The 57671-nt window shown below is 54.2% G+C and carries 41 protein-coding genes, 1 pseudogene and 1 riboswitch (1 of these 43 running past the window's edge); of the genes and pseudogenes, 24 read left to right on the top strand and 18 right to left on the bottom strand.

The features are described 5' to 3' along the window. Positions 1-389: the 3' portion of a histidine phosphatase family protein gene (locus LF95_RS09730; RefSeq protein WP_252509720.1), read on the top strand. 292 nt of this gene lie to the left of the window's left edge; only the last 389 of its 681 coding nucleotides appear in the window; its start codon lies beyond the left edge, outside the window; it ends in the stop codon at positions 387-389. Positions 390-476: 87 nt separating this feature from the next. Here LF95_RS09730 and LF95_RS09725 read toward each other — a convergent pair whose 3' ends face one another. Then, complete coding sequence (locus LF95_RS09725; protein ID WP_073954987.1) at positions 477-1148, bottom strand: hypothetical protein; 672 nt, start codon at positions 1146-1148, stop codon at positions 477-479. A gap of 455 nt (positions 1149-1603) precedes the next feature. Next, positions 1604-1814: riboswitch (cobalamin riboswitch) on the top strand. A 59-nt stretch (positions 1815-1873) separates the two neighbouring features. On the opposite strand from LF95_RS09725, the gene cobU reads away from it, so the two are divergent. From cobU to LF95_RS09680, 9 genes are all read left to right on the top strand, one after another. Next, positions 1874-2401 carry a bifunctional adenosylcobinamide kinase/adenosylcobinamide-phosphate guanylyltransferase gene (cobU, locus tag LF95_RS09720; protein ID WP_073954986.1) on the top strand — a complete coding sequence of 176 codons (528 nt, stop codon included), beginning with the start codon at positions 1874-1876 and terminating at the stop codon, positions 2399-2401. A 126-nt stretch (positions 2402-2527) separates the two neighbouring features. After that, positions 2528-3568, top strand: coding sequence for a cobalamin biosynthesis protein CobW (gene cobW, locus LF95_RS09715; protein WP_073954985.1), 1041 nt, complete (start codon positions 2528-2530; stop codon positions 3566-3568). Between the two features lie 96 nt (positions 3569-3664). Continuing rightward, positions 3665-7498: a cobaltochelatase subunit CobN gene (gene cobN, locus LF95_RS09710; protein WP_073954984.1), complete on the top strand. Its 3834-nt coding sequence runs from the start codon at positions 3665-3667 to the stop codon at positions 7496-7498. After that, a complete protein-coding gene (locus tag LF95_RS09705; RefSeq protein ID WP_252509719.1) occupies positions 7464-8312 on the top strand; it encodes an endo alpha-1,4 polygalactosaminidase in 849 nt (282 codons plus the stop codon). Before cobN ends, LF95_RS09705 begins: the two co-directional genes overlap by 35 nt. 363 nt (positions 8313-8675) lie before the next feature. Continuing rightward, positions 8676-9356 carry a hypothetical protein gene (locus LF95_RS09700; RefSeq protein ID WP_073954983.1) on the top strand — a complete coding sequence of 227 codons (681 nt, stop codon included), beginning with the start codon at positions 8676-8678 and terminating at the stop codon, positions 9354-9356. A gap of 287 nt (positions 9357-9643) precedes the next feature. After that, positions 9644-10288 (top strand): cob(I)yrinic acid a,c-diamide adenosyltransferase, encoded by a 645-nt coding sequence (gene cobO / locus LF95_RS09695; protein WP_073956150.1) that lies wholly within the window; start codon positions 9644-9646, stop codon positions 10286-10288. 46 nt (positions 10289-10334) lie between these two features. Further along, the gene (locus tag LF95_RS09690) at positions 10335-11927 is read left to right on the top strand and encodes a cobyric acid synthase (protein ID WP_252509718.1); all 1593 of its coding nucleotides are present in this window, start codon (positions 10335-10337) and stop codon (positions 11925-11927) included. 184 nt (positions 11928-12111) lie between these two features. Next, positions 12112-12786 carry a glutathione S-transferase family protein gene (locus LF95_RS09685; RefSeq protein WP_073954982.1) on the top strand — a complete coding sequence of 225 codons (675 nt, stop codon included), beginning with the start codon at positions 12112-12114 and terminating at the stop codon, positions 12784-12786. Next, a complete protein-coding gene (locus LF95_RS09680) occupies positions 12783-13595 on the top strand; it encodes a class I SAM-dependent methyltransferase (RefSeq protein WP_073954981.1) in 813 nt (270 codons plus the stop codon). Before LF95_RS09685 ends, LF95_RS09680 begins: the two co-directional genes overlap by 4 nt. Before the next feature lie 102 nt (positions 13596-13697). Here the strand turns inward: LF95_RS09680 and LF95_RS09675 are convergent, their stop codons facing one another. Next, complete coding sequence (locus tag LF95_RS09675; protein ID WP_252509717.1) at positions 13698-14729, bottom strand: substrate-binding domain-containing protein; 1032 nt, start codon at positions 14727-14729, stop codon at positions 13698-13700. A gap of 110 nt (positions 14730-14839) precedes the next feature. Beyond that, complete coding sequence (locus tag LF95_RS09670) at positions 14840-15715, bottom strand: tetratricopeptide repeat protein (protein ID WP_252509716.1); 876 nt, start codon at positions 15713-15715, stop codon at positions 14840-14842. 280 nt (positions 15716-15995) lie between these two features. Here LF95_RS09670 and LF95_RS09665 point away from each other — a divergent pair, with 280 nt between their 5' ends. Further along, on the top strand, positions 15996-16898 hold the full coding sequence (locus LF95_RS09665) for an SDR family oxidoreductase (RefSeq protein WP_073954980.1): 903 nt from the start codon (positions 15996-15998) through the stop codon (positions 16896-16898). 165 nt (positions 16899-17063) lie between these two features. Then, positions 17064-18071 carry a complex I NDUFA9 subunit family protein gene (locus LF95_RS09660; protein ID WP_073954979.1) on the top strand — a complete coding sequence of 336 codons (1008 nt, stop codon included), beginning with the start codon at positions 17064-17066 and terminating at the stop codon, positions 18069-18071. A gap of 149 nt (positions 18072-18220) precedes the next feature. Here LF95_RS09660 and LF95_RS09655 read toward each other — a convergent pair whose 3' ends face one another. Beyond that, positions 18221-19846 (bottom strand): RNA-directed DNA polymerase, encoded by a 1626-nt coding sequence (locus LF95_RS09655; protein WP_073954978.1) that lies wholly within the window; start codon positions 19844-19846, stop codon positions 18221-18223. A gap of 388 nt (positions 19847-20234) precedes the next feature. Further along, positions 20235-20387 carry a hypothetical protein gene (locus LF95_RS22600; protein WP_215905675.1) on the bottom strand — a complete coding sequence of 51 codons (153 nt, stop codon included), beginning with the start codon at positions 20385-20387 and terminating at the stop codon, positions 20235-20237. Positions 20388-20399: 12 nt separating this feature from the next. Here LF95_RS22600 and LF95_RS23115 point away from each other — a divergent pair, with 12 nt between their 5' ends. Next, positions 20400-20663, top strand: coding sequence for a type 2 periplasmic-binding domain-containing protein (locus LF95_RS23115; protein WP_073954977.1), 264 nt, complete (start codon positions 20400-20402; stop codon positions 20661-20663). A gap of 43 nt (positions 20664-20706) precedes the next feature. Here LF95_RS23115 and LF95_RS09645 read toward each other — a convergent pair whose 3' ends face one another. Together LF95_RS09645 and LF95_RS09640 are read right to left on the bottom strand one after the other, a co-directional pair. After that, positions 20707-21384 carry a GntR family transcriptional regulator gene (locus LF95_RS09645; RefSeq protein ID WP_073954976.1) on the bottom strand — a complete coding sequence of 226 codons (678 nt, stop codon included), beginning with the start codon at positions 21382-21384 and terminating at the stop codon, positions 20707-20709. Positions 21385-21388: 4 nt separating this feature from the next. Next, entirely contained in the window at positions 21389-22285 is an 897-nt protein-coding gene (locus LF95_RS09640; RefSeq protein WP_073954975.1) for a dihydrodipicolinate synthase family protein, read from the bottom strand. Positions 22286-22476: 191 nt separating this feature from the next. Between LF95_RS09640 and LF95_RS09635 the strand changes: the two genes are divergently transcribed. From LF95_RS09635 to LF95_RS09625, 3 genes are read left to right on the top strand one after another with little or no spacing between them, the layout of a single operon-like run. After that, the gene (locus LF95_RS09635) at positions 22477-23481 is read left to right on the top strand and encodes a sialic acid TRAP transporter substrate-binding protein SiaP (RefSeq protein ID WP_073954974.1); all 1005 of its coding nucleotides are present in this window, start codon (positions 22477-22479) and stop codon (positions 23479-23481) included. Between the two features lie 29 nt (positions 23482-23510). Continuing rightward, positions 23511-24011 (top strand): TRAP transporter small permease, encoded by a 501-nt coding sequence (locus tag LF95_RS09630; RefSeq protein WP_073954973.1) that lies wholly within the window; start codon positions 23511-23513, stop codon positions 24009-24011. Continuing rightward, entirely contained in the window at positions 24008-25303 is a 1296-nt protein-coding gene (locus tag LF95_RS09625; protein WP_073954972.1) for a TRAP transporter large permease, read from the top strand. Before LF95_RS09630 ends, LF95_RS09625 begins: the two co-directional genes overlap by 4 nt. A gap of 170 nt (positions 25304-25473) precedes the next feature. On the opposite strand, the gene LF95_RS09620 is transcribed toward LF95_RS09625, so the two are convergent. The 3 genes from LF95_RS09620 to LF95_RS09610 form a co-directional block, all read right to left on the bottom strand. After that, positions 25474-27621, bottom strand: a complete 2148-nt coding sequence (locus LF95_RS09620; protein WP_073954971.1) for a methyl-accepting chemotaxis protein — start codon at positions 27619-27621, stop codon at positions 25474-25476. 458 nt (positions 27622-28079) lie between these two features. Further along, entirely contained in the window at positions 28080-28877 is a 798-nt protein-coding gene (locus LF95_RS09615; RefSeq protein ID WP_073954970.1) for a cobalt-precorrin-6A reductase, read from the bottom strand. Positions 28878-28981: 104 nt separating this feature from the next. Then, positions 28982-30115, bottom strand: a complete 1134-nt coding sequence (locus tag LF95_RS09610; protein WP_073954969.1) for a cobalt-precorrin-5B (C(1))-methyltransferase — start codon at positions 30113-30115, stop codon at positions 28982-28984. A gap of 258 nt (positions 30116-30373) precedes the next feature. On the opposite strand from LF95_RS09610, the gene cobA reads away from it, so the two are divergent. The 6 genes from cobA (at position 30374) to LF95_RS09580 (ending at position 36560) form a co-directional block, all read left to right on the top strand. Beyond that, a complete protein-coding gene (gene cobA, locus LF95_RS09605) occupies positions 30374-31240 on the top strand; it encodes a uroporphyrinogen-III C-methyltransferase (protein ID WP_073956146.1) in 867 nt (288 codons plus the stop codon). 109 nt (positions 31241-31349) lie between these two features. Further along, on the top strand, positions 31350-32153 hold the full coding sequence (locus LF95_RS09600) for a sulfite exporter TauE/SafE family protein (RefSeq protein WP_073954968.1): 804 nt from the start codon (positions 31350-31352) through the stop codon (positions 32151-32153). A 186-nt stretch (positions 32154-32339) separates the two neighbouring features. Then, positions 32340-32978: an SCO family protein gene (locus tag LF95_RS09595; protein WP_073954967.1), complete on the top strand. Its 639-nt coding sequence runs from the start codon at positions 32340-32342 to the stop codon at positions 32976-32978. Continuing rightward, positions 32959-34404 (top strand): cobyrinate a,c-diamide synthase, encoded by a 1446-nt coding sequence (locus LF95_RS09590; RefSeq protein WP_073954966.1) that lies wholly within the window; start codon positions 32959-32961, stop codon positions 34402-34404. The genes LF95_RS09595 and LF95_RS09590 overlap by 20 nt, the downstream gene beginning before the upstream one ends. 82 nt (positions 34405-34486) lie before the next feature. Next, on the top strand, positions 34487-34924 hold the full coding sequence (locus LF95_RS09585; RefSeq protein ID WP_073956145.1) for a YcgN family cysteine cluster protein: 438 nt from the start codon (positions 34487-34489) through the stop codon (positions 34922-34924). A gap of 145 nt (positions 34925-35069) precedes the next feature. After that, positions 35070-36560: a methyl-accepting chemotaxis protein gene (locus LF95_RS09580; RefSeq protein ID WP_073954965.1), complete on the top strand. Its 1491-nt coding sequence runs from the start codon at positions 35070-35072 to the stop codon at positions 36558-36560. A gap of 365 nt (positions 36561-36925) precedes the next feature. On the opposite strand, the gene LF95_RS09575 is transcribed toward LF95_RS09580, so the two are convergent. From LF95_RS09575 to LF95_RS09550, 6 genes are all read right to left on the bottom strand, one after another. Continuing rightward, entirely contained in the window at positions 36926-37195 is a 270-nt protein-coding gene (locus tag LF95_RS09575; RefSeq protein ID WP_073954964.1) for a DUF1150 family protein, read from the bottom strand. A gap of 31 nt (positions 37196-37226) precedes the next feature. Next, on the bottom strand, positions 37227-37712 hold the full coding sequence (locus tag LF95_RS09570) for an Hsp20 family protein (RefSeq protein WP_073956144.1): 486 nt from the start codon (positions 37710-37712) through the stop codon (positions 37227-37229). A 268-nt stretch (positions 37713-37980) separates the two neighbouring features. Then, positions 37981-39726, bottom strand: a complete 1746-nt coding sequence (locus LF95_RS09565) for an adenylate/guanylate cyclase domain-containing protein (RefSeq protein WP_073954963.1) — start codon at positions 39724-39726, stop codon at positions 37981-37983. 162 nt (positions 39727-39888) lie between these two features. Beyond that, the gene (locus LF95_RS09560) at positions 39889-40617 is read right to left on the bottom strand and encodes a glutamine amidotransferase-related protein (RefSeq protein ID WP_073954962.1); all 729 of its coding nucleotides are present in this window, start codon (positions 40615-40617) and stop codon (positions 39889-39891) included. Positions 40618-40762: 145 nt separating this feature from the next. Then, complete coding sequence (locus LF95_RS09555) at positions 40763-41185, bottom strand: DUF6691 family protein (protein WP_073954961.1); 423 nt, start codon at positions 41183-41185, stop codon at positions 40763-40765. A gap of 1 nt (position 41186) precedes the next feature. Then, positions 41187-41612 carry a YeeE/YedE family protein gene (locus LF95_RS09550; RefSeq protein WP_073954960.1) on the bottom strand — a complete coding sequence of 142 codons (426 nt, stop codon included), beginning with the start codon at positions 41610-41612 and terminating at the stop codon, positions 41187-41189. Positions 41613-41909: 297 nt separating this feature from the next. On the opposite strand from LF95_RS09550, the gene LF95_RS09545 reads away from it, so the two are divergent. After that, positions 41910-42902 (top strand): class I SAM-dependent DNA methyltransferase, encoded by a 993-nt coding sequence (locus LF95_RS09545; protein ID WP_073954959.1) that lies wholly within the window; start codon positions 41910-41912, stop codon positions 42900-42902. A 112-nt stretch (positions 42903-43014) separates the two neighbouring features. Here the strand turns inward: LF95_RS09545 and LF95_RS09540 are convergent, their stop codons facing one another. Both LF95_RS09540 and LF95_RS09535 read right to left on the bottom strand, forming a co-directional pair. Beyond that, positions 43015-43860, bottom strand: a complete 846-nt coding sequence (locus LF95_RS09540) for an FTR1 family iron permease (protein WP_073954958.1) — start codon at positions 43858-43860, stop codon at positions 43015-43017. Between the two features lie 206 nt (positions 43861-44066). After that, positions 44067-44402: a cupredoxin domain-containing protein gene (locus tag LF95_RS09535; protein ID WP_073954957.1), complete on the bottom strand. Its 336-nt coding sequence runs from the start codon at positions 44400-44402 to the stop codon at positions 44067-44069. A 957-nt stretch (positions 44403-45359) separates the two neighbouring features. On the opposite strand from LF95_RS09535, the pseudogene LF95_RS23685 reads away from it, so the two are divergent. Beyond that, positions 45360-56790 (top strand): annotated as a pseudogene (locus tag LF95_RS23685) (cadherin-like domain-containing protein); the annotation flags it as partial. Between the last annotated feature and the right edge of the window lie 881 nt (positions 56791-57671).

The following is a 57671-nucleotide window of genomic DNA, read 5'->3' as shown; positions in this document are numbered from 1 at the left end:
TCGAGAGGGTGCCGGAACTGGCAGAACAGGATTTTGGCGATTGGGAAGGGCGTTTATGGTCCGATATCCCAGCCGATCAGGCCCGTTTGTTCTGGGATGATTTTGCCAATGCCGTGCCACCGGGCGGCGAAAGTTTTAGCCAGTTGGCCGACAGGGTTGTGACGGCATTTAACCGGTTAAACCAGTTGCATGCTGGTCGCGATATTGTCGCGGTTTTGCATGGGGGGCCCATACGGGCCATTCTCGCACATATTTTGGCGCTGGCACCGGGGGCGGCTCTGGCGTTTGATATTGCCCCGCTGGGCCTGACACGCATTGATTACCTTGACGCGCCTGAAAATCCCGGTTGGCGGATTGACGGGGTCAATCTACGCCGGTACCAGGGCTGAAATAACGGCTTTCATGTCTTCTTTTCGTGTCGTATCGCGCCTTTTCCTTGTCGGCACAGGATGTCGCCAAGGGTGAATCAGGAACGATCAGGCTGACTTGCGGCTGGGAATGGTTTCTTCATAGTTTGCAAATTCTGCAAAGAAGTGATCTAGCGTATCATGGGTGATGTCATGTTTGGTTGCCAGTTCGTCGAGATCACCAAGATAGGCTTTGTAGTAATCAAGCGGACGACTGCGGGCTTTACCGCGTAGCGGGGTGATTCGCGAAAAGTCTTTGGCAAATTCCGAGCTTTCGATTGCCGCCGAGATGGCGTCATCGATAATCGCGGCGGGGACATTGTTAAACTGTTTGCCGCAGGCCGAAAGCATTTTGCTGGCTGTCGGAATGGAAATACCCGGCTGCCCCAGCAAATGATTAAGCGATTTATCATCGAAATTGTCGCGGTCAAACAGCTGGACCAGGGCAGGCAGATCGCGCACCAGCAGCGATAGCGCATTGACGCGAATGCCGCGCGCATGCGTCCAGATGATGGCGGCAACCATCCCCATTTCGGGGTCGGCCTGATACAGGGCACGGACCTGCCGACGTCGCAAAATGACATCGTCACCCTCTGCATATTGTTCCAGAAAACTGGAAAAATGGGGCGCATCCGTCTGAAGCCGGTCAAGCAGTTTGGTCCACATATCACGACGTGATGACGTCTGCCAAACAACGCCTTCCTGGGTACGAATCTTTTTGACGTAATGTTCTATAGCCATTGGGACAAACAGTTCTGGTTTTATCTGGAATGATGGTTGGCGCGAATTGCTCGTGTCTTTAGTTCCCAGGTTTTTCCCGGTGTTACGATATCGGCAATGACATTCCGTTTGTTCTTGAACCAATGTTCCCTGAAAGAATGTGTCTTCTCAACACATCAATTCTTACAAATACTGACCTTTCGTCTAGGTAGGCCTTACTCTTTATGCCTCTGAGGCCTGCCTTAAGGTTGATCAGTATGGTTTCGGTTCCGATTGATGCCTTGAGAACTATGGACCTTTGGCACGTTATTAATGGAGGGTGCTGTTCATTTTCCAGAGCGGACCATCGGATTTGAAGTGTGTTTAAAAATGCCCTTAACCTGCTGAAACCAATTGCTTAAGCAACTTTTACGGTTGTGGTGAAATGTATTTTCTTCTATTGGGGGAAAATGCTATGGCGATGCGAGGCCTTCTAATCGGGACTCTTTTACGCTAGTGTCGGCATCGCCGACTGGGAACGGGAAATCCGGTGTAAGACCGGTGCTGCCCCCGCAACTGTAACGGGATGACGGGTCATTTACGGCAGGAACGCCTGCCACCCACTGAAGGATGGGGTAACCCCCTTTGGGAAGGGAAATGACCAACACGCCCGAAGCCAGGAAACCTGCCAGTGGTGATGTGGGCCTTTTGGGCCGCATCAATTGCAACCGGGTCTCGGGTGGAGACCATAGCGCAAGGAACGGGCCATGGCCCCAAAGGTTATTGAAAATGGCGTTCACCTGATATTGGGGGGCGCACGTTCCGGCAAAAGCAAATTTGCCGAGGATATGATCGTTGCCGCAGGCGGGGGCACCTATATTGCCACCGGACGCGCCTGGGACGATGAAATGGCTGACCGTATTGCCCATCACAAACAGCGCCGCGGCCCGCTTTGGGCCACGATAGAGGAACCGCATGATTTGTGCGGCGTACTCGAACGCCTTGATAGGGACAGCGAAGGTCCGGTTCTGGTGGATTGTCTGACCCTGTGGCTGACCAATCTTATGATCGGCGAGCATGATATCGAGGCCGAGATCGAGCGTCTTTGTGTGCTTTTGCCCCGGCTGGCTTTGCCGGTTTTGCTGGTGTCAAACGAGGTTGGCTTTGGCATTGTGCCGGAAAACGCAATGGCGCGTGCCTTTCGCGACCATGCCGGGCGCCTGCATCAGCGCATTGCCGCACTCTCGCGTCAGGTGACGCTGGTGGTTGCGGGCATTCCAATGAGTGTTAAATAATTTCAATCCGGTATGTGATACCCGGACTCTCGCGTCAGGTGACGCTGGTGGTTGCGGGCATTCCAATGAGTGTTAAATAATTTCAATCCGGTATGTGATACCCGGTTTTTCAAGGATTTAAAGACAATGGCGCATTTGGGTAAAATTCCCGCAACCGTAATTACCGGCTTTTTGGGGGCCGGCAAAACCACCATGATCCGCAATATGCTGGAAAATGCCGGTGGCAAGCGTATCGCTCTGATTATCAATGAATTTGGTGATGTTGGCGTGGATATGGAAGTCATCAATGGCTGCGGCATTGAAGGCTGTGCCGAAGAAGACGTTCTGGAACTTGCCAATGGTTGCATCTGTTGCACCGTGGCCGATGACTTTGTACCGACCATGCAGAAATTGCTGGATCGCGACACCCCGCCAGATCATATCGTTATCGAAACTTCTGGCCTTGCCCTGCCCAAGCCGCTGGTAAAGGCCTTTAACTGGCCGGAAATCCGTTCGCGCGTGACGGTGGATGGTGTTGTTGCCGTGCTGGATGCCGCTGCCCTGCGCGATGGCCTGTTTGCCCATGATCACGACGCGGTGCAGGCCCTGCGTGAGGCCGATGAAAACCTGGATCACGAAAGCCCGCTTGAAGAACTGTTTGAAGAACAGCTTCATTGCGCCGATATGGTGGTTCTAAATAAAACCGACCTTCTGACCGACGATGAAAAAAGCAAAGTCGAGGCCGATATCCGGGCCGAGCTAAAGCGTCCGTCGGTCAAAATCATTGCGACAGAACATGCGCGGATTGAAAATGCCGTGTTGCTGGGCCTGGGGGCCGCCGCCGAGGATGACCTTGAAAGCCGCCCGTCCCATCATGATGACGGCCATGAGCATGACCATGATGATTTTGAAAGCTTTGTTGTTACGCTTGAGGACGTTACGGACCCCGCCGCCCTTGAAAAACGGCTGATCAATGTGGTGCGGGAATTTGATGTTTTGCGCATCAAGGGCTTTGTCCATGTACCGGGCAAGCCGATGCGCCATGTGGTGCAGGGTGTTGGCGAACGCTTTCAGCGCTATTTTGACCGCCCGTGGCAGGAAAATGAAACCCGACAGTCGCGTCTGGTGGTGATTGGCCTGCATGATATGGACCAGCAGGCAATTACCAGCGCCATTCTGGCAGCCTGATCGGCGGGTAAACCAAGAAAGGCAGCATCATTCAGGGTGCTGCCTTTTTGATCTTCGATATTTTAACGCCCCTCCCTTTGCAGACAGGCCGAATTCATGCACTTACTTGCCGCACAGCCGGGAATGATCACCGATGGCAGCGAGGCCGTTGATTTGGGCCAAAGCCCCGGTGATGTTGTTATTCTCTCGGCAGCGGAATCCGAATTGGCCTGTCTGGCAACGGCACAGGCGCATCTTGATGGTGAATTTCCCGGCAAGGTGCCGTCGCTCCGCCTCGCCAGCCTGTTACAGCTGGGGCATAATATGTCGGTCGATCTTTATATCGATGATGTGGTGTCCCATGCCCGTTTCATCATTGTGCGGGTGCTGGGCGGGCGCGGCTATTGGGAATATGGCATTGAACAATTCGTCGCACTGGCGCGCGAACGTGATATTCCGCTGCTTTTGCTGCCCGGCGATGACCAGCCCGATGCCGAATTGCTGTCGCTTTCGACTGTGAAAGGCCAGGCATGGCAACAGGTTTGGCGTTACCTGGTTGAAGGCGGGCCGGGCAATGCCGAAAATTTGTTGCGATATGTTTATGAATGTATCACGGCGGAAACGGAAAATGCCGATACCGGCATCCAATGGCACTGGCAGCCACCTGCCCCGCTGGTAAAGGCCGGGATTTACTGGCCGGGTAAAAGCAATGTAGCCCTGCCCGACCTTGCCGGTGTTTGGCAGGCTGGCAAGCCGGTGGTGGCGGTGGTTTTTTACCGGGCGCTGATCCAGGCGGGTAATCTGGATGTGATTGACGCCGTGATCACGTCGCTAGCACGGTCCGGCCTTAACGCCCTGCCCGTTTTTGTTTCCAGCCTCAAGGACCCGGTGGCCGCTGCCCTGGTGGCAGACTGGCTGGCGGATTCCAACAGTGATTTGATTTTAAATACCACCGGCTTTGCCCTGGCTGTGCCCGGTGCCGTGCGCGGCGAAAGTCCGTTTGATGCCGTGGATGCCCCGGTGATGCAGGTGGTATTGTCGGGCGGCAGTGAAAGCGCCTGGCGCGATGGGGTAAATGGCCTTGCAGCACGCGATATCGCCATGAATGTCGCCCTGCCTGAGGTCGATGGGCGGATATTTTCGCGTGCGATATCCTTTAAGGGTTCCGCCGGGCGGGATGTGCTGACGGAAATTGATCTGGTCAAATATATCCCGGTGATGGATCGGGTGGATTTTGTCGCGCAATTGGCGGCAAACTGGGTGCGCCTGCGCCAAACCCCGGCCCCGCAAAAACGGGTGGCGATGGTGATGGCGAACTATCCCAATCGCGATGCGCGTTTGGGCAATGGTGTGGGCCTTGATACCCCGGCAGGCATGATCACGACGCTAAAGGCCATGCAGGCGGCGGGATATGACATTGCCAACCTGCCTGCATCGGGCGATGCCCTGATTGATCAGGTCAAATCCGGCCCGACCAATGATTTTAAGGCCCTTGATCAGCGCGATATTCGCATCATCCTACCACTGGCGGATTATCAGGCGGCCTTTAACGCCCTGCCCGCTTCCATTCGCGATCAGGTGATGGAATGTTGGGGTACGCCCGAAAGCGACCCGTTTTATCGCGCCGGTGAAGGTGGCTTTGCTTTGTCGATTGTGCCGATGGGCAATGTGGTGGTCGGTTTGCAGCCCGCGCGTGGTTATAATATTGATCCGCTTGAAAGCTATCATTCGCCCGATTTGGTGCCGCCGCACAATTATTTCGCCTTTTATATCTGGCTGCGTCACAGCTTTGATGCCCATGCCATTATCCATTTTGGCAAGCATGGCAATATGGAATGGTTGCCGGGCAAATCTCTGGCTTTGTCCGATGATTGCTTTCCTGAAGCGGTTTTTGGCCCCACCCCGCATCTTTACCCCTTTATCGTCAATGACCCCGGCGAAGGTACGCAGGCCAAACGCCGGGCGCAGGCCGTGATTATCGACCATCTGACGCCGCCGCTCACCCGTGCCGAAAGCTATGGTCCGCTTAAGGATATGGAGGCCCTGGTTGATGAATATTACGATGCCGCCGCCGTTGACCCGCGCCGTTTAGCCCTGCTGAAACGCGATATTCTGGAACTGGCGGTGCGCATTGGTCTGGACCGCGATTGCGGCATTGAAACCGGCGAAGATGAAGAAAGCGCGCTGGCAAAGCTTGATAACTATCTGTGCGAGCTGAAGGAACTGCAAATCCGCGATGGGTTGCATATTTTTGGCGAGGCCCCTGAAGGCCGCCTGTTGACCGACCTTTTGGTCGCACTGGCGCGGTTGCCCCGGGGCAAGGATAGCGGCAAAACCGCCTCCCTGCACCGTGCGCTGGTGCGCGACCTGATGCCGGAACTGACCGGCGAAACGGCGTTTGATCCGCTGGATTGCGTCATGGGTGATGCCTGGCACGGTCCCAAACCCGCCGTTCTTTGCGCCTATGACGGGCAATGTGGCCCCTGGCGCACATTGGGGGACACGGTGGAGCGCCTTGAAGTGCTGGCACAGGACCTGGTGGCGGGCGAAAAGCAGGCGGATGACGGCTGGCAGCACACGCAGGATGTTCTTTGCGATATCGAAACGTCCCTGCGACCGGCGATAACGCAATGTGGTGCGGCCGAGCTTGCGGGCATTTTACGCGGCCTTGCTGGCAAGTTTGTTGAGCCCGGGCCATCGGGTGCGCCAACCCGTGGGCGGCCCGATGTATTGCCGACCGGGCGTAATTTTTATTCGGTCGATACCCGCACCGTGCCGACACCGGCGGCCTGGCATCTGGGCTGGAAATCGGCGGAATTGCTGCTTGAACGCCATGTGCAGGAACATGGCGAATGGCCGTCTGCCCTGGGTCTTTCGGTTTGGGGTACGAGCAATATGCGCACGGGGGGCGATGATATTGCCCAGGCAATGGCCATGATGGGGGTGAAGCCAACATGGGATTCCGCCTCGCGCCGGGTGACGGGGTTTGAGGTTTTGCCCCTGTCGCTGTTGGGGCGACCGCGCATTGATATTACCCTGCGTATTTCCGGCTTCTTCCGCGATGCCTTTCCCGGCCTGATCGATTTGTTTGACAGTGCCGTGCGTGCGGTGGCCGCGCTGGAGGATGAACCCGCCGACATGAACCCGATAGCCACCCGTGTGCGCGGTGAAACCACCCGCCTGACGGCGGAGGGTATGGCGGCTAAACAGGCCGGGGAAATGGCGGCTTATCGGGTGTTTGGTTCCAAACCTGGGGCCTACGGGGCCGGGTTGCAGGCCATGATTGATGAAAAATTGTGGGAAGATGAAGCCGACCTTGCCAATGCCTACCTTGCCTGGGGCAGTTATGCCTATGGCAATGGGGCGAGTGGCACGCAGGCGCGCCGGGTTTTTGAAACGCGGCTAAGTGCGGTGGATGCGATTGTCCATAACCAGGATAATCGCGAACATGACCTGCTGGATTCCGATGACTATTATCAGTTCGAAGGTGGAATGACATCGGCGGTGCGCCATCTTTCCGGGCAGCAGCCGGTGATATATCATAATGACCATTCCCGCCCCGAAAGCCCGAAAATCCGCACGCTTAACGAAGAAATCGCCCGTGTGGTGCGGGCCCGTGTGGTGAACCCGAAATGGATTACGGGGGTGATGCGGCATGGCTATAAGGGCGCGTTTGAAATGGCGGCAACGGTGGATTACCTGTTTGCCTTTGCCGCCACGGCGCGCTGCGTTTCAGACCATCATTTTGACCTGGTTTATGATGCCTATTTGGGCGATGACACGGTGCGCGATTTTATTGCCGACCATAACCCCGATGCCCTGAAGGACATTCGCGACCGCCTGGCCGAGGCGATTGACCGTGGCCTGTGGCAACCACGGCGCAACAGTGTTACGGCAGACTTGTTGGAGAATATCAATGCGCGCGGTTCAAATGACCCAATCGGGCGGTAATTGTATCAACCCTTTGATGCGCAAGGGGATTATGGCAGGGGCCGCGATGCTGCTGTGTCTGAATGTTACCCCTTCACAGGCCGGTGAAAAAACCGCTGCTGGCAAATGGCAAGCGGTGCCTAAGGGGGCCTTTTACTGGCAGTTACAGGGCGATGTGACCCCGGCCAAGGGCAGCCGGGTCGTGGATAGCGACCTGTTTGATACCCCGGCAAGTCAGGTTGCCAAATGGCGCAAGCAGGGGCTGTATCCGGTTTGTTATGTCAATGTTGGCGCGGTTGAAGACTGGCGTGATGACGCATCGGATTTCCCCGAAGACGTGATCGGTGCCGCCTATGAGGACTGGGATGGGGAACGCTGGCTGGATATCAGCCAGTATTGGGCCTTTTCCGATATTATCGAAGCGCGGCTGGATTTATGTGCCAAAAAGGGTTTTCTGGCTGTCGAGCCCGATAATATCGATGGGTATGATAATGAAACCGGCTTTGATCTGTCGCGCGATGACCAGCTTGCCTATCTGCGCTGGTTAACCGCACAGGCCCATCAGCGCGGGCTTGCCATTGGTCAGAAAAATGCGCCGGATCTGGTCGGTGATTTGGTTGATGACATGGATTTTGCCTTGTTGGAATCCGCTTGGCGCGATGATTTCCTGGCAGAGTTCAAACCATATCGAAGTCGGAACAAACCCGTTTTTGCTGTGGAATACCGCGAAGACGGTGCCAGCCTGGAAAAGATGTGTGGCGATATTGGTCAGCAGGGTTTTATCGGTGTTTTGGCCGAGTATGACCTGGCGGGGCATATTGAGAACTGCCGTTAAGTTCTCTGTCACAGTCTTTTGACGCAAGGGGTATGTGCGCCTGATGCGGGGCGTCCTTCGATGTCTGACAGGCGGATTGCAAACAGTCCGTCAACTCTGGCGCGATAATGATTGGGGCTGTCGAAAAACAGGATCGATTTGGCAACAATCGCGCACACCCTATCTTGTAGCTTGCTGTATCCAGGACCCCCAAAAGTCGTTTTTCGGAACCTTTAGGTAAACTTTAACGTTTTCGAAATGGGTGATTTGTGCGTTAATGGTTTATTAACCCTTGGTTGGGCGAAGAGTCACCCCATTAGGGGCCGGGACGCAGCGGCGAATACAGCCGGTTAAAATGCGCCAGGCCCAAGGCAGGAGGCCGCGATGGAGACTTTAAAACTGGTTCGTTTGCCCCATTATGCGCAAACACCGCCCCCCGCACATGGCGGGCATGCGGACATTATAGATTTCCTTTTAACCGGGCAGGAAGTGCCCCAGTGGCTGCGCGATGATTTGCACGGTAAGGGTGCCATGCGCCCGGCACGCGGGGCGATTGGCGCTGTTTTAAAACTGCGGGAGCATTTTGGTAAATGCCATGAACCGGTCAGCCAAAAACAGTTCCGCGACGGCTTAACCGAGCTGGGCCGTCATTTCCCTCTGCCAGATCACCAGAAAATCACGTCGCGAGAACGGATTTACTGGCGTTATCTGCAGGGTGTTGAAGCACCCGTTTGGCAGGCAACCGTGTCGCTGGCCCATATCCGGCAAAAAACCTTTCCCGTGGTTCGGGACCTGCGGGCCTTGATTGACGATGTGGTTGCCAGTCGTAACTGGGCCGAAAGGCGGCTGGAACAGGTGGAACACAGCTTTGCCGCGCCCGTAAATACCCCTAATGCGGTGATGAAAACGGCGCTGATCCGTTTGCGGCAAATGTCCCCCGGTGACCGGTTGCAATTGTTTAACAAGGCCCGTATGCGCCGCCCGGAACTAGCCAATACCGATATGCGCGAACCGGCCAAATGGGCCGATTTGGTAGTGGCTGATTTGGGTGTGGCCTCGCAATAATGCGGTTGGCGTGGGACGGGCGGATCGGTCAGGCCAACGGCAGCGCGGGTAAAGCGTGAAACAGGCATGAGAAAGGGCGCGTCTGGTTGGTGCGCCCTTTTGTGTGGATGCGGGTGTTTTTTGCGCAAGCAGTCTGTTTGCTATTTGATGCTGTTGATTTTGCTGTGTCTGCTTTTCATGGGGTGGAAAATTGACAATCCTTCTTGATTGTCCGGGGGCTTTGGGTGACTTTGGCCGGATGATAAAGGGGCAAAATCGCCCAAACCGCAGCAAGGATGGAAAACCCGATGACGGATCAAACCGCAAGCCCGGCCACCAGCAGCGAAATTGATGCGCAAAATGCCCGCCACGATGAAAAAATGAAAAAAATCAAGGCGGCGCGTGACAAGATGATGGCGGCCAAGATCGATAAAAAAGGTCTGGTGATTGTGCATACCGGCAAGGGCAAGGGCAAATCCTCCTCCGCCTTTGGCATGGCAATGCGCTGTGTCGGCCATGATATGAAGGTGGGTGTGGTCCAGTTCATCAAAGGTGGCTGGGAAACCGGCGAGGCCAAGCTGTTGGCGAAATTTCCCGAATTGTGTGAATTTCATGCGATGGGGGCCGGTTTTACCTGGGAAACGCAAAACCGCGCCCAGGATATTGCCCTGGCCCGGCAGGCCTGGGAAAAGGCACGCGAAATGATGCGGGATCCGTCCTATTCGATGGTTATTCTCGACGAGCTGAACATCGTGTTGCGCTATGATTTTTTGCCGCTGGACGATGTTTTGGCCGCCCTGGTGGATAAATTGCCCGATCAGCATGTGGTAATTACCGGCCGGAATGCGCCTGATAAACTGATCGAGGCGGCTGATCTGGTTACGGAAATGACGCTGGTGAAGCACCCGTTCCGAGAACAGGGGATCAAGGCGCAGATCGGTGTTGAATTTTGATTTTCGGGTGTGATGCTCGGTATATAATGAAAGTTTCGGTTTTATAATGAATAAACCGGCGGGCAATGTGACCCCGGCCCTGATGTTGCAGGGCACCGGGTCGGATGTGGGAAAATCGCTTTTGGTGGCGGGGTTATGCCGCGCCTTTGCCCGCCGTGGCCTGCGGGTGCGGCCGTTTAAACCCCAAAATATGTCCAATAATGCCGCCGTTACCGCCGATGGCGGGGAAATTGGCCGGGCGCAGGCCCTGCAGGCGCGGGCCGCCGGGGTGGAAACCACGGTGCATATGAACCCGGTTTTGTTAAAGCCGCAAAGCGAGATTGGCGCGCAGGTGGTGGTGCAGGGGCAGGTCCTGATCAGTGCCAGGGCGCGCGATTATTACCGCCTGAAACGCGACCTGTTGCCGCGTGTGATTGAAAGTTTCAACATCATCGCGGCCGATGCCGATTTGGTGATTGTCGAGGGGGCCGGGTCGCCCGCGGAAGTCAATTTGCGGGCGGCCGATATTGCCAATATGGGCTTTGCCGAAGCAACCCGAATGCCGGTCGTGCTGGTGGGTGATATTGACAGGGGCGGGGTGATTGCCTCGATTGTCGGGACGCATAATCTGCTTTCGGAAAGCGACCGGCACTGGCTGAAGGGCTATGTGATCAACAAGTTTCGCGGTGATGTATCGCTGTTTGACTCCGCGCTTGAGATTATCGAGGACCACACCGGCCTTAAAAGTTTTGGGATCGCAACGTTTTGGCCGGATGCGGCAAAACTCCCGCCCGAAGATGGCGTGGCCCTGGGGCAGGCGGGGCGTTATCGAAAATCATTGCAAACACAAATTGCGGTTGGGCCAGAGGGAGCATCGGCAGCGGCATCGCAGGCACCGTTGTTGCGGGTGGCCGTGCCGCATTACCCGCAAATTGCCAATTTTGATGATTTGGACCCGCTGCTGGCTGAACCGGGCATTGATCTTATGTTGGTCAAACCGGGCGAAGTGATCCCGGCGGGGTGTGACTTGGTGCTGTTGCCCGGCAGTAAATCGACGCTGGCGGATTTGCGGTTTTTAAAGGCGCAAGGCTGGGATAGCGACATTATCGCCCATTGGCGCAATGGCGGCCATGTGATGGGCATTTGCGGTGGGTATCAAATGCTGGGCACGCGCATTTGCGACCCGGACGGGGTTGAGGGCGAACCGGGCGAGGAAGCTGGCCTGGGCCTGCTCGATGTGCAAACCGTGATCGCCGGGCGCAAAACCCTGCGCCAAAGCCAGGCGCGGGTGCTGGGCCATGCCCTATGCCCGGTGGCGGAGGGTACGGCCCTGACGGGCTATGAAATTCATATGGGGCACACCACCGGGCCGGATCGCAAGGCGGGCTGGGTTGCGACTGTGGGTCATGAAGGCGCTGACGGGGCCATTGGCGGGCAGGGAAGGGTGATGGGCTGTTATTTGCATGGCCTGTTTACCAGCGATGATTTCCGCAGGGCCTATCTGGCCGCGATTGCCGGGCAGGGAACGTGGGATCAGAATACGGCCTTCGAGGCAGGGATTGATACCACCTTGGATGGGCTGGCTACCCATCTGGAACAATGCCTTGATCTGGATGCTTTGTGGGAACTGGCAAAAACACGCAATAATGCGATGATTTAATTCGTTTTGTTAACGTTTTGGCGGCATAATCGCGGACATGTTTAAACGGTATGGGTTTTGGGGCAGCGATGGCTTTACATTCCCCCCCGAGACATGTTTTTTAAAACTATTGCAAAACGGTCCCAAACCGGGTCAAACACCGTGAAATTGTCACCTTTTAGTCCTGATCGGTAACTGTCTGACCATGCGTCAATTATATCATTTCTGGCTGTCCCCGTTTTCGCGCAAGGTCCGGTTGATTCTTGCGGAAAAGAAACTGGATTTTCAACTGGTTGCAGAACCGGTATGGGAACGGCGTGAAGAATTCCTGCGCATGAATCCGGCTGGTATGGTTCCTGTTTTGCAGGAAGAAGACGGCACCATCATTTCAGACTCGACCGTGATCTGTGAATATCTTGATGAAGTGTATAACGACGAACCGTTGATGGGAAAAACCCCGGTCGAGCGTGCCGAGATCCGGCGTCTGGTGGCGTGGTTTGACGGCAAGTTCAATCAGGAAGTCACGGAAAACCTGTTGGGGGAAAAATTCCTCAAGCGGTTTTTTACCCCGGGATCAACCCCCGATACCGGGTGCCTGCGGGCCGGTCGGGTGAATGTCGGCCATCATCTGGATTATCTGGGCTGGTTGTTTGAACGGCGGAAATGGCTGGCGGGTGACCATTTGACGATGGCCGATATTGCTGCGGCTGCGCAAATTTCGGTGATTGACTATATGGGCGATATTAAATGGTCGCGTCATGAAGCGGCCAAGGAATGGTATATGCGCATCAAAAGCCGCCCGTCGATGCGTGATATTCTGGCCGATAAACAGGCGGTGTTTCCGCCTGCATCGCATTATGCGGACCTGGACTTTGAATGACATCCCCGGCCCTGCCTGACGATAACGGGTTTTACCCCGAAGGCGGGCTGAATGTTGCCAGCTATGATTTGCGGGCCGAACTGGACCGCAAACTGTTTGATGATCCGCTGCCGTTTTATCGCGACTGGGCGGTTAAAACCGGCGGGCCGGTGCTGGAGCTGGGTTGTGGCACTGGGCGGATTGCCGGTGAAATTGCCCGGCACGGTATTGCGGTGGAGGGGCTTGATCTTTCCGGGGCGATGCTGGCCCAAGCCCGCCGTAACTACCCCGATTTAACCTGGCATCAGGCCGATATGTGCGATTTTGACCTGAGTCGTCAGTTTGCTTTGGTGATTATTCCCTTTCGTGGATTACAGGAAGTCATCACGGCAAGCGGGCAGCGTGCCGCCCTGTCGCGGGCGTTTGCCCATTTAAAACCCGCCGGGATGCTGGTGTTTGATTTGATTGACCCTGATTTGCGCTATTGCCTGCCCGAAGGGGATTTGGAAATTGTGCCATTGCCTTTATTTCCCATGCCCGAGGGGGTGGGGGCGGCCGATAGCCGGTTGCGCATTACGGCGATGGAACGCACCAACACCCCCTTAACCCAGCAATTTTGCGAACATTGGCGGTTCGAGGAAATTGCGCCTGATGGAACGGTGCGCCGCTGCGAGGATAACTGGCATCATATGCGCTGGGTGCATCGGGCGGAAATGGCCCTGATGCTGGAACTCTGCGGGTTTGTTTCGATTTCAGAATATTCTGGCTTTGGGCAGGAACCCCCGCGTTATGCGGCCAATCAGGTATGGGTGGCGCAGCGTCCGATGTGATGCTGGTACCTGTCTCGCGCCATCCGGATATCTGGCTTTTTTTAATGTAAAACAGGCCCCGCGACGGTGCAGGGCCTGTCTTTATGCCGTTGCTAGGATGGCTTAGGGCAAAAATTTCTGCGCTTCGGCCAGGGCATTTTTGCGTTCGCTATCAGGCAGGGGCACCAGGCCGTTATCGACCAGAAGGCCTTCCTGGCCGATAATGCCATCGGAAACATAGGTGGCAATAAAGGAAGACAGTTCAGGCACAAGCTGGCGGTGGTCATCCTTGACATACAGGAACAAAGGGCGGGAGCCCGGATAGCTGCCATCCAGAATGGTTTCATATTCCGGCGTCACACCGCCAATCGGAATGCCTTGCAGGGAATTTGCATTGCGTTCCAGGTTGTTAAACCCCATCACGGCATAGGATGTCGGGTCTTTTTCGAGCTTGCTGATCAAAAGACGGTCGTTTTCACCGGCTTCGATATAGGCCCCGTCTTCGCGCATGGTACGGCATAACAGACGGAAGCTGTCGGGCTCCGCACTTTCCATGGCCGCAATATCGGCAAAGGTACGACAGCCACGATCCATCAATAACTGACCCAACAGGTCACGGGTGCCCGATGTGGGCGGCGGGCCATAGACGCGAATGGCCAGATCGGGCAGGCTGGGGTCGATATCCGACCATTTTTGATAGGGGTTCGGCACACTGGCACCCTGAACCGGTACCGTACGCGCGAGTGCAAGATAAAGCTGGCGCGGGCTAAGTTTCATGGTCGGTGCCTCGCGCGAGCCGATCAGGACGATCCCGTCATAGCCAATGCGGATTTCCGAAATATCGCGTACGGAATTGGCGGCACAGACGGCGCGTTCGCTGCCGCTGATCGGGCGGGAGGCATCGACAATATCGGGGTATGCTTCGCCAATGCCGCCACAAAACAGCTTGAAACCGCCGCCCGACCCGGTGCTTTCCACAACGGGTGCCGGTTTGCCGGTGGTTTTGCCGTAATATTCGGCCACCTTGGCGGTCAAGGGATAGAGTGTGGATGATCCGACAATACGAATTTGGTCACGGGCGTGGGCGGTACTGGCACCAAACGCCGCCCCGACGGCCAGGGCAATTACAGCAGAACGAACAGAACGGCGCATCATATCCCCCGATGCAGTCACAAAATGATCAAACCGGATGTTTCCGGACGGGTGAAATGCCAGCCCTCTAAAATCGCGAAGCAATGGGGCTGGCCTCTCAACCGGAAGGCACCTTAGTTCTTCTTGGGGCTTTCTTCCATCTTCTTGTCGTTACCGTTTTCTGAATCCACATCCATTTTTTCGATATTGTCGCGTGCGGCCTTGGCCGCCGGTGTGCCATCGCCCAGTTCAATTACGGCCAGCCAGTCCTTGCGGGCAGCTTTGTTGTTGCCAGCAATGCGGTACAGATTGCCGCTTTCAAGATGGGCCTGCAAATGGTTGGGTTGCAGTTCAAGGGCGCGGTCAATATCGGCCCGGGCAAGGTCATAGGTTTTAAGAGCCCGCCACGCACTGCCGCGATAAACCAGGGCATCGACATTTTTGGGGTCAAGGTCCAGCGCCTTGTTCAAATCATCAATCGCTTCCCAATATTGTCCGGCCATGCCCAGGGTAACGGCCCGATCCACCCACAGGCTGGGGTCTTTATCGACCAGTTTCAGGGCACGGGTCTGGTCGCGCCAGGCAAATTGCAGGTTATTGACCATCGTCCAGGCCTGCGCCGCCTGGCCCAGAAAACCGGCGACGATATCGGGGCTGGATTTGCTGTTATCGGCCATTTGATCAAGTTTGGTGGCGGCCTCGGTATAGTTGCCAAGCCCGATCAGGGCGACGGCTGCGCAATGTTCAGCCGGTTCACCGCCGCCCATATCGGCCCACTGGCTGGCACTGTCATAGCCATCCTGTGGTTTGAGGCGCGCCAGTTTCAGGCAGGCGGTATATTCGTGGGCGGCATCGGTTTGCGGAATGACATCGGACTGGTTTTGCGCCTGCGCCACAACGGGGGCGAGAACAAGGCTTCCGGTAACTGCCCCGATCATTCCGGCACTCACGGCTGTAAGCAGGGACAGTCGGCGCAGGCCAGAAAAAGTTGAAACGATACGTCCGGGCATGGAATCCTCATTATGGTTCATGGCAGTTGGGGCACAAATCGACCGTTTGATGATAGCCGATTTGCCAGCATCCCACGGAATGAAAACGGCAACATGATGATTGTGTTCCCCCAATAGGTGACTTTTGCCAATTATTTTGATTTTTAAAGCGGTTTCGGCCCTGGCCCGACGCCGGGATGACTTTGCCGGTTAAAAAAGAGTCTCCTTCAAATCGCTGTTGAAAAACCCTACTGTGCGACATCAAATCTGACCCTGCCGCAAGCAACAAGGCTCATTTCATATGCCCAACAAGCTTTTCTGTTTTGGTACCGGCTTTAGTGCCCGTCTGGTGGCACGAAAATTAAGGGCCGAAGGCTGGGACATTGCCGGGACCACGCGCCGCACCGATAAATTCGACGCCCTGAAGGCCGAAGGCATTACCCCGTATCAGTTTGATGATGGTGTGCCAGTGGCGGATATTGCCAAGGCCCTGCAGGGGGTAACACATGTGCTGGTATCAACCCCGCCGGGCGGGAATGGCGACCCGGTTTTGGCCCATCATCGCGCCGATCTGGCGGCATTACCATCGCAAACCTGGATCGGGTATTTGTCAACGACAGGCGTTTATGGTGACCGCAATGGCGGTGTCGTGGATGAAGACGATGACCTGCTGCCCTCTGGCAAGCGTGGGCGTCGCCGGGTGGCGGCCGAAAAGGCATGGTTTGATTTGGGACAGCGCCATGGTTTGTGTGTGCAGTCCTTTCGCCTGGCCGGTATTTACGGGCCGGGGCGCAATGCGCTGGAAACCGTGCGGTCGGGCCGGGCCCGCCGGATTGTCAAGGAAGGGCAGGTTTTTTCGCGCATCCATGTCGAGGATATTGCCCGCACGGTTCTGGCCTCCATCGCACGGCCCCATGCTGGTGCGGCCTATAATGTGTGTGATGATGATGCGGCCCCGCCCCAGGACCTGATTGCCTATGCCTGTGGCCTTTTGGGGGTTGACCCGCCGGTGGAAGAGCCCTTTGAAACCGCGACCCTAAGCCCGATGGCGGCCAGTTTTTATGAAGATAATAAACGGGTGGATAATGGCCGGATCAAGCGTGAACTGGGTGTGGAGCTGTGTTACCGCGATTATCAGGCCGGGTTGCAGGCGCTTTTGGATGATATTGTGCGTAAAAGCAAAGGCATCACGGGTGAAAATTGACAAAACCACATTGTTGACGGGGCCTTTGCGTCGTATATAACCCTGTAACAGATGTATCAAAGGGAACCGCGCAATCATGACGGTTCCCAATCCCGGATCGGGCAGCCATCCCCTGGCGCGCCATCAGTGCGGACCCGAGAGAGGCCGACGAGGAGAGAATTTAAAATGGATCGTCGTATCATCACTGTATTTGGTGGCAGCGGCTTTGTCGGGCGCTATATCGTCAAGCGCCTGCTGGAAGCCGGTTATACCGTCCGTGTACCGACCCGCTTTTTTGAACGGACCAAAAAACTCAAGCCGATGGGCTATCTGGGCCAGATGGTTCCGGTGCATTGCGATGTTCGCGACCCTGAAGCGATTCGCCGTTCTGTTGACGGTGCCGAGGCGGTGATCAATCTGATCGGCATTTTATACGAGCGTGGTTCGCGCAGCTTCATGAACATGCACGTTGTGGCGGCAAAAAACATTGCCGAGGCCGCAAAGGCCACCGGGGTTAAAACGCTGGTGCATATGTCCGCCCTGGGCGCGAACAAAAACCCGCATTCGCTTTATGCCACTTCGAAACTGGCCGGCGAAAAGGCGGTGCGTTCTGCATTCCCCGAAGCGGTTATTTTCCGCCCGTCGGTTATTTTTGGTCCGGAAGACAACTTCCTGAACAAGTTTGCCGCAATGGCGCGCATTTTGCCGGTTATTCCGGTTGTGGGTACCCCGGCCCTGCCGAAGGTTGATCTGGGCAAAGGCTCGATCGATTTCTTTGGTGAAGGGGGCCCGAAATTCCAGCCGGTTTATGTGGGCGATGTTGCCGATGCCTTTTTCAAGGCAGTCGAGGATAAATCCCTGGCTGGCGAAACCTTTGAACTGGGTGGACCGGAAAAATACAGCTTCCTGCAAATCCTGGAAGATATGCGTGAACTGACCCGCCAGCGTGTGTGCCTGCTGCCGGTGCCGTTCTGGCTGGCATCGATCAAGGCGTTTTTCCTGCAATTCCTGCCCAAACCGCCACTGACCCCCGATCAGGTCCGTTTGCTCAAGACCGACAATGTTGTGTCGGACGATGCTAAAACCTTTGCCGATCTGGGGATTGTGCCGAACTGCCTGGAAACGGTGGCCCCGGCCTATCTGAAACGCTTCCGTCCGCCGCGCAAAAGTGGCGAATTCCGCCGTTTTACCTGATTGCGCTTTCACCGGATGGAATGCAGGCATGATTTGATCCTGCGGCCTGTGATAAGGTAATACATAAACGAGAAACCCTGCTACTGAAATGTGGCAGGGTTTTTTAGTGGTTTCTCGGTTTTCATTTATTATATATTTTATGATTATTTTTATATGTCAAATTCGTTTTCATCTTCGTCCATGTCAAATTCATAATCGTCGTCGTCGTCGTCGTCGTCGTCGTCGTCGTATCCATAGCGGGTGCGGCTAATGGCTCTTTTGTTTTTTTCTTTTATATTTTCTATGTGATCGTTGAAATCGATCAGTTTTATTCTTTTGTTGGCTAGGTGATTAAATTCTTCACTATATATTCCGGAAAATTTTGCTTTAGAATATCCTTGCGTTCGTGCAACTAGACTGACTAGCCAATCGGAATTTTCGGAAGATAGATTATTTCCTAATGATAGTTTTGGTTTTCGTCTGATTAAATTATCAGCAAAGGCTTGTATTAGTAACGCGCGGATGTGTCCATTTCTTGATTTTGATAAAGCTTCAATAATAGGTATTGGTATTTCAATTTTGCAGGCAATTAGCATCCATGTCATCCAAACTGTTTCGTGATGATGGTTTAGTGATAAGCTTCTTTGTATGATTATTTCAGCAACGGCGAGCCATCCAGGTTTATCTATTTCTAAACCTATGGCGCTGCGTTTACATAGAAGTAGACAAGCGTAATCAATTGAATGAGGGTGTTTTTGTATTATTCTTTGAAGATTTTGTTCTACAAAACTCCAGTTGTCTGATTGATAAATCTTGGCCTTGTCGAATGATCGAAATAATATTTTAATTGGACTGTCTGAGCCAATTTTTTGAGCCGTGTCCGTAGCCTCTGAAATTGCCCGTTCTATCGAGGTATGATCTCTGTTTTCAAAATCAGTAGGCATGTATTGCCTGAGACGTTGCGCCCAAAGATCATTGATAGGTTCTAAGCTTGAATAAATTTTTGTCTTTTGATCATTTAAGTTTAATTCATATGTTGAAATCAATTCCCTCAAACTTGAAAGGACCGCCTGCGCATCATATTCTGTTCGAAGACCTATATAATAGTCATCCACATGACGTACAGCTCCTACAATAGAATTTCCAACAATTTTTTGTAATTCATGATCTATTTTTGATAGAATAAATTCAGCAATTAGTCTGTATCCATCTGGTCCAACCAAAACACCACGAGTGTTTCCACGTTGACTATTTCTAACGAAATAATCCAGTGCGTTGAAAGTATTTTTTTGAGATTCTTTACGTGTGTCATTTTTAGATTCTTCTATGCCATGTGCTGCCCAGGATATAGAGTGAGTGTATATACTCGGGAAGCATTGAGCTATATCTGCTTTCAATATAAATGGAGCGTAGCTGATATTTTTAGATGCGTGTTTTGAGAGCTCGGAAAGAGATGGGACTTTCACTGCTCGATCAGCGTCCTCCCCCATAACCTCAGGTGCGCCGATAGAATTTCCAGAAAGGGAAAAGTTTTTCTCAAAAAGCTTCCAATTTTTCCATATAAAGCTAGAAATATGAAAGTAAGAAACGATATTAGGTGTTCCGAAGAAACGACGTGAACCGTCATGTTTAGTTGCGCTATAGCGTATATAATCTGTTTTTCTTTCGTGGAATTTCTCTTTATCTAATTTTGATATGATTCCTCGGAATGCTCGCTTTGAGTCTTTTGATACAAAACAAGGCGGTAAGGTCTCTGGGTATAATCCTGTGTTAATAAGGCTGAATCTTGTTTTCATATTATCTCTTTTATTTTATTGAAAGGAGAAAATGTTATACTTTTTTGTGATGTTAGTAAATGTTGATTCGGGGAATAGTTTGTAGAATTTTTATAATGTTAGCTATTTTCGTTAGTGTTCACATAATACGAGGGCACAAACATTTTGTCCAAACGAAGAGCGTGGTCGCGGGCGTTTTCAATATGGCTGTGCCTGTTGGGTCTGATGCCGACTGACAAAATGCCGTGATACAAAATGAAACACCCCGCCATATAAATGTCGCGACGTGCTTTTGGTTAGGTTTGCGCCGTTGAACGAGCTTGAGGTTTCCGCCATCTTTGCATTGGCGCGATGATAACTCTTATGGCTTGGCAGCAAACCGGCTGGCGATTTGGGCGACGCGTGTGCCTTAGCGTTGCGCGGTTTCCAGATCACCTGTGGACATTTTATCGGGCGCGGCATCGGCATCGGATTGTGCCATTGGTTCGATATAGGATCCCATCCGGTTGGGATCATCCCGTTTGGATGATTTCAGATTGGCCGGTTTAATCGCCAGGCTCACCCAGATGCCGCCGTGCTGCCCGGTCTGAGCTTTTCGCCATTGATGCTGGCGCTGTTGGTGAAGGCGCCGGTTTGGCCGGGTTGGGCGTTATGCAGGCTGCGTATGCGGGGGGTAATACCCCATCTTGAAAGTGGCGAACTGGTTGAAATCCCGCCGGATTTGCGGCCATCGCAGCTGGATGTAACTCTTATTGTCGCGCATCGGCGCAATTTATCGCGCCGTGTCCGGGCCTTTATGACCTGGGTTGAAGCGGTGATGGTGCCCTATTTGGAATAGGGCGTTGATATTCAACGGCATGGGGTGGCGGGGTAATTTGACCTTACATCTCGCCCAGGCCAAGGGCGCGGCCACGGGCATTTTCCAGATGGTTGCGCAGGGCTGTGACGGCGCGGTCCGGGTCGCGGGCTTCAAAGCCGGAAATGATTTCCAGATGGTCATTCATCACGGTGGTCAGAAGTTTTTCGTTGAGACGAAAGCGTTCCTGGCGGATCAGCCGGATTTTGACGGAATTGACCCGATAGACATTGGAAATGATGGCATTATTGAGCGAATCGATGATGCAGTCATGCAGGGACCAGTCAACAGCCTGGGCGCGTTCAAGAAGGTCCGGGGTAATGCCTTTTTCGGCATCGCGCAGCACGGATTCGTGGGCTTCGCGAATTTTTGCGATCATGTCGTCGGTGGCACTGATGGCAAAAAGGGCGGCAGCCTCCAGCTCCAGAAACATGCGGAGCTGAAAGGCATTGCGGACCAGATCGAGGTCAATATGGGCGACCTGCATGCCGCGTTGCGGCACGGTGGTGATCAGGCCGTCAGCCTCCAGCCGGGGCACGAGTTCGCGAATAGCACCCAGCGGCATGCCGGTAATTTCCACGAGTTCGCGTTGCGACAGAAATTGCCCCGGCAAAATGTCGCGGGCCAGAAGCCGCTCGGTAAAGCTGTCATAGGCGCGGCTGCGAAGGCTGCGTTCTCCTCTGGGCCGGGCGGCTTCTGTCATTTTCTTACCTCACAGGCGATGCGAACAGGTCGTCGTAACGTTTTGTCAGGGCTTGATACTGCTCCGGGGTTAAACGGGCAAGGGGGGCGCGTGCCGCAAGCCAGGATTGTTCCTGATCCAGATAGCCGACCAGCGCCTTGACTGCCGGTGTGACCGGATATTGCAAAATGGCTTCGACCAGTTCGCTAACACGCGGATCAACCGGCTTTTGCGCCATAATATCGGTCAACAGATCAGGCCGGAAATTTGCAACACCACTAATGGCACCAGCGCCACCCAGGGCAACACCGCGGGCCAGCAGGCGTTCATCGCCGATCAGAATATCAAGATCAGGAAAACGCTTCAAAAGCTCTTCGGTGTTTTCCCACTGACCTGCCGAATCCTTCACACCGCAAATCATGGTGGGGAAGTCTTTTTTCAGCTCGGCCACCATGTCGGGGGTGACGGGCGCGGCGGTTACCTGCGGAATGTGATACAAAATCACCTTCAGGCCGGTTGGGGCAATTTCCGTCAGCAGTTGGCGGAACCACACAAGTTGGCCGCCATCGGCAACGCCTTTGAAATAGAAGGGCGGGGCCAGCAAAATATGCGTGCTGCCCAGATCGGCAGCCTGACGGGCAAAAGCCACAGCATTGGGCAGGGACGATTCGAGAATCGCAAAAACAATTTTGTCCGCCGGGACACCTGCTGCCGTGATGGCATTGTGGGCCGCGACCTTTTCTTCCTGCGAAAGAGACGGGCCTTCACCTGTGGTGCCGCCCAGGGTGACAGAGCTGCAGCCCTTTGCCAGGACATTTTTTACGTGGGCAACCAGCAGGGCATTGTCGATATTGCCGGCGGATGTAAAGGGCGTGGTCAGGGCCGCAGAAATACCAAAGGGTCGGGTGGCGTCAAAAGTCATGGCGTGTTCCTGTCAGGCAATGGCCTGAAATAGTGTTTGCTGTTGGTGTATTAGGTGTTGTGTATCACTAACATGTTAGTTATACAATATGTTTGTTGGCGCTATAAACTTGGTTGATTTTCTGCCGGTAGCCATCCAAAAAGAATAATAAACGAGAAAGATCAGCTAATTAGTCCACGGGAGGACCTTAAATGTTTAAACATCTACCCAAATACACAGCCGGTATTGCGGCGGCCGCGATTCTGGCTTTTTCCGGTATGGCCAATTCGGCAATGGCTGATCCGATCAAATTGCGCATTTCATCCCCGGCGGTTGAAAGCGACTGGCATGCCAAAATGCTGACCGTTTTCAAAGACGAGCTGGAAAAGAACGCGCCGGGCGAGTTTGATGTTGAAATTCATCTGAATGCCAGCCTGTTCAAACAGGGGACCGAACCTGCTGCCATGCAGCGCGGCAACCTCGATATGGCGATGATTTCGGCCCAGGATATTGCCAAGCAGATCCCGGCATGGTCGGTTTTCACGGCAGGCTATCTGATTCGCGATCCGGACCATCAGCGCCACGTTTTCCACAGCGACATCGGTAAAGAATTTTACAAGATGGTCGCAGATGACATGAATATCGAAATTCTCGATGTCGGTTATCTTGGCACCCGCCAGCTTGACCTTCGTGGCGACAAAAAAATTGAAACCCCGGCCGACCTTGCCGGTGTGAAGCTGCGTATGCCTGGTTCGGATGCCTGGTTGTTCCTGGGCAATGCCCTGGGCGCAAACGCCACCCCGCTGGCATTTGGCGAAGTTTATACCGGCCTTCAGACCGGGACGATTGATGGTCAGGACAACCCGCTGCCGACCGTTAAGGCCGCAAAATTCTATGAAGTGACCAATCAGATCGTGCTGACCGGTCATCTGGTTGATGCTGTTTTCCTGTCGATGTCCAAGAAAACCTACGACACACTGAGCGAAAAACAGCAGAAAATCGTTCACAATGCGGCGGAAGTGGCAACGCTTTACAACAATGTCCACCGCATTGAAGACGAAGCAAAGCTGATCGAATTTTTCAAGGAACAGGGCCTGAAAGTGTACGCGCCCAATGTTGAGGCGTTCCGCGAGAAAGTACAGCAGGACTACCTGAATTCCGATTTCGCCAAAGACTGGCCGAAAGGCATTGTCGAGCGCATCAACGCAGTTAAGTGAGCCAAGTTGTGCGATCATTCGGATCCATAATGAAAAAAGGTTGCGAGGGCATCGCGGTGACATTGTTCATCGTGATGTTCGCAACCTTTCTTTTGCAGATTTTTTCCCGCTATGTCCTGAATGAACCTTTGGGCTGGACGGTGGAAGTTTGCGTTATTCTGTATATCTGGCTGGTGTTTTGGACATCGGCCTTCCTGTTGCGCGATAGCGAACATGTATCGTTCAACATGCTGTTTCTCATGGCCAATCCGCGTCAGAAACGGGTGATGGCCATTTTGGGCATTTTTTGCATTGGTGCTGCCTTTGCCGCCGGCCTGCCGGTGATTATTGATTATGTGCAGTTCATGCGGATCGAAAAAGCCCCGGTTACGCGCATTCCACTGAACTATATTTATGCGATTTTCCCGGTTTTCATCATTGCGGTGGTCATTCGATCCGCCGTGTCGCTGTATCGGCTGTTGACCCGCCGCTGGCAGGATGAAGTGGCCGCCATTGCCGGGGATGAAGAAGAACAAAGGGAACAGCCATGAGCCTGGCCTTTACGCTTAGCCTGGGTGGCTTTTTGCTGCTGGGCGCCATTGGTATGCCCATTTCACTTGCGGCCCTGGCCAGCTCCATTGCCTATCTTTTCATGACCGGGCAGGATGTGGGGCTGGTGGCGGAACAGGCGCTGAACGGCCTGTTTAACAGCTATGTCCTGCTGGCGGTGCCATTGTTCATTCTGGCTGCCAATTTCATGAATGCCGGGACCATCAGTGACCGGTTGCTGAATTTCTGTGTGGCCATTGTAGGCCGCATGCGTGGCGGTCTTGCCCATGTCAATGTGATGGCGAGCCTGATTTTTTCGGGCATGTCGGGGTCCGCGATTGCCGATGCCGCCGGTATTGGCCGCGTGATCATTGACCTGATGTGCCGCAATAACCGTTATCCGCCGGGATATGCTGCCGCCTTGACGGCCGCCTCAAGCGTGATCGGTCCGATCATTCCGCCGTCCATCCCCATGATCCTGTATGCACTGATTTCCGATACCTCGATCGGGTATCTGTTTTTGGGCGGGATTGTGCCGGGGCTGTTGCTGGCGCTGGTGTTGATGATCCTGAATGCCATTACGGCGCGCCGGCGTGATTTCCCGCGTGACGAGGCGGTGCCGATGCGTGAAATTCCCCGGCTGACGATGCGGGCTTTCCCGGCCCTGATGCTGCCGGTCATTTTGTTGTATGGCATTTATGGCGGTGTCACCACCCCGACCGAGGCAGCGGCGGTTGCTGCGGTTTATGCCCTGGTATTGTCGGTGGTTTTCTATCGTTCATTGACCTGGAAAGACTTTTACAGGCTGGTTCTGGACGGGGCGCGCTCAACCTCGGTGGTGGGGTTGATCATTGCCTCGGCCCTGGTGCTGAATTACCTGGTGGCGAGCGAAAACGTCCCCTCGATGGTGGCAGGTGCGCTGGCCGGACTGGAAATGTCGCCCATTGTTTTCCTGCTGGGGGTCAACATTCTGATCCTGCTGTTGGGCTGCCTGTTTGATGCCACGACCCTGCTTTTGATTGTGGTGCCGCTGTTTTTGCCAGCCGCCAAAATGCTGGGCATCGACCTTGTGCATTTTGGTGTGGTGGTGACGGTCAATATCATGATCGGGCTGGTAACGCCGCCTTATGGGGTGGTGCTGTTTGTTCTGAACGGCGTCACGGGTATTCCGCTGCGCGATATTATCCGCGAAATCTGGCCGTTTATCTTTGTGCTGCTGCTGGCCCTTTTGGCAATGACGCTTATTCCGTCCATTGTTTTGTGGTTGCCGCGCATGTTTGGTTATGCCGGTTAAGGACCGCGATATTACCTGTTGATTGCCGTGTTACAGCAAACCCCCGCCTGTCATTAAGACTGGCGGGGGTTTGTTATAGGTGCCCTTTGGATTGCGCCAAAGGGCAAAGCCGAACCGGGCTGGGGCAAACCAGGCATATAATGCAAACCAGTCCGGCTTCTTTCCGGTAGTCAGTCGGCGCGCACCCGGCTGACAAAATTGTTGGCCTCAAATTGCAGGTTCTGCGTTTTGCGCAGCAGTTCTCCGGCAACGTCGCGGGCATGGCTGGCAAGGTTTTGCACCATGCTGGCGGTTTGCGAAACGCTTTCCATATTGGCCGACATATGGCGTACACCATTTGCGGCTTCCTCGGAACCCGTTGCAATTTCGCCGGTTGCCGCCCCCTGCTGGCGCATCGCCGCCCCGATCGAGGCCGAAATCACATCCATTTCGCCAATGGTATGAGCGATTGCGGAGATCATTTCAACGGCATCGTTGCTGACGGTACGCATTTCTTCGATCTGACGGCCAATATCGTCGGTGGCGCGCTGGGTCTGGGTGGCAAGATTTTTGACTTCGCCTGCCACCACGGCAAAGCCTTTGCCGGCGTCACCGGCACGGGCGGCCTCGATGGTGGCATTCAGGGCCAAAAGGTTGGTCTGATCGGCAATATTGGTGATCAGGTTAATGACTTCGCCAATGCGCGCTGCGGTTTCCGACATTTGGCGCACGGTTTCATCGGAACGTCGGGCCTGACCGACGGCATTTTGCGAAATTTCCTCGGCCTTGATGATCTGGCGTTCAATTTCGCGCACCGATGCCGAAAGCTGTTCGGTCGCCGACGAGACGGAACTGACATTGCGCGAGGCCTCCTGCGAGGCATTGGTGACTTCCATTGCACGGGCGACGTTATTGCCGGCATTGTCGGCCATTTTGCCCATCGTCTCGCCCATATCGCCCGCCGCCTTGACCAGTTCTGCCACCAGGGCATTGATGGTGGCCTCAAACCCGTCCGCCATTTCCAGCAGGGTTTGGCGGCGCAATTGTTCGGCGCGCTGTTCGGCGGCCTGGTTTTCGGCCCGCAGGCGTTGTGCTTCCAGCCCGTTTTCACGGAAGGTTTCCACCGCGATGGCCATATCGGCAATTTCGTCACGCCCCCTGTCGATGACCGGGGTGTCAAGGTCGCCGCTGGCAAGGCGCGTCATGGCGCTGTTCAGGCCGATCAGGCGGCGCAAAAGATTGCGCTGGACATACAGCCAGAGAATGAGACCGGAAATCACGATGACCGCGATAATCACCGCGACCATTATGGTACGCGATGCGTCGATGGTCCCTTCAACTGCCTGGTTGGCAGCGTCGATTTTGTTTTGCATTTGCGCAAGCACCTGTTGGGCGCTTTGGGCAATGTCGGCTGAAATATTGTTGTTCTCGCTGAGGATATCTTCAAGCGTGGCACTGGTTTGCAGGTGCTGGCCCTGCAGGTTAAACAGGTTTTGATCGGCATTCGGGCTCAGATTTGCGTGGATAATGTCGAACTGTTTCTGGCCTTCGGCCTTTTGTGCCGTGTCGTCTATATGTTCGATGCCCTTTTGCAATTGGGTCAGCAAAGGGTCCGCCTGGAATTTGATGCGGTCCAGGTCTTTGACGGTACTGGCTGCCAAAATCTGGTCGCCGGTTGCGGGAATTTGGAAAGCATTGGCGCGCAAATCCCCCATATTCTGGACATTGACGGCATTTACATCCAGCAGGGTATTAAGCTTGTCCGAGGCGACCGATGTTTGGTCGGGATCCCCGATCAGGGAATAAAGCGAGCTGGCATTGTCGTTGAGATTCATCGCGGCATTGACGCCCAGATTATTGGCAAGCTGTTCGATGCTTGCTGCGGCCCTGGCATTTTGTTCTGAACGGTTATTCAGTTCAGTGCCCAGTTTAAACAGGGTCAGGCGTGTGTCACTCAGGCGACGGATATTTTTGCCAAGCTGGCCGGTCTTTTCGGAAAAACTGCTGAGAATGTTGGCCTTGACCCCCAGTTGCGACAGACGGGCAATATCGTCATGGATTGCGGTTTCGACGGTTGAAAGTCTTTCGGTTGCTGTTTTGACCGCCGTTTCATCTTCGGCGGCGGCAACCATACGGCCAATTGCAGTCAGGGCGTTTCCTTTGGCATAAAGCTGTTGGGCCGTAGCAAGGGCTGGAATGGCTTCTTCCGAGACCGTTTTTTGCTGTTGGCTGGTGGCTTCAAATGAAAAAAGGCTGATGCCCGCGGCACTCGCGGCCAGCAGGGCGATTGGTACGATGGCAAGCATCAAGCGCCCGCGCAAACCAAGACGACCACTCATTCCAAGTTCCCCATATATTGGTTGGTATCGTCGTGCGGTGCTTTTGACCGTTCTGTCGACATGGTTGTAATCCCCTTTTTGCCAGGTCGCGGGCTTGTGGTGGTTAGGGGAAATCCCATTATTTTCCCCTCCCGATGCCGGGGCGACATGGCAGACAGAAAATATTCCGCGTCAGATGGGGGCTGGCAAGGAGATTAACCAAATTTCATGTGTGGTTATGTAAGCCTGGGAGAAAGCACAATTCAGGGTGCAATATCTGTGGTAAAAACTGCCGAAAATGGCTGTTTTTCAGGGGAATTGTCACATTGCTGAAACATCGATCCAGTAGGGCCGAATCGGCGATTAGACTCCCTTTCCCTGCATGACGGAAGGAAGAATGCCCCTGGCAAAATGCGTCAATCCAGGGGAAAGGGAGTTTAAGGCGGATTTGGTGTGCCGCCCTGCTGGTAAGCAATTGCTTATTGTGTTGTGTGATGATGGGCGACTTTTTGCATGACCTCTTCGGTGCTGCTGGCATAATCGACCGCCTCAAGCGGGGGGCGTTCGATCATGATGACGGGGATACCGAGTTCGCGTGCGGCAATCAGTTTGCCTTCGCTGGCCTCGCCTCCACTGTTTTTGGTGACAACAACGTCAATTTCGTAGCGTTCCAGCAATTCACGTTCGCGGTCCGGTGAAAAGGGGCCGCGTGCCGACAACCATTCGCCATTTTCCAGGTCAAAGGTTTGTTTGGGGGCTTCGACTGTGCGCACCAGCAACCAGCAATCCTGCAGGTTGTTAAAATAATGCAGGTTCTTGCGGCCAATGGCAATCAGGGCACGTTTGCCCACCGATGGCAGCTTTTGCGCGGCCGCCTTGAGATCGGGCACTGTGATCCAGCGATCCCCCTCGGTCGGTGTCCAGGGGGCACGATGGTATTGAATGCAGGGCGTGCCGGCCTGTTCGCAGGCTGTGGCAATATGGGCCGAGATTTGCGTGGCAAAGGGATGGGTGGCATCAATTACCAGATCGATGCCTTCTTTTTTGAGGTTTTTGACAATGCCTTCCGGCCCGCCAAAACCGCCAATGCGAACGGGGACGCCATCGGGCAGATTGGGCGCACTGGTACGCCCGGCAATGGAAAGCTGCAAACGGATGTGGGAACCAAACCTGACCAAAAGCTCGCTGGTGATCCGGTTGGCATCACCGGTGCCACCAAAAACCAGCACATTGAGCGGGGAAAGATGATTTTTCAGTCTCAGGTCGGGATCGGACATCGGCAATCGGTTTCCTTTGGTTAGGTTCAATTCTGTGTGTCACAAACAGCCGCATGTATGCGGGCTGTTCAAACAGGGATGTGGCTGAAATGCAGCGTTGTGTTTCAGCAGCCCCTGGCGGGGCCTGTGTGCGAGGAACAGGACGGGAGCGCAAGCCGACCAGCGCGGCCCACCATTTTGCCCTGACGGTCAAAAATAACAACCTCGATTGCGCAGGCGCCATCAAGGGTTGCCATTGCCGTTTCGCGTGCCTGTCTGGCAATGATCTCGGCAATATTAACGTTTTGGCTGGCACAAAGTTCCAACACATGGCGGGCGGTATTGGCCGTGCGAATGGCGTTGCACAATGCTTCATCCGCACCGGCATTATCGGCGGTTTGCGCCAATTTTACCATATCAACCTGCGACCGGCTGCTGTGCAGGTCCAGATGGCCCTGTGCCAGTTTGACCAGTTTGCCAAATCCCCCGGCAATGGTGACATTGGCAACCGGATTGCGGCGCAGATATTTCAGCATGCCCCCCACAAAGTCGCCCATATCGATCAGGGCTTCATCGGGCAGTTTATATAGCGCCTTGATTGCACTTTCAGATGTTTTACCCGTCGCCCCGGCAATGTGGGGCCGCCCGGTGGCACGGGCGACATCTATGCCGCGATGAATGGAATGGATCCAGGCCGAACAGCTAAAAGGAATGACAACGCCGGTGGTACCCAAAACCGAGAGTCCCCCGATAATGCCCAGGCGGGGATTCCAGGTTTTTTGTGCGATATCTTCGCCCCCGGGAATGGAAATTTCAATTTCCACATCAGGCTGCACACCAAAGCTTGCGGCCAGTTCCAAGATTTGTGCCACCATCATTTCGCGCGGTTTGGGGTTGATGGCAGGTTCCCCGACCGGCAGCGGCAGGCCGGGTTTTGTAACCATGCCAACACCCGCCCCGGCATGAAACGAAATGCCTGCCCCCGGTTTGGCCTGGCGCAGGGTGGCAATGATTTCGGCCTGGTGGGTCACATCGGGGTCATCGCCCGCATCCTTGATGACACTGGCCCGTGCCCAGCCCGGCCCGGTTTCCTGTTTGACCAGGGCAAAGTGCGGGGTTTCACCGCGCGGCAGGGTAATGCCGACCGGATCGGGAAACGCGCCTGACAGCAATGCCTGCCAGGCCGCACGGGTGGCGGCGGTGGCACAGGCCCCGGTTGTCCATCCTTTACGTAGCGGGCCGTCGGGTTTGCGGGTCATGGGGCGGGCTGAATTCCTGTTATCCGGGGTGCTGCCATGTTATCGGCAGCATCCTAGCTGGTTTGCCAATAACAGACCATTGCCTGATGATGTCAATAAAAACACTTAATTATTGTATATATTAAAATAATACCTGAAAAAATTGGATTTATCTGTTGCCTTACGATGACTATTCCTGTGTAAGATGTCCGTCATGTTCCGGTTTCGCAACCGGATGTGGCAGATGGGGTTTTCCTGAAATTCGGGTTCGTTGCGCGTATGACATCACTTGGTATTGATTTTCCGGTATTTGAAGCAGGCTGGGTCTGGCTGGTTGGCGCCGGGCCGGGCGACCCCGGATTGTTGACGCTGCATGCCGTTAACGCCATGCAACAGGCCGATGTGGTGGTGTATGATGCGTTGGTCGATGACCGCATTTTAAACCTGCTGCGGCCCGATACGAAACAGATTTACGCGGGCAAACGCGGTGGCCGTCCCTCGGCCAAACAAACCGATATTTCGCTGGAACTGGTGGATTTGGCCCGCCAGGGGCTGCGTGTTTTGCGCCTGAAGGGCGGGGACCCGTTTGTGTTTGGCCGTGGTGGAGAAGAGGGCCTGACCCTGGTGGAGCATGGCATTCCGTTTCGTGTCGTGCCCGGCATTACCGCCGGGATTGCCGGGGCGGCCTATGCCGGTATTCCGGCAACCCACCGGGATTGTAATTCCGCCGTTACCTTTGTCACCGGCCACGGGGCCAGTGGCGATGTCCCCGACAATATCCATTGGGCGTCGCTGGCCGAAGGATCGCAGGTTTTGGTGATGTATATGGCGATGAAGCATATTGATCGCATTGCCAACCGCCTGATGGAACATGGCCGCCCGGCAGACGAACCGGTTGCCGTGATCAGCCGGGCGACTACCCCCCACCAGCAATTACTGATCACGACCCTGAAAAATGCCGCCCGAGATATTGCCAATTCGCAGCTTGAACCGCCAGCCATTTGCATTGTCGGCAAAGTTGTTGATTTGCGCGATCGCCTGAATTGGCTGTCGCCACAGGATGATGTGGCAGAGGTGCGCCATGTTGCCCTGGATCAGATTTTGGATCTGATTGTTCCGGCTGACACGGCGTCGGATGCGTCGTAAGCGGCTTGCTGCGTTGTTGGCGTGAAATTGATCTATATCGTTGTTCTTTGCGTTGGGGCCCGGCACAATCACGTGACCATCGGGCGTGGCCCCATAAGCAGGTAGATCAATGGACGAACAGCAAATTCTGATCCGCATTATCGAAAGCGGCTGGGCACAGTGCAGCACAGCGGTGCGCCAGGATGGCGGTGTGATGGTGACGGCGTTGCTGGCGGGCCTGGTGGGCAGTGCCACCCATTGTGTCGGGATGTGCGGGCCCTTTGTCGTCAGCCAGGTGACAGCGCGTATGGAAAAAATGCCGCTTGATAAAATGTCGGAATTTCGTCGCCTGACGGGGGCTGCTCTTTTTCCTTATCATTTCGGTCGGTTAACGACCTATATTTTCCTGGGTGTTCTGGCCGGGTTTTTTACCGACAGCATTTCCGCCCTTGCCCGGGTTTGGTGGATTGGCCCGGTTTTGCTGGGCATCGCCGCGCTGTTTTTTCTGGTTTATGGTATTTCCGGGCTGGTGCCGCATTTGTCAGGCGTGTTGCCGGGACGTATGGCGCGGGCGACGGGCACATCATCGGGGCCGGCACACTGGTGGAATCGCAAGGTAACAGCGCGGTTGGGGCCGTTTTTCAGCGCGCCGTTCGGTGTGCGTGGATATGTGCTGGGTGTGTTGCTGGGCTTTATTCCCTGTGGCCTGATATATGGCGCGCTGGTGCTGGCTGCGGCAGGCGGATCGGCCCTTACTGGGGGCATGGTGATGGCGGCCTTTGGGCTGGGGACCATTCCCATGTTGTTTGCAACTGGCTGGATCGGGCAATATGCAACCCGTAAATTCCGCAATGTGATGACACCTGTTGGCCGGGGGCTGATGGTGGCCAATGCGGTGGTGCTGGCCGTGCTGGCCTGGCATCAGATGGCGTAAAGCGGTTGCCTAGCATGCCTCTTCTATCAAGGGTGGCAATTTGGCCCATAACAGGATATTCCGGTTGGGCGGATTGGTTGATTGATAATTAGAATGATTGGTAATTGTGCGCACCTGAAGGGAACCTGCTGATCATGCAGGCTTCGGGGGACGGGTGGTCAGCCTTACAAACAAGGACGGCGAGACGTGGATAGAAGAATCTGGGTAATCATCATTGCCATTATTTTGGTGCTGTCATTTGGTTTTGGCTTCCGGCTTTACGAAATGGGCCGCAACATTACGGTGGAAAATGGCGGGCAAACCAATAGTTCGGGTGTTGCCACCATTGGTGGGCCCTTTACCCTGGTGGACCAGACCGGCAAAACCCGCACCGAACAGGATTTTCGCGGCCAGTATATGCTGATTTATTTTGGCTATACCTATTGTCCCGATGTGTGCCCGACCGAATTGCAGGCGATTTCCAATGCGATGGATTTATTGCCCCAGGATATTGCCAAGCAGGTTCAGCCGATTTTCATTTCGGTTGATCCCGAGCGCGACACCGTGGCGGCAATGGCCGATTATGTACCCCATTTTCACCCGCGCCTGATTGGCCTGACCGGTACGCTGGAACAAACCAGTGCGGCTGCCAAAGCCTACCGGGTTTATTATGCCAAGGCCTTCGAGGATGGCGAGCCGAAGGATTCGGACAGCTATCTTGTCGATCATACGTCCTTTATTTATCTGATGGGGAAAGACGGCACCTATATCCGTCATTTCAATCAAGGTGAAACGCCAGAAAAAATCGCCGAAGGCGTTGCAAAAGTTGTCGAAAACCAGGAATGAACCCGTTCCGGGCCTGCTGATTGCGGCCCCGTCCTCCAATAGCGGCAAAACCGTTATCACCCTGGGAATATTGCGGGCACTGCTTCGCCGTGGGCAACTGGTTGCGGCGGCCAAGGCCGGACCAGATTATATTGATCCGGCCTTTCAACAGGCGGCCAGCCAGCGGCGTTGCATTAACCTTGATCCCTGGGCGATGGCACCTGAGGCCATTGAGGCGTTGGCGCGCTGGCATGTTGGGCCGCCCGGTGCTGGTAGCGGTGATGATGGCGGATTTTTGCTGTGTGAAGGTGTGATGGGCCTGTTTGATGGTGCGGCTGGCGGGGGCGGATCATCGGCTGATTTGGCGGCATTGATGAATTGGCCGGTGGTGCTGGTGGTGGATGTGCGCGGTCAGGCGGCATCGGCAGCGGCGGTTATTCAGGGGTTTGCCCGGTTTCGTGCCGATGTGCGAATCGCCGGGGTGATTTTGAACCGGGTGGGAAGTCCCCGCCATCGCGATTTGATTATGACGGCTTGTGCGCAGGCGATTCCCGATATTCCTGTCATTGGAGCGGTGATGCGTGATGATGCGTTGTCGCTGCCCGAACGGCATTTGGGCCTGGTGCAGGCGGGTGAACACCCGGCGCTGGAGGCTTTTCTTGATCGTGCGGCGACAATCATGGAGCGCGACATTGACCTTGACCGGCTGTTGCAGCTTGCTGGCGTTGATATCTTGGCCCGTGACCAGACCAAGATATCAACGGATGATGACGGGCCGGGGCTGGCTCATCCTCGCCCTCATCCTCATCCGCAACGGGACGAACAGCAGGATGAGGCCGCGCATAAAGCCCCGGTGACGATTGCGCCTTTGGGGCGGCATATTGCGGTGGCGCGCGATGATGCCTTTGCCTTTTGTTATCTGCATCTGATTGCCGGTTGGGAAGCTGCCGGGGCCAGGATTGACTATTTTTCTCCCTTGGCAAACGCGGCGCCATCGCAGGATTGCGATGCGGTTTATCTGCCTGGCGGGTATCCTGAACTACATGCAGCAGAGCTGGCAAAAGCGGACCGGTTCATGACCGCCTTGCGCGATGCCGCCCGGCGCGGGATTCCGGTTTATGGCGAGTGCGGCGGATATATGGTGCTAGGCGACATTCTGGTGGATGGCGCGGGCAAGCGGCACCACATGGCCGGTTTATTGCCGCTTGAAACCAGTTTTGCGCAGCGACGCTTGCATCTTGGCTACCGACAGGTAGAAGTCAGCCAGGATTGTCCATTGGGAATGGCGGGCACGGTTTTGCGCGGCCATGAATTCCATTATGCCAGCACGATAAGGGCCGATGGGCCCGGCTGGTTGATGGCGTGCACCGCCGATGGACGGGATTTGGGGGCGTGTGGCCTGCAAAACGGCTCGGTGTTTGGATCTTTTTTTCATCTGATCTGTTAATAATCTGGTCGGTTTTCCACATGTGACCGTAACAACTTGAGACCAGGTACCGATGCCCCGGTGCCTGATACTGGATTTTGATATGACTTTGCCTTTCTGGAAAACCAAACGTCTTGAAGAGATGTCCCGGGATGAATGGGAATCGTTGTGTGACGGCTGCGGGAAATGCTGTTTGCACAAATTGCAGGACGAAGACACCGACGTTCTTTTTTATACCTCGGTCGCGTGTCGCCTGCTTGATTGCGACAGCTGCCAGTGTAGCGATTATCCTAACCGCAAGCAGCATGTGCCCGACTGCGTACAGCTTTCAATCGAGAATATCGAAGAAATTGACTGGATGCCGTCAACCTGTGCGTATCGGCTGATGCGGGATGGCAAAGACCTGCCCGCTTGGCATCCCCTGGTTACAGGTGATCCGCAATCAACGATCCGGGCGGGCATGTCTGTCTCCGGACGAGTGATGTCCGAGCTTGATGCGCATCCGGACCTGGAAAAATATATCGTCGACTGGCCTTCCTGAAGCGTATGCGAGTAACAGGGCAAAAAAACAACTGCCAGTACGTTTTTGACTCGCGTATTATACTTTTATATAGTATTTTTATTCAAAAGGAGCAGTTTTACCTGTGTGCTCATGGGGTCTTACTTATCTTTAAGGTGGAATAATTATGGTATTTTCGCGAATTTTTCGATCAAGCAAGGCTCAGGATGCCTCTCAGGTTCTGGATGCACTGACTCTGTCAATGGCATCGATCGAGTTTTCGATGGATGGAGAAATCTTGACGGCAAACGAGAATTTTCTGGCGATTACCGGTTACACACTGGCTGAGATTGTTGGTAAGTCGCACAGTATTTTTGTGCCGCGGGAAGAGCGTGAGACACCGGAATACAAGAATTTCTGGAAAAAACTGCGAAATGGCGAGTTTCAGCGTTCGGCCTTTCGCCGGGTCACGAAGACGGGCGAGGATGTTTGGCTTGAGGCCAGCTATAACCCGGTATTTGACCGGCGCGGGGTGCCGGTAAAGGTCATCAAGTTTGCCACCGACATTACTGAACGCCGCCAGGAACGTGCGGTTTTGCAAGGTGTGTACAATGCCATCAGCAAGGCTCAGGCCCTTATTGAATTTGACCTTGATGGCAAAATCCTGACAGCCAACCAGAACTTTCTTGATGTGTTTGACTATCGCCTTAAGGATATTGAAGGCAAACATCACAGCATGTTTGTTGATGTTGGCGTTAAGGATACGCGCGAATATGCCGATTTCTGGCGTGCTTTGAAGCAGGGGACTTTCCAGCAGGGCCAATACAAACGGATTGGCAAAAATCGCAAAGTTGTCTGGATCGAGGCATCTTATAATCCGATCCTTGATCCGATGGGCAAACCTTTCAAGGTGATCAAGTTTGCCACTGATGTAACGGAACAGGTCAATCTGCTGATTGAGCTCAAGGCGATGATTGATAACAATTTCTCGGAAATTGATAACAATATCGCGGTATTGGGCGATACGGCGACCGATGCGGTGATGGCGGCAACCAATACATCGGAAACCGTTCATACCGTTGCCACTAGTGCAGAGCAGCTTGCGGCATCGATCGCGGAAATTTCGCGCAGCATGGCACAGTCGCGCAGTGCAACCGAACAGGTGTTTGAGCAAACGGTCGCTGCCGATTCTTCGACCCAGCGCATGTCCCAGGTTGTGGCGGCGATGGGCAATATTGTCGAGGTTATTCAGGATATTGCCGGACAGATTAATCTTCTGGCTTTGAATGCCACCATCGAATCGGCCCGGGCCGGAGATGCGGGCAAGGGCTTTGCCGTGGTTGCCAATGAGGTGAAAAACCTTGCCAATCAGGCCGCACGGGCGACTGATCAGATTGCCGAGGAAATTTCGGGCATTCAGTCGATCACGACCGAAGTGGTGGATGCCTTGGGCACGATCCGAAATTCGGTTGAGATGGTGCGCGATAGCGTTGCCAATATTTCGTCTGCGGTTGAAGAGCAAAGTGCCGTGACAGACGGGGTTTCGGACAATATCCAGTCAATGCGTGACACGGTCGAGGCGGTTTCACGCAACATTGGCGATATTCAGAAATCGGCCGGGTCGGTGGCAACAGCGGTGAATCGCACCCGGGAAGCAGCTGAAATCCTGGCCCGTTAATGCTGGCTTAATGCAGTTCGATACGCTGCAAATTAAAGGCAAATTGCTTTATTGTTGCCCCGATTGTAAGGGCACCTATACAGGCACGGTTTGAGGAAAACCTTGATGCCCGGGATGTTGTTTTAAATCAGGTTCGGCGTGATCGTTTGGTCGCGGCATGTGCCCTTGAACCGGGCATCCCCCATGAACTTCTGACACGGAAAATAACCGGTGACGGTATGTTGGGCGACACGAGAATTATGATGTCGCGTTAACCCGAACGGAAACAGACAAGCAAAAGGCAGCCCTGGTGCGGGGCTGCCTTTGAACATTGATGATATTGATATATCGCGGCTTTGCGAGATCACACGCTGTTACGGACCTGATTAATGGACCGAGCGCGGTTCCATATCGTGCTGGCGAATGGCGGCATAGGCCACGGCATAGCTTTCAAAGGATGCGATATGGGTGCCATCGGCGGTAAAGACCGCATAAACACCCGCCGCGTCGTTTTCTTCCGGGTTTGCGATTTTGCGAACATAGGCAAAATCCTGAATCCCCAGCATGGCAAAGTCGCCTGACGACAGCATGTGCAGGTCCTGCTCGGCCGGGATGACGCCTTCTGCGTCTTCATGGTCTGTGATGCGATTGCTCATTTGAACCACTCCTCACTACTGGCCTTGCGGCTCATTGATTGTTCGTCTCGGTACTGTCGTCATCCATCTGCATTTCAATGGTGCGCGACGGAATATTCTTTTTACGGTTCGAGTTGATGGCGATTTCACGCACGACCGGTTCGGGCACCGGGCGGTTCAAATCGATATGCAGTAAACCATTATCGAGATGGGCACCCACCACTTCTATGCCTTCGGCAAGAACGAAGGACCGCTGGAACTGCCGGGAAGCGATACCGCGATGAATATAGACGCGGTTGCTTTCATCTTCCTGATGCTTTCCGCGAATGATCAACTGGTTGTCTTCGGTTGTGACCGAAAGGTCATCATCGGAAAATCCGGCAACGGCAACCGTGATGCGGATATGGTTGTCGCCAATCTGTTCGATATTATAGGGTGGATACCCTTCCGCCTTGGTCTTGGAGACCTGATCAAGAACGCGTTCGATTTGATCGAAACCAAGAAGGAGAGGGCTGTTAAACATAGAAATACGCGACATGGCGGTAACTTTCACCTCCTCTGACTGAGCGAGCGTGCAACGGATCAGATCCTTTCGGCATCTGCTCTGTCCTGGCCCGGAAGACCGGCACCAAAGACGCACTTTCCTTATGATTACATGTTATTTTGGGCGCGATAGTCAAGCCCCATCCGCAATGCAGCAAATCATCCGTGCGTCAAACAGGGTCCGGTTATGCGTATCCTCCGCGATGGATTGGCAAACCTTTGACGCGCCGGGGCCTTTGTTTCGTGGCAACAGGGCCGTTGCATCACGTTATTGCTTTTGCCATCTGTTTTTCAGCCCGTGCTGTAATGACAGGCAGGGTTTCCAGGGCGTAATAGGCGATTTCGCGTTCTTTTCCCCGTAACGATTCACGATGCAGTTTTGTTCCCTCGGGGATTTGCAGTTTCCCCCGTGTGATCACATCCTGCGAAATGATCAACGGGACGCCGTGTTCCTTGCATTTGGATTCAAGTCTTGCCGTTGTGTTGATGCTGTCGCCAATGGCGCTGATCTGTTCGCGGCGTGGTGGGCCCATTTCGCCGACGATGGCCTCGCCAATGTGAATGCCCAGACCAATCCGCAGTTTGAAGGGTAATTCGGACGCAAGCTGGGTATTTAACTTTTCGATTCGTGCCAGCATTTCGCCCGCCCCGCGAATGGCATTTTCGATAGCGCGGCGAATATTGCGATCCTCCAGTCCATAAAGCGCCATCAGGCCATCGCCGGTAAATTGGGCATAATGGCCGCCGGTCTTTTGCAGGGCTTCGGTCATTTCGGCAAAAAACTGATTGAGGATGAACAGCACGTCATAGGGCATTTTGGTTTCGCCCAGTTTGGTCGAATCGCGCAAATCGGTGAAAATCGTCACGACCTGTCTTTCGCTTCCGCTCAGCCCGCCGGGGCGTCTTCCATCGCTGGCAGTGGCATTGGCAGGTAAAAGCGGGGTGATTTCCAGGTCGGCGGTTGGTCGGATCTGGCAGGCAAGGCGCCAGTCTTCCGGGGCGTTAATACTGCGAAGGGCCGCATTTTCGATGGCATTTGGGGCGGGCAGGTCGGACAGGCCGGAACGGCAATATAAACGGCATGTGGTGCAGCGCCCGCGCCCCCCGCACACCGATGCGATGGGGACCTTGGCATCGCGCAGGGCCTCAAGCGCGGTGGCCCCCGGTATAATACGCACAGCCCGACCGCCGGGCAGTTTCAGCGCCGGGGTTGTTCGGACCTGATCCATCGTCTTGCGTAACTGGCGTATGATAAACGGGCTCAGGGCAAGGGCAATGCTGGCAAACAGCAGGTAATTGGCCATGCGGTTATAAAAGGCAAAGGATTGCGCTGTGCGCCCCGCTTCCTTGATGATTTGGGCAAGATAGGGTGTGCCCCCCAGGGCGGCGCGTTCGATCACGGTGTTTGCTGCCGCCAGATAGCCCGCCAGGGCCAGGGTGGGAATGACAATGGCACAAAACCCCAGCAGAGGCCGGATGCGACCATAAAAAGGTTTGACCGACAGCCAGTAATGAATGCCGATACAGCCATGTATCCAGACCACAAGCAATGCAATCGCCTGCAGAAGGCCGATATCGGGGCGAAATACCGCAAGATCCACCAAAACCCGTTCGTAAAAGGGTTCGACATCAAAGGCGATTTCGGCCACGCGCGTGCCCAGAATATGCTGAAACATTAAAACCGGGATGCACAGGCCCAGGGTAATTTGTAGCCATTCCTTGCGCGTCAGGCGCAGGCTGCGCCGCCTTGCAAGCCGCCCGGTTGCCAGCAGGAAATGCGTGATCAGCGCCGTAATCAGCAGAATTTCCAGCGGCGGGAATTTCCAGGCCGATGTCAGAAAATCATTCGCCCGTTCCATTAGTTCGGGCGAGATCAATCCGAAGCCATGATTGATGAAATGCGTCAGAACATATGCAAACAGCACCAGCCCCGCATAGAGGCGTAAAGACGGAACAGCATTTGCCACCTTGGCAAGGATTGGGCGGCGGGCAGGTCGGGCTGAGGGCATCGGGCGGCCTGTTTTTGCGAGAGGAAAGCGTTACTGTATCGGGGGTTGAGCCGGACCCAAAGCTGTGAATGGTGTGGAACACATAAAATTTACGGCGACCGCTTTATGTCCGGTCGCCGTTTGGAACGTTCAATAAGTGATGTGCCGGTTTTATCGGGCTTCTCAGGCCGCCTTGATCTGGCGTTCACCTTTCAGGAAGGCAAGAAGCCAGTGGGCGAAACTGCTGCCATCTACCGGGTTTTGCATCGATTTTTCGGCAATCTGGGCAATCTCTTCGGGGATCACGTCTCCCCGGCGTGATTGCAGCAGGGCGTTTTCATATTCAAATGAAAATTCCGGGTGCGGCTGTATCGAGGCAGCCCTGTCACCGTAATTCAGCCCGGCATAGGGGCAAAATTCAGAACTGGCCCAAACCGATGCGGTTTCGGGCAATTTCACAACCTGGTCCTGATGAAAGGCATTCAGCTTCATGGTTTCCGGCGCATTTTCAACCCATTGCGGGGCGTTGTCGGCCAACTGATATTCATGAACGCCAATACCCCAGCCCTTGTCGGATTTGACAACCGTACCGCCCAGGGCAGCGGCCAGAATTTGATGGCCAAAACAGACCCCGAAAACCGGAATTCGGGCCGCAACAATGTCTCGCAAGACAGCCTGGAGCCTGATCATCCAGGGCAGGTTTTCATAAACACCGTGTTTCGAGCCGGTAATGATCCAGGCATCGGCATCGTGGATGCTGTCGGGGAACTGGTCGATCAAAACCGGCCAGACCTGAAATTGAAGCGACGGATCGAGTGAACCGAGCATTTTTTCAAACATCGTGGGATAGCTTTTGAATTCGTCCTGCATTTCGTCGGGGACGAAACCTGTTTCAAGAATGCCGATCTTCATTATCCACCTTGTAGGGCTGCGAGAGGTGCCTTTACAGGTAGGCTAGACGGATTCCAAAGACAAGATATATGCCACCCGTGCGCCGGAATACCTGCCATGTTTTGGGCTGGCCTGAAAATTGATTATCCCGTTGCCTCGAACCTGTTTACGGGCGGGCAGACAGGCGTTGCAGGACCATGCCCGCCAGCATTGCCACGACAAACAGAAACGGTTTGAGCTGTAAATAGGACAGGGCGGAAAGTGCCGGTCCCGGGCAAAGCCCGGCCAGGCCCCAGCCAATACCAAAAATCAGACTGCCGATGATCAGCGGACGGTCGATGGTTCTTTTGGTGGGTAACGATATATTGCCCCCCAGAAGGGCGGTATCATGTGATTTTGCCCACCAGAAAAACGGCAAGGCGACAATCAGCCCCCCGCCCATGACAAAAATCAGGCTGGGGTCCCAGCCATTGGTGGAGATGGCGGCAATATCGAGAAATCCCAGAACTTTTTCCGGGTTGATCATGCCTGAAAGGGCCAAACCGGCCCCGAACAGACAGCCACATAAAAGAGCACCCAAAATACGCATGTTAGAATCCGATCAGGTGGCGCATGACAAAAGTGGTCAAAAAGCCGGTTGCCATAAAGGCCAGGGTCGCGGCCAGGGACCGGGGCGAAAACCGGGCCAACCCGCAAATGCCGTGCCCACTGGTGCAACCGCTGCCCATGCTGGTACCAAACCCGACCAGCAACCCCGCCAACAGCAGCACCGGAAAGCCTGCATCAATCGTGATGGCCGGGCGATAGCCCGCCAGCAGTGCAAGAATGACCGGGCCTAAAACCAGCCCGCAAATGAAGGCGATTCTTTCGGCCTTTTGTGCAGACGTGGCCCCGATAATGCCGCCAATGATGCCGCTGATACCGGCAATGCGGCCGTTAAGCAGCATATAAAGCCCGGCGGCAAGGCCGATCAGGGCACCACCTGCCAGGGCGGTGAATGGGGTGAAATTTTCCATTCCAGTTTCCTTGTGAAAGATGTTTAATCTTTATATTATGATATAATAATTTAATTCAAGACCTTCCGGGTCAAATTTGCATGGCTGTTTTGCTGTTTGTGCCGGTATCAAGCGATTCGCGGCGAAATGGCGGATTTAGGCCAGTTATGATCGGTATTTAGCTTATATGCCAGCGGATTTTATATAAGTCATTGTTTGTGAATGATTTTATCTGACTTGCCAAAATTGGAAAACAGGCAGATATAGCGTCAGGTATTGGCGACATCCTGCGGGATGACTTTCCGGGATTTCAAATAGATGAGCAATGATCGGCTTTTGGCAAGTCGGCGTCTTGATGTTGCGCTGGCGATGGCGGCACGCGGCGACAGTGAAGCCGCAATCGAGGTGGCGGCCGCAGCAATCGAGGCGGATGCCAATTGGGATGAGGCCTATTTTGCGTTAGGTGAATTGCACGAAAAGGCTGGTCATGGTGAACAGGCCATCGAGGCCTATCGCCAGTATCTGATGCGCGATGCAACGGATCGCATGGGGGCGGAAGTCCGGTTGATGTTGCTGGGCGCGGTTGCGATGCGCGATCGTTTGCCGCCGGAATATGTCCGGGCTTTGTTCGATGATTACGCCCCGCGTTTTGAACGCTCTTTGCGTGACAGGCTGACCTATCGGGCACCGGAACTGATGTATGAAGCCGTGCGCAACCTGATGGCGGACCTGCCACGCCCGCTTGAGGTGCTGGACCTTGGCTGTGGTACCGGGCTGGTGGCCGATGTTTTTGCCGGTCAGGTGGATATTCTTGATGGTGTGGACCTGTCGCCCCGCATGTTGAACCGGGCCCGGGCCAAGGGTGTGTATCGTGATTTGCGTGAAGCCGACATTACCGCCATGCCCGATATGGCAACGGCGCAATATGGCATGGTGATTGCGGCCGATGTTTTGAACTATCTGGGGGATCTGGAAGCGGTGCTGGGCATGATCCGTTCGCGCCTGGTTGCCGGGGGTATTTTGGTAATGTCGCTGGAAGAAGGCGATATTTACCCGTTCGATTTGGGGCCAGGGCAGCGTTTCCGCCATCATCCCGATATTATTTTTGACTGGTTAAACAAGGCCGGGTTGGCGGTGGTGTCAAACCAGCAGGGTGTTTTGCGCCAGGAAAAGGGGGCGTCGGTCATGGGGCGCATCGTCGTGGCGCGGGCACAAAACACGCCGGAAGGTCTGGTTCACAGCCTGGCTGATGGTGTCGCGCTGGCCGTGGATGGCGAATCTGGCCTGGGCGATGCCGTGTTACTGCACTAGGCAACATTAGGCAAAATGAGCACCTATCGGTGCCGGATGGTTCATTGCGGATGAGCAACAGGTTAAAAAAGGCGGTGGCACAAAGCCCCGCCTTTTTCCTGTTCAATTCTGGTTATTCAGCCGCACTGGCCTGGTTTTGGCCCCGTGCCGGGCGGCGATTTGCCATATGCCGGGTGGTTTTGCTGGCCAGGGTAATGGCCAGCACGGTGGCGATATAAACCACGACCTGCAGCAGGGTGGGCCGATCCATATAGCCCACCAGGGTATGCAGGGCTTTGCCCGCGAGGCTTTCCTGGCTTAACAGCCACGAGCTGTCCCACAGGACGGGGCCCTGATTGACGATATCGGCTGCCGAGAGAAAATTCATCGCCTGTGCCGCCATGCCTGCCGCCAGAAGTGTGATCATGACACTGGTGACGGAAAACAGATAACGTGTCGGGATGCGCAAAAGGCCCAGGTAAAGCCCCGCCCCGACAACCACCCCGGCGCCAAGGCCGATGGCACCGCCCAGCAGGGTTCCCGAAAGGCCCCCATCAGCCGTTGCCAGGCCATACAGGAACAAAACGATTTCCGATCCTTCGCGCAGCACGGCAACACCCACGACAATCGCCAGCGCGGACAGGGATTTTTGGCCTTCGCGCACGGCATTGCCGGCATTGCGCATTTCCATTGCCATTTCCCGGCCATGGACCGACATCCAAGCATTGTGCCACCCCAGCATCAGAACGGCGACCAGCAGAATGGCGGCGTTGAAAATTTCCTGCCCGTATCCGGCAAGTGCCCCGGCAATGGCCCCGGCAAAATAGGCAACAATCGCCGCACCGGCAACACCACCGGCGATACCGGCGGCAATCCAGGCCTTGGCACCACGTACGCCATTAACGGCGGCCAGGACAATGCCGACAATCAGTGCGGCTTCCAGAACTTCACGAAAAACAATGATCAGGGCGGCAGTCATGGGATCAATCCCGGTTATGGCATCAGAAAGGACGAAAACAGAAGCGGGCAGACGGAAGGATTTCAGGCGTTCATCGCAGTAAGAAAGGCGGGAAGGGCGCTGGCGGTATTTTCAGGCAGGGCACCAGGCCAAAAAGGCCTGACAGAACAGGAGGGGGGACCGGACACGGACAGGATTGTTTTTCGGGCACGGTTATTTGGGCACGGTTATTTGACGTGAACTTTGCCCTGGGCCGTGCTGGAATGAAATTCCCCCATAAAGCTGTAAACACCCGGTGCAAGGCCATCGAGCTTGATTTTGGCGGTCATGCCCGGCGCGATGATTTTTTCGCGGCGCAGGTCGTGGCTGTCAAATTCCTCCACCGCGTGATCGGCATTTTTGACCTGCAAAATCACCGACGTGTTGGCCGGAATGGTAATTTCGGCAGGGGAAAATTTGTGATCCTTGATCACCATGTCGATGGTTTGCGTTTCGGCATGGGCCACGGTGGATATGACGCCACCAATCAGCACAGCAGAAACAAGGGCAGGGAATTTGAGCATGGCGGAACCTGATGATACTTGCCGGAAAAAGATGCAAGACGGGCTGGACAGCCGATAGAAAGGCGCAATTGCAACTGACTTGCGATTGCGTGACTCTCTTACGCCTGTTTTCAGGTCACGGTCAAGTCTTGAACAGAAAAGTGATGAGAAAGCGGGGCAGAGATTGCTTTTGGCTGATATGACGGTTTTCCTCTATTTCAGGACGGCATTTTATCGCTTTGATATGCCTTTTGGCACGCGGCATCGTTTGTTTGGTCGCGGCGTTCGATCGAAATTTTTTCTTCTGGCGCATTTATAAAACAGATCGTGGTTTTATGGCTGAAGGCGACGCAAGGTTTGACGCCTGCTTTTCGGCCCAGAGTTTTTGTTAGTGTCATTAAGTATAATCAGGCGCGATATTCACTGCCCGGAAAGTGATGCCTGATGAAGGAAAATACTCCTTGATATAAACAGACAAAAAAATTCCATTGTAAATAGTATTTTTAAGGGGAATTTTTGAGTTTATCTAAAACCAATGACATATGTTCTGGTTGGTGACAGGAATTGGGTGGATGGCGAGATTCGGATCAATGATGATTCGTATTCGGTACTTTTGAAGGCTAAATTTTGCCGTGATTTTCTTTAGGTCAGAAAGTGTCAGATTTTGAATATTCGAATTTTTTAATTTTGAATAGTCTAAGATACCCTCCTTGAGGATGGGTTATGCATATTGACGAGAGTATTGAAAATAAAACAGTAATTCATAAATAGTCGAGCATAAGAAAACCCATGCGTAATTCGCAAGTATAGTATTAATTTTCGTTAACTTTTGAGTCTTGACTGTTCTCTTCTTTTAGTCATTCAAGAATTACCTTGCCAGTTGGTGTGTGTCTCTGAGTATACCTAGTTAGGGAGTTACGCCTAACTATAGTGAATCACATATCCGTCCGTATATACGGGGCATCAGGGTAATAAATCATGACAAAGCTGTATTTTTCGGCACTGGAACCGCGCGTTCTTCTTGATGCGGCGGCGGTTGCGACCGTTGCGTCTGAAGTTAGCCATCATGACCAGGCAGAAACGAAACATCAGACAGACGCGCAGAAAAATGCCGGTTCTTCCTCGGATGCAGCTTCACAATTTGATGCCGTGATTGCCAACCTGTCCCCGGAAACCGGTACCGGCCGCGTGCTGGTGGTTATCGACAGCCGTGTTGAGGGCGCGAAGGATTTTGCCGCCAGTCTGCAAGGCAAGGCCGATACTCTGATTGTGGATAGTGATGAATCCGGTGCCAAGGCCATTGCCGATGCCTTGGCCTCCGGCACCGATGTTACCGGATTACACATCATCTCTCATGGGGGGGATGGTAGTTTCACCTTGGGCTCGGACCATATTGATACCGCAGCACTTGCCGGCGAGACGGGTGCGGAGGTTTCTTCCTGGAGCAGTCATTTATCGGCAGGTGCCGATATTTTGCTTTATGGCTGTAACATTGCCAAAGACGAAACCGGCAAACAGTTTGTCGATACGTTTTCCCATCTTACAGGGGTCGATATTGCGGCCTCCGATGACGTGACCGGAAATGGCGATCTGGGGGGTGATTGGGATCTGGAATATGCCACCGGCCAGATTACATCGGCCCTGCCGGCTGATTCATCTGCCCTGCATTCGATTTCGCAATTGCTGGCCGATCCGGTGGACCCTGTGACCGGCCATCAGCCGACGATCAGCGGGATGGATGGTAATCAGGCGGTTGACGGCGTTGAAGATACCGATGTGACCCTGAGCGGCATTTCGGTAAGCGATATTGACCATGATGAAAATAACGTAGGTGATACGCTAACGGTGACAATCACGGTCGAGGATGGTTCCTCCAACCCGACCGGCGCGATCAAGCTGAATGATATTTCGGGTCTGGATTCCGTTACTGGCGACAACAGCAATACGATCACCCTGACCGGCAAGCAGGATGCGATCAATGCTGCCTTAAATGACATGGTGCTGACACCATCGGAAAATTTTAACGGTTTGGCAAAGGTCAAGCTGACGGTCGATGATGGCACCACCACGGCTGTCACTGACAGTATTGATGTTGCCTTTTCGCCGGTAAATGATGCGCCAGATCTTTCGCCATCGCCGATTTCGGTGGATGAAGGCGGATCTGTCACGATTGGTCAGGATATTTTCAATCTTGTTGACCCTGAACTGGGCGTTAGTCAAAAGCCCAGCCAGGAAGTTTTCCAGGTTACGTCCCTTCCGAGTGACGGGGTGCTGAAGCTGAACGGGCATGATCTGCTGGTTGGCAGTACCTTTTCGCTTCAGGATGTGATTGATGGCAAGCTGACCTATCAGCATGACGGAACCGACATTATCGTCGGCAATAACGATAGTGACGGATTTAAGGTTACGGTAAATGATGGCGGCGGGAGCGGCAATGTCGGCCCGTTTGACATTTCCGTCAAGATTGCGCCCGTTAACCAGGCACCAACGGTAGATGGCAGCCCGAAGGTATATGAAGGCCAGGGCACCGAAGCGGTTTATAATGCGCCCGGCACGGTAACACAGGCGGCCGACATCGGGTCGCTTTTAACCATTTCCGGCGGTGATGCCGATAGTTCCGATGATCTGGCAAATATGTCCATCACCATTTCCGATGTCGATAATCAGGGACATGGGACCCTGTTTATCGATACCGATGGCGATGGCATTTTTGATTCGTCCAAAGACCAGGTGATCAGCGGGTCCGTTACCATTTCGGGGGCGGATATTGGCAAGCTGAAATTTGCCCATAACGGCTCCGAGCCGGACGGTAAAAGCCCCAGCTTTAAAATTACCGTTACCGATGGCGGTGGCGGTGCCGGGGATGCAGCCAAACTGAGTGTGAGCAAGACCATCACCATTGGTGTGCTTGGCAATGACGACAATCCTGAAATAGACACCAACAGTCCGCAAACCGTGGATGCCGGTGTGGTGACGACATTGTCGTCCGACAATTTGAAGGTCACGGATGTCGATGATGCCAGTGGTGGCAAACAGCTTGTCTATAAAATCACGGCCTTGCCGACATATGGTGAATTGCGCCTCAATGGTGTAATTTTGGGCGTCGGCGACCGCTTTAGCCAGGACGACCTGGATCATGGTCGGGTGACGTTTTTCCAGACAGCAAAAGTCACGTCGGCAGATCGCGTTTCGGGTGAAAACTATGTCGCTGACGGCTTTAGTTTTGAAGTGCGTGATTCACAATTGCGATCCTATAACGCGTCGGGTGCCGAAGGCGGTGTGGTGGACCCGGCGACGGGCGATATCAAGACAAACCAGTTTGATTTCCGCATTACGGGGGACTGGACGGGTGACGGCGGCGAAACCCCGGATGGTGACGTGACCATCAAGGGAACACCCGTGAATAGCGGCCTTCAGGTGACGGAAGAAGATGGCGTAAAGGGCGGGGTGGATACGGGAACCATTACCTCGTCCCTGCTGAATTATATTTTGCAGGCGACCAGTGATGGGAAGACCTATGACATTGCTGCAAGTGATACTGTTTACCGCCTGACCGACCTTCCCACCAACGGCAAGCTGTATTTGAACAACGTCGAACTTCATGCCTTTGATTCTTTCACCCAGGCCGATATCGATGCCAATAACGTGGTCTTTGTCCATGACGGAAGTGAAGACCATCAAAGCAGCTTTGGGTTTTCACTCTCGGTTGGTGTAACGGAAATCGTTAAGACGACCTTTTCGCTGCGCGCCATTGCCGCCAATGATGCCCCCACGGTTTCTGACGGGACCGCCACAGTTGCCGAAGGCGGCACGGTTGGCCTGACGACATCGGCCCTGGGCATGAATGATGTTGATACATCAAATGAACCGGGCGAACCCGCAGATGCCAATGACGAAGCCCAACCGGACGATTTGTATATCCAGATCACGTCATTGCCGCAAAACGGTACCTTGCAGTATCTGAGCAATGGCAACTGGATTGATATTCAGACCGGCGACTGGATTTCGGCCAAGCTTTTGACAGGCGATGCCAATACAACCGGCATTCGCTATGTGCAAACGGTAGAGTCGGTTTCCAGCGACAGTTTCGAGTATCGCGTTCGTGATGATTTCAAGGATGACAGCAGTACCGATAGTGACAATGTCCGCTCTGGCGTCAGTGACCCAACGGCCAATCATGTGTCGGGTACGGCCAGCGTTAATCTGACCATTACGTCGGTGGATAACCATGCGCCGACGATTACCGGCAGCCCCAAAGCCTATGAAGGCCAGGGCAGTGAAAACCTGTATAACGACAATACCACCAAGACCCAGGCTGCCGACATTGGCGGCCAGATCACCATTGGCGATTTTGACAGCTATGACGATGAGTCGCGTTTGACGGTATCGATTACCAATGTCGATACTCACGGCGTCGGGACCCTGTTTCTCGATGCGGATGGTGATGGTCATTTTGGGACGGGTGACACCGAAATTACCGGTGATACCAGCGACCTGACGATTGCCGAGTTCAAGACGCTGAAATTCATCCATGACGGGGCAGAGCCCAGGGATGCGACGGACCCGTCCTTTACTGTCACCGTAACCGATAGCGGGGGTGGCTTCGGGACAGACAAGGCGCTTTCGACCAGCAAAAATATCGTGATCGATATTCAGGCCAACGATGATTATTCGTGGCTCGATACCAATCGCACGGCTCAAATCGATGCGGGTGAATCTTTTGTCATTGATACATCCTATCTGAGTGTGTCGGACGTCGACACCATCAATGATGCGCTACTGGTTTATGAAGTGACCGATCTGCCCGATCACGGAGAATTGCGCCTGGATGGCGTGCGCCTGACGGTGGGCGACCGTTTCAGCCAGGTCGATCTGGCGGCCGGAAAGCTGATTTATGTGCAAAATCGCGGCGTGGATGACCCGGATGCCAAGGCGGATGGCACGGCCTTTACTGCTGATAGCTTCAATTTCAAGGTGTTTGATTCCCAGCAGCGTGTCTTTAACAAGGACGGGGCTGAAGGCGGTGTGGTTGACCCGAATAATAACCACGAAATTGCGGTCAATACCTTCAATATCGAAATTCAGGGTGATTTTGCCGGGGATGGCGGCGATGCGCAGCCCAGCGAACCGGCAACTGTGGTTACGTCAACCAATAACGGCATTGATGTGACCGAAGGGGACGGCGTTATGGGCGGCAGCGATGGGGATACCCATACGCTGAGCAATGGCGAGCTTTCCTATCAATTGAAATATACCCAGGATGGATCGGAATATACGGTTGCGGCCAATGCCACGGTGTATCGCATCAGCGAACTTCCGACCAACGGCACCCTGTATCTGGATGGCAAGGCCATTGATAGCCGTTTTGATTCCTTCACCCAGGATGACATTGACAATGGCCGGGTGGTTTTTGTCCATAATGGCGGGGAAATCCATCAGGGCAGTTTTGATTTTACCATTTCCGTTGGCACATCAAAGGTGGTTGATGGCAGTTTTGCCCTGCGGGCAACCGCAACGAACGATGCCCCGACCGCAACGGGTGGGACGCTGGGCAATGTGACCCGGGGGGCAACGGTTGGCGTGATCAAAAGAGCCTTTGGCATGGACGATGCCGATGTTGCCAATGAAAGCGGTGAACCTGGCAATAACCCTGAAGCCAGCAAGGATGACCTGTTCTTCAAGGTGACAGATCTGCCTGATGGCGGGAAACTGCAATATTATGATGGGGATAGTTCAAGCTGGGTGGATGTTACGGGAACTGACTGGCTGTCGGTCGATTTGCTGACAAACAGTGATGGTTCGACCAAGCTGCGCTATGTCAATACCGATACCGCTGCCACGACCGACAGCTTTAAATTCATTGTCCGTGATGATTTGAAAGCGGCGGATGGTGTTAAACAAAGTGCGTCCGACCCCGCCAGCGATCATGCCTCGGCAGAAAAGCAGGTCAGCTGGAACCTTGTGGCGGCAGTTAATCATGCGCCGACAATTGATGGCACGCCAAGTGTGTATGAAGGCCAGGGGACCGAGGATGTTTATAACAATCCCGGTACCAAAACTTCGGCGGCCGATATTGGCGGGCAGATCACGATCGCCGATACGGATGCCAGCGATAGTGGCAATCTGACCATCGAAATTTCCAATATCAATACCCACGGCCTTGGCACCCTGTTCCTCGATGCCAACGGGGACGGACAGGTTGGTAGCGGCGAGGAAATCACCGCATCCTCCATGACCCTGACGATGGCCGAATTCAAAACCCTGAAATTCGCCCATAACGGCACGGAACCGGACGGCACAAAGCCGGAATTTACCCTGAAAGTGACCGACAAGGGCGGTGAACCGGGGGCCGGTCATGAACTGACAACGACAAAAACCGTCCAGATTGACGTCATTGCCAATGATGACCATTCGGTGCTGGATACCAACAAACCGACAACGGTACAGGCAGGTGTTTCAACGGTTATTACACGGAATTTCCTGCATGTTTCCGATGTTGACGATACCAGCAACGGCACCGAAATCATTTATCGTCTGACATCCCTGCCGACCTATGGCGAATTGCGCCTGAATGGCAATCTGATGACGGTTAACAGCACCTTTACCCAGGCCGATCTGGATGCGGGCAAGGTGACATATGTCCAGACCAAGGCTGTGACCGATTCAGACGGTACAACGGCGGGAACGGCATTTACCGCCGACAGCTTCAATTTTCAGGTCACGGATTCCCATACCCGCGTGTTTAACAATGCTGGTCAGGCCGGTGGTGTGGTTGACCCCGCAGATGGCAGCATTGCCACCAATACCTTCCATTTGCAGATTCAGGGCAGTTACGACCCTGATAAAACACCAACCTCTGACCCGGTGGTGATTGACCAAAGCTCGGTCAATAGCGGTATCGAGGTTTACGAAGGCGACGGTCAACGGGGCGGGACTGACAAAGACACGGTGACGATTAGCAGCGACAATCTGTCCTATACCCTGAAGGCAAAACAGGGAGATTCTTCATATACCATTCCGGCCGAAGCCACGGTTTACCGCCTGACGTCGTTACCTCAGAACGGCACGCTCTATCTGGATGGCAAGGTGTTGGGTCGTTATGACTCTTTTACCCAGGCCGATATCAATAATGGCTTGTTGCAATTCACCCATGACGGCGGTGAAACCCATCATGGCAGCTTCAATTTTTCCATTTCGATCGGCACGGGCGATCTGGCAGACAAGCGTGCCCAGGGAACATTTACCATTACCGCCATTCCGGTAAATGATGCCCCAACCGCATCGGGCGGGTCTGTTCCGACCATTGGCGAAGGTGCGACGGTCACGATCACCACCGGCTCCATGAAAATGGCAGATGTGGATAACCAGAATGAACCTGACGAGCCCTATGGCGAAGCTGTTGTCGATGATCTGTATTTTCAGGTTGTTGACCTGCCTGATAACGGCACCCTGCAATATAAGGATGGTGACGGGAACTGGGTGGATGTTTCGGCGGGGGACTGGCTGTCCAAGTCGCTTTTGACCGGGGATAAAAACACATCAAAACTGCGCTACATTCACGATGGAACTGAAAATTTCACCGACAGTTTCCAGTATCGCGTGCGAGATGATCTGCATGATGCCGATGGCATCAAACAGACGGCAGGCGAACCGGCGGCGAACAATACATCTAATACCGCCACGGTTACTTTCACCATCGCACCGCTCAATGACGCGCCAATTTCCGATGAAAATGCTGCTGCCGATACACATACAGAGGCAAATGGTCGCACCACGGTCAACCAGGTGCTGGAAGTTGCCGAAGGTGGCAGCGGTACGATCAGTGACAGCTATCTTGTGTCGGTGGACCCGGATAATACGCCGGACACGTTGCAATATCGCATTACGTCTAATGTTACGTCGGGGACTTTGTATCTGAATGGCAAACGGCTGGGGGTGGGGTCTGTCTTTACCCAAGCCGATATTGATGCGGGCCGACTGACTTATAGCCATGATGGGTCGGAAGTTCGCGCCGATAATTTCAAATATATTGTTTCCGATAGTGTGAGCGACCATACATGGACCGTGGGCGGCACCAAGGCAGCCTCGCAGTTTGATATTGTCGTGCCGGCGGACAAATACGCCAACGATATTCCCACCATCTCGCGGGCGGGAGCCGATTACGATGTTTATGGCACCAATACCTTTGATATGAAGGACAAATTCACCGTCGGTGATCCCGATCTGGTGGTCGTTGACAGCCCCGGCGAAACGGATTTCGTTTCTGTAACGGTTCTGCTCAAGGACAAGGATGGCAATGCTGTCGATCTTGGTTCTTCGGGGGATTTGCGCCTTGATACGACGACCGGCATTACCGTAACGTCCGATGATGCCAGCACCGGGTCAATCACCTTTCAGGGCAAACTGGCCGACGTTCAGGCCGCCCTGGACGGGATGAAGGTTGTTCTTCCCGATGGTGACCATGATACGACTTATACCGTCGATGTCAGTGTTGATGACCGTTTGCGCGATAGCAGCGGTGCGCTGACAACGGGTGCCAATGGTGCGGACAATGCAACGGTCAACCAGGATGGTTCGACCATCGATGATGTTAATAACATCGTGACAACGTCGATCCTGCTGCGCTCTTCCCTTGCAAATACACCTCCGACGATCGATGTCCCCAATCCGGGCGATGCGCGCATTACCTATGAAGACACCAGCAAGAACTTTACCGGTATTCGCATTGGCGATGCCGATGCCTTTGGTAAGGATGTCAAGGTCACTTTGTCGGTCGATCATGGCACCGTGTCGTTTTCATACTCGGGCGATGTGGAGGTTAGGCCCAATGATGATAACACCAGCGTGGTGCTGACAGGGTCAGTTGACGCGATTAATGCGATCATGGACCGGCTCGCCTATTCCGGGAACCAGAATTATGTTGGTCCTGATGTCCTGCATATTTCTGTTGATGACCTGGGCAATTCGGGTGGTGATGCACAAACGGTCAGCACGACGGTCGATATCACGGTAAAATCCGTCAACGATGCGCCGACCATTACCAATGGCACACCCGATCGCATTGATGTTGTTAATAATGATACCTACACCTTTGGCGATGCCAGCAATGGCTTTGTGATTGACGATATTGATCTTAATGGCGGTGATGGCGAAGATGCCTTTGTCGTGACCGTGCGTATTCTGGCCCCCAATGGAAGCCCGCTTGCAAAAAGTGATTATACGACGGGCAGCCATAACATTGTGATCGGCAGCACCGATACCAGTGGCAAGGTGACGGTTGATGGCACCTATGGCGGTGATGGTTCAGCCTTGCGCATTTCGGGCACGAAGGCGGATATCAATAATTACCTCAAGGGGCTTCAGGTCAATTTTGGCGATTTTGGCGAACAGAACAAGACCTACAAGCTCCAGGTGATTGTCGATGACCGTATGCCAGGCGCAAACGGGACGCTAGAAGACACCGATATGGCCAATGGCGGGCCGAACCCGGATCAAACCCCCTATGATTCTGCCCCCAATATCAACGCGACCGAGATTAATCCTTACTCAACCAAATTCTCTGATTCCGGGTTTCAATATAATGTTGCCGCTGTTACCCGTGAAGTTTTCCTGACCGCCTATAACACCCCGGCCAAAGTCACGGGAACGGATTTCCATGTTCCTGAAAGCAACGGCGTTATCAAGGTTGATAGCGGCAATGCCAATTTGAACATCAATGATGTTGATGACCTCGGCGGTACGATGTCTGTGACATTGACGCTGTCAAACGGCACATTCACCAAAATCGGGTCTTATAGCGGGGATGATACATCGGGTGGCAAAAAGGTTGATTTTGCCGACGACAATAAATCCATTGTATTGACCGGGTTTACCGAAGCTGAATTGAACAGTTTGATCAAGGACATTACCGTAAAGGCGCCTGCCGCAACGGGGGATTCGGCCAGCAATTCAAACTTTAACGGCGATATCACCCTGACCGTAGTGGTGAATGATCTGGGCAATTCCGGTTTGCGTCCGGATTCGTTGACGGGTGATACGGATAACGCAGCGGCCAATCCCGGCGATTATGCCTATGCCGATGGTTCGTCGGCAGAACTGATCACGACGCGCACCATCACCATTACCGTTGATCCCACCAACGATACGCCGACCATTTCAGCCGGTACCACATCGCACAGCATTACCGAAAGCGACGTTCTGGGCGAAGGAACGCCGGCAACTACGATCCTTGATAATGTGACGATTGGGGATGTGGACCTTGCGACGACAGGCGGGCTTGATGCCAATACCTTTGGTAAGGGACAGATTGTCGTTCACCTGACCTCGGCGCAAAGTGGCGAGGTTCTGTCGGTCGCGAATATGGACGGGATCGATACGATAACGGGCGGCACAAATGGCTCAGACCTCAAAATCAATCTGACGGACAGCGCAACGCTTGATCAGGTAAAAGCCATTGTCGAGGCGATCAAATATCAATCCAACGGCGATATTGTTTCTGGCACCCGTGATATTTCGGTCAAGCTCTATGATGCCCAGGCCAGCAGCCAGCACGGCAATATCCAAAGTGGTGGTGGTGATGCCGGGGCATCACGCAAGGTGGCAACAATCAATGCCACGGTCGAGGTGACGGAAAAGAACGACCCACCCAGTATCTCCGGGACGCCCGCTGTCACGGCAAAGGAAGACATTGATTATGTTTTCAAGGTCGATGATTTCAATTTCAGCCAGCCGGGCGATGAAAGCAGCCTTGATACAGCACTGAATAAAATCACGGTCAAGAGCCTGCCGGATAACGACCGGGGCAAGCTGATGCTGCAAACCGGCACAGATGGGGATGGCGCTCCGGTCTATAGCGACGTTACCGTGGGTCAGGACATCTCGGCAGATGACATTGCGGCCGGCAAGCTGATTTATCGTTCCGAAACCAACCTGAACCAGTCCGACGCTGCAACCAGTTTTACCTATAGTGTTTGGGACAAGGGCCATGCCAGCGATACCACCATTCGCGAATCGGCCAATGGCACCATGCAGATTACGGTTGATCCGCAAAACGATGCGCCGGTATTGACGGCAACCGATACCACGGCAAGCTCAACCGAAAGTTCAACCAGCGATACAGGGACGGATCCGGTTCAGATCGTTTCCGGTGTTTCCCTGACCGATATTGACCTTTCGACAACCGATGGCCTTTCGAACTTTGGCAAGGGCACGCTGACGGTTGAAATTGTCGGCGCGTCGGCCTCGACCAAGGAATATCTCACCTTCAAGGATACCTATACGCTGCCCGATGGTGTTACGGTTGTGGACTCGGCGGGTAATCCGATTACGCCCAGCGACACGGTGGGGGATCACAAACTGGTCTTTAGCCTGGATGCCGACACCACGGCCGCCGAAGTCCAGACCCTGATGGAAAATCTGCGCTACCATACAAATTCTGACGTTCTGAGCGGTGATCGCACGGTCAAATTTACCATTAATGATGGGAATAACGAACAGACCAACGGCAATACTGCAGGCGGCCCGTCCGCGCTTGAAGCCGTGCTGAACGCGACCGTCACCATTACCGAAGTCAACGATCCGCCGATTGGCGGGGACAAGACGGTCACAACAGACGAAGATACCGACTATATCGTCAAGGTGGCAGACTTTGATTACAGCCAGCCGGGCGACGAAACCGATACGTTCAAGGCAGTGCGGATTGACAGTCTGCCTGCATCGGGCAAGGGAACGCTGTATCTGAAAGACAGCGGCGGCACCTTGCAGGCTGTCTCGGTCAATGATGTTATTTCTGCCAGTGACATTGCAAATGAAAAACTGGTTTTCCGTCCGGCGGAAAACGTCAATGGCGATGCGGCGACCAGCTTCACCTTTACGGTGCAGGACAGCCGGGATGGTTATGCGACCTCGTCCAATACGATGACGGTGAATATCGAGCCGCGCAATGACGCGCCGACTTTCAATGATACGACCGGCGTTGAAACCAGTGTGGATGAAAGCACGGCAGCCAATACCGGCACCACGCCGGTGGCGATCATCACCGGTGCCAATATCGGCGATATCGACCTGTCAACGACGGATGCGCTGTCCAGCACGGTCTATGGTGCAGGCAAAATCACGGTTTCTGTCGGCAGTGCGACCATTAGCGATCAATTGACGCTTGCAGCGGACGATCGCCCGGCTGGTGTCAAGGTGACGGGTGGCAATAATGGCAACGCGCTTGTCATTACCCTGAATGCTGACACGACGCGTGCACAGGTCAACGCGATTCTAAATGCCATCAAATATGCCAGCACGTCGGATACGGCCTCGGGCGAGCGGGTGATTACAACCACGCTCAGTGATGGACAGGCCTCTAACGATGGCGGCAATGCGCAGGCGGGGGGTGACGCCGGGGGGCCAAACCCGCTCTNTGGGCGGGGTCACCATTAACAGCATTACCGGTGCGGGGACGTTAAAACTTGATGGTACTGCCATCACGACGCCGCAATTTGTCAGCTATGCCGATATCGATGCGGGCAAACTGGTGTATGAACCAGTTGCCAATGACAACGGTGATGCAAAGGCAAAATTCACCTTTACGGTTCGTGACTCACGCGGTCTGGATGCGACATCCTCAAGCGATCTGACCGTCAATGTCACGCCGCAAAACGATGCGCCGAGCTTTAACGACAGCAAGGCGGTTGAGACATCGGTGAATGAAAGCACGGATGCCAATAAGGGTGTCCCGGCGACAGCGATCATTACCGATGCCAATATCGATGATATTGACCTGAGCACGACGGGTGGCCTTGATAGCGACACCTTTGGCGAAGGCAAGATCACGGTTGCGATCACCGGGGCCGATAGCAGCGAGCAACTGACGATTGATACAGATGCGCTGACCGGGAAAGCCCTGCCTTCGGGCGTTGTTGTGAGCGGGGGTGTTAATGGCGCAGATCTGGTGATCACGCTGGATGGCAACACCACGCGTGCCGAGGTCAACCAGATCCTGAATGCCATTCGTTACAGCACGAACTCGGATACCTTTTCCGGCGGTGAACGGACGATCACCACGACCCTGAGTGATGGCAATAACGTGCAGGCTGCCAAAGTGGGCAGTGGCGATGTGGATGCCGGGGGACCCAACCCGCTTACGGCCACGCTGGTTTCTAAGATCACGGTTGTTGAAAAGAACGACCCGCCGCAGGGTGCGGATCAGACAGTGACGACGTCGGAAGATACAGACTATGCGCTGAAAGTTGCTGACTTCAATTACAGCCAGCCGGGCGACGAAACCGATACGTTCAAGGC

Source organism: Thalassospira sp. TSL5-1, from assembly GCF_001907695.1.
Lineage (GTDB): Bacteria > Pseudomonadota > Alphaproteobacteria > Rhodospirillales > Thalassospiraceae > Thalassospira.
This window is presented reverse-complemented; position numbering and strand designations above follow the sequence as displayed.

Excerpts from the sequence above, each read along its gene's own strand:
- LF95_RS09545 (WP_073954959.1), top strand. The coding sequence starts at position 41,910 with ATGAGCAATGATCGGCTTTTGGCAAGTCGGCGTCTTGATGTTGCGCTG.
- cobU (WP_073954986.1), top strand. The coding sequence starts at position 1,874 with ATGGCCCCAAAGGTTATTGAAAATGGCGTTCACCTGATATTGGGGGGC.
- LF95_RS09620 (WP_073954971.1), bottom strand. The coding sequence starts at position 27,621 with ATGAGTGGTCGTCTTGGTTTGCGCGGGCGCTTGATGCTTGCCATCGTA.
- cobW (WP_073954985.1), top strand. The coding sequence starts at position 2,528 with ATGGCGCATTTGGGTAAAATTCCCGCAACCGTAATTACCGGCTTTTTG.
- LF95_RS09645 (WP_073954976.1), bottom strand. The coding sequence starts at position 21,384 with ATGACAGAAGCCGCCCGGCCCAGAGGAGAACGCAGCCTTCGCAGCCGC.
- LF95_RS09685 (WP_073954982.1), top strand. The coding sequence starts at position 12,112 with ATGCGTCAATTATATCATTTCTGGCTGTCCCCGTTTTCGCGCAAGGTC.
- LF95_RS09725 (WP_073954987.1), bottom strand. The coding sequence starts at position 1,148 with ATGGCTATAGAACATTACGTCAAAAAGATTCGTACCCAGGAAGGCGTT.
- LF95_RS09570 (WP_073956144.1), bottom strand. The coding sequence starts at position 37,712 with ATGTCGCGTATTTCTATGTTTAACAGCCCTCTCCTTCTTGGTTTCGAT.
- LF95_RS09655 (WP_073954978.1), bottom strand. The coding sequence starts at position 19,846 with ATGAAAACAAGATTCAGCCTTATTAACACAGGATTATACCCAGAGACC.
- LF95_RS09585 (WP_073956145.1), top strand. The coding sequence starts at position 34,487 with ATGACTTTGCCTTTCTGGAAAACCAAACGTCTTGAAGAGATGTCCCGG.
- LF95_RS09540 (WP_073954958.1), bottom strand. The coding sequence starts at position 43,860 with ATGACTGCCGCCCTGATCATTGTTTTTCGTGAAGTTCTGGAAGCCGCA.
- LF95_RS09690 (WP_252509718.1), top strand. The coding sequence starts at position 10,335 with ATGAATAAACCGGCGGGCAATGTGACCCCGGCCCTGATGTTGCAGGGC.
- LF95_RS09635 (WP_073954974.1), top strand. The coding sequence starts at position 22,477 with ATGTTTAAACATCTACCCAAATACACAGCCGGTATTGCGGCGGCCGCG.
- LF95_RS09680 (WP_073954981.1), top strand. The coding sequence starts at position 12,783 with ATGACATCCCCGGCCCTGCCTGACGATAACGGGTTTTACCCCGAAGGC.
- LF95_RS09675 (WP_252509717.1), bottom strand. The coding sequence starts at position 14,729 with ATGATGCGCCGTTCTGTTCGTTCTGCTGTAATTGCCCTGGCCGTCGGG.
- LF95_RS09535 (WP_073954957.1), bottom strand. The coding sequence starts at position 44,402 with ATGCTCAAATTCCCTGCCCTTGTTTCTGCTGTGCTGATTGGTGGCGTC.
- cobN (WP_073954984.1), top strand. The coding sequence starts at position 3,665 with ATGCACTTACTTGCCGCACAGCCGGGAATGATCACCGATGGCAGCGAG.
- LF95_RS09615 (WP_073954970.1), bottom strand. The coding sequence starts at position 28,877 with ATGTCCGATCCCGACCTGAGACTGAAAAATCATCTTTCCCCGCTCAAT.
- cobO (WP_073956150.1), top strand. The coding sequence starts at position 9,644 with ATGACGGATCAAACCGCAAGCCCGGCCACCAGCAGCGAAATTGATGCG.
- LF95_RS09660 (WP_073954979.1), top strand. The coding sequence starts at position 17,064 with ATGGATCGTCGTATCATCACTGTATTTGGTGGCAGCGGCTTTGTCGGG.
- LF95_RS09640 (WP_073954975.1), bottom strand. The coding sequence starts at position 22,285 with ATGACTTTTGACGCCACCCGACCCTTTGGTATTTCTGCGGCCCTGACC.
- LF95_RS09560 (WP_073954962.1), bottom strand. The coding sequence starts at position 40,617 with ATGAAGATCGGCATTCTTGAAACAGGTTTCGTCCCCGACGAAATGCAG.
- LF95_RS09630 (WP_073954973.1), top strand. The coding sequence starts at position 23,511 with ATGAAAAAAGGTTGCGAGGGCATCGCGGTGACATTGTTCATCGTGATG.
- cobA (WP_073956146.1), top strand. The coding sequence starts at position 30,374 with ATGACATCACTTGGTATTGATTTTCCGGTATTTGAAGCAGGCTGGGTC.
- LF95_RS09625 (WP_073954972.1), top strand. The coding sequence starts at position 24,008 with ATGAGCCTGGCCTTTACGCTTAGCCTGGGTGGCTTTTTGCTGCTGGGC.
- LF95_RS09705 (WP_252509719.1), top strand. The coding sequence starts at position 7,464 with ATGCGCGCGGTTCAAATGACCCAATCGGGCGGTAATTGTATCAACCCT.
- LF95_RS09555 (WP_073954961.1), bottom strand. The coding sequence starts at position 41,185 with ATGCGTATTTTGGGTGCTCTTTTATGTGGCTGTCTGTTCGGGGCCGGT.
- LF95_RS09670 (WP_252509716.1), bottom strand. The coding sequence starts at position 15,715 with ATGCCCGGACGTATCGTTTCAACTTTTTCTGGCCTGCGCCGACTGTCC.
- LF95_RS09665 (WP_073954980.1), top strand. The coding sequence starts at position 15,996 with ATGCCCAACAAGCTTTTCTGTTTTGGTACCGGCTTTAGTGCCCGTCTG.
- LF95_RS09575 (WP_073954964.1), bottom strand. The coding sequence starts at position 37,195 with ATGAGCAATCGCATCACAGACCATGAAGACGCAGAAGGCGTCATCCCG.
- LF95_RS09610 (WP_073954969.1), bottom strand. The coding sequence starts at position 30,115 with ATGACCCGCAAACCCGACGGCCCGCTACGTAAAGGATGGACAACCGGG.
- LF95_RS09550 (WP_073954960.1), bottom strand. The coding sequence starts at position 41,612 with ATGGAAAATTTCACCCCATTCACCGCCCTGGCAGGTGGTGCCCTGATC.
- LF95_RS09580 (WP_073954965.1), top strand. The coding sequence starts at position 35,070 with ATGGTATTTTCGCGAATTTTTCGATCAAGCAAGGCTCAGGATGCCTCT.
- LF95_RS09700 (WP_073954983.1), top strand. The coding sequence starts at position 8,676 with ATGGAGACTTTAAAACTGGTTCGTTTGCCCCATTATGCGCAAACACCG.
- LF95_RS09565 (WP_073954963.1), bottom strand. The coding sequence starts at position 39,726 with ATGCCCTCAGCCCGACCTGCCCGCCGCCCAATCCTTGCCAAGGTGGCA.
- LF95_RS09600 (WP_073954968.1), top strand. The coding sequence starts at position 31,350 with ATGGACGAACAGCAAATTCTGATCCGCATTATCGAAAGCGGCTGGGCA.